The 53553-nt window shown below is 66.2% G+C and carries 58 protein-coding genes and 4 tRNA genes (1 of these 62 only partly in view); 38 read left to right on the top strand and 24 right to left on the bottom strand.

Features of this window, described 5'->3' with window-relative positions; genetic code table 11:
* Positions 1–530, top strand: the 3' portion of a protein-coding gene (locus A3AG_RS0118305; protein ID WP_081610754.1) for a lipase secretion chaperone. Its footprint begins 526 nt before the window's first position; 530 of the gene's 1056 nt are visible here — the last part of the coding sequence; the start codon falls outside the window, past its left edge; it ends in the stop codon at positions 528–530.
* A gap of 182 nt (positions 531–712) precedes the next feature.
* Here A3AG_RS0118305 and A3AG_RS0118300 read toward each other — a convergent pair whose 3' ends face one another.
* Positions 713–2401, bottom strand: coding sequence for an electron transfer flavoprotein-ubiquinone oxidoreductase (locus A3AG_RS0118300; protein ID WP_018006824.1), 1689 nt, complete (start codon positions 2399–2401; stop codon positions 713–715).
* 350 nt (positions 2402–2751) lie between these two features.
* On the opposite strand from A3AG_RS0118300, the gene A3AG_RS0118295 reads away from it, so the two are divergent.
* From A3AG_RS0118295 to A3AG_RS0118275, 5 genes are all read left to right on the top strand, one after another.
* Positions 2752–3537, top strand: a complete 786-nt coding sequence (locus A3AG_RS0118295) for an SDR family oxidoreductase (RefSeq protein ID WP_018006823.1) — start codon at positions 2752–2754, stop codon at positions 3535–3537.
* Positions 3538–3804: 267 nt separating this feature from the next.
* Complete coding sequence (locus tag A3AG_RS0118290; protein WP_018006822.1) at positions 3805–4407, top strand: TRAP transporter small permease; 603 nt, start codon at positions 3805–3807, stop codon at positions 4405–4407.
* Positions 4404–5708, top strand: a complete 1305-nt coding sequence (locus A3AG_RS0118285; protein WP_018006821.1) for a TRAP transporter large permease — start codon at positions 4404–4406, stop codon at positions 5706–5708. Before A3AG_RS0118290 ends, A3AG_RS0118285 begins: the two co-directional genes overlap by 4 nt.
* Positions 5709–5772: 64 nt before the next feature.
* Positions 5773–6801, top strand: coding sequence for a DctP family TRAP transporter solute-binding subunit (locus tag A3AG_RS0118280; protein ID WP_018006820.1), 1029 nt, complete (start codon positions 5773–5775; stop codon positions 6799–6801).
* Between the two features lie 52 nt (positions 6802–6853).
* Entirely contained in the window at positions 6854–7255 is a 402-nt protein-coding gene (locus A3AG_RS0118275; RefSeq protein ID WP_018006819.1) for an acyl-CoA thioesterase, read from the top strand.
* A 253-nt stretch (positions 7256–7508) separates the two neighbouring features.
* Here A3AG_RS0118275 and A3AG_RS0118270 read toward each other — a convergent pair whose 3' ends face one another.
* Positions 7509–8054 carry a PAS and helix-turn-helix domain-containing protein gene (locus tag A3AG_RS0118270; protein ID WP_018006818.1) on the bottom strand — a complete coding sequence of 182 codons (546 nt, stop codon included), beginning with the start codon at positions 8052–8054 and terminating at the stop codon, positions 7509–7511.
* 181 nt (positions 8055–8235) lie between these two features.
* Between A3AG_RS0118270 and A3AG_RS0118265 the strand changes: the two genes are divergently transcribed.
* Both A3AG_RS0118265 and A3AG_RS0118260 read left to right on the top strand, forming a co-directional pair.
* A complete protein-coding gene (locus A3AG_RS0118265) occupies positions 8236–8937 on the top strand; it encodes a CoA transferase subunit A (protein ID WP_018006817.1) in 702 nt (233 codons plus the stop codon).
* An 11-nt stretch (positions 8938–8948) separates the two neighbouring features.
* Positions 8949–9587, top strand: a complete 639-nt coding sequence (locus A3AG_RS0118260; RefSeq protein WP_018006816.1) for a CoA transferase subunit B — start codon at positions 8949–8951, stop codon at positions 9585–9587.
* Positions 9588–9654: 67 nt separating this feature from the next.
* On the opposite strand, the gene A3AG_RS0118255 is transcribed toward A3AG_RS0118260, so the two are convergent.
* Positions 9655–9990 carry a helix-turn-helix domain-containing protein gene (locus A3AG_RS0118255; protein ID WP_018006815.1) on the bottom strand — a complete coding sequence of 112 codons (336 nt, stop codon included), beginning with the start codon at positions 9988–9990 and terminating at the stop codon, positions 9655–9657.
* Entirely contained in the window at positions 9971–10348 is a 378-nt protein-coding gene (locus tag A3AG_RS0118250; RefSeq protein ID WP_018006814.1) for a type II toxin-antitoxin system RelE/ParE family toxin, read from the bottom strand. The genes A3AG_RS0118255 and A3AG_RS0118250 overlap by 20 nt, the downstream gene beginning before the upstream one ends.
* Before the next feature lie 230 nt (positions 10349–10578).
* On the opposite strand from A3AG_RS0118250, the gene A3AG_RS0118245 reads away from it, so the two are divergent.
* Positions 10579–10968: a putative zinc-binding protein gene (locus A3AG_RS0118245; protein ID WP_018006813.1), complete on the top strand. Its 390-nt coding sequence runs from the start codon at positions 10579–10581 to the stop codon at positions 10966–10968.
* A 43-nt stretch (positions 10969–11011) separates the two neighbouring features.
* On the opposite strand, the gene A3AG_RS0118240 is transcribed toward A3AG_RS0118245, so the two are convergent.
* Positions 11012–11503 (bottom strand): DUF411 domain-containing protein, encoded by a 492-nt coding sequence (locus A3AG_RS0118240; RefSeq protein ID WP_018006812.1) that lies wholly within the window; start codon positions 11501–11503, stop codon positions 11012–11014.
* A gap of 39 nt (positions 11504–11542) precedes the next feature.
* Positions 11543–12319, bottom strand: coding sequence for a 3-hydroxybutyrate dehydrogenase (locus A3AG_RS0118235; protein ID WP_018006811.1), 777 nt, complete (start codon positions 12317–12319; stop codon positions 11543–11545).
* 205 nt (positions 12320–12524) lie between these two features.
* On the opposite strand from A3AG_RS0118235, the gene A3AG_RS0118230 reads away from it, so the two are divergent.
* The 14 genes from A3AG_RS0118230 (at position 12525) to A3AG_RS34030 (ending at position 25048) form a co-directional block, all read left to right on the top strand.
* On the top strand, positions 12525–13406 hold the full coding sequence (locus A3AG_RS0118230) for an alpha/beta fold hydrolase (protein ID WP_018006810.1): 882 nt from the start codon (positions 12525–12527) through the stop codon (positions 13404–13406).
* A gap of 72 nt (positions 13407–13478) precedes the next feature.
* Positions 13479–13841: a RidA family protein gene (locus A3AG_RS0118225; protein WP_018006809.1), complete on the top strand. Its 363-nt coding sequence runs from the start codon at positions 13479–13481 to the stop codon at positions 13839–13841.
* A gap of 15 nt (positions 13842–13856) precedes the next feature.
* Complete coding sequence (locus A3AG_RS0118220; RefSeq protein WP_018006808.1) at positions 13857–16085, top strand: RelA/SpoT family protein; 2229 nt, start codon at positions 13857–13859, stop codon at positions 16083–16085.
* Positions 16086–16106: 21 nt separating this feature from the next.
* Positions 16107–16183, top strand: a tRNA-Val gene (locus A3AG_RS0118215).
* Positions 16184–16531: 348 nt separating this feature from the next.
* Positions 16532–18439, top strand: a complete 1908-nt coding sequence (thrS, locus tag A3AG_RS0118210) for a threonine--tRNA ligase (protein WP_018006807.1) — start codon at positions 16532–16534, stop codon at positions 18437–18439.
* A 47-nt stretch (positions 18440–18486) separates the two neighbouring features.
* Positions 18487–19008: a translation initiation factor IF-3 gene (gene infC / locus A3AG_RS0118205; RefSeq protein WP_081479471.1), complete on the top strand. Its 522-nt coding sequence runs from the start codon at positions 18487–18489 to the stop codon at positions 19006–19008.
* A gap of 167 nt (positions 19009–19175) precedes the next feature.
* Positions 19176–19373 (top strand): 50S ribosomal protein L35, encoded by a 198-nt coding sequence (gene rpmI, locus A3AG_RS0118200; protein ID WP_006575466.1) that lies wholly within the window; start codon positions 19176–19178, stop codon positions 19371–19373.
* A 28-nt stretch (positions 19374–19401) separates the two neighbouring features.
* Positions 19402–19758, top strand: a complete 357-nt coding sequence (gene rplT, locus A3AG_RS0118195) for a 50S ribosomal protein L20 (RefSeq protein WP_008650487.1) — start codon at positions 19402–19404, stop codon at positions 19756–19758.
* A 250-nt stretch (positions 19759–20008) separates the two neighbouring features.
* On the top strand, positions 20009–21040 hold the full coding sequence (gene pheS / locus A3AG_RS0118190; protein ID WP_018006805.1) for a phenylalanine--tRNA ligase subunit alpha: 1032 nt from the start codon (positions 20009–20011) through the stop codon (positions 21038–21040).
* Positions 21041–21099: 59 nt separating this feature from the next.
* Positions 21100–23547, top strand: coding sequence for a phenylalanine--tRNA ligase subunit beta (gene pheT, locus A3AG_RS0118185; protein WP_018006804.1), 2448 nt, complete (start codon positions 21100–21102; stop codon positions 23545–23547).
* An 88-nt stretch (positions 23548–23635) separates the two neighbouring features.
* Positions 23636–24046 (top strand): integration host factor subunit alpha, encoded by a 411-nt coding sequence (locus A3AG_RS0118180; RefSeq protein WP_026164287.1) that lies wholly within the window; start codon positions 23636–23638, stop codon positions 24044–24046.
* A 116-nt stretch (positions 24047–24162) separates the two neighbouring features.
* A complete protein-coding gene (locus tag A3AG_RS0118175; RefSeq protein WP_018006802.1) occupies positions 24163–24588 on the top strand; it encodes a MerR family transcriptional regulator in 426 nt (141 codons plus the stop codon).
* Between the two features lie 55 nt (positions 24589–24643).
* Positions 24644–24720, top strand: a tRNA-Pro gene (locus A3AG_RS0118170).
* A gap of 187 nt (positions 24721–24907) precedes the next feature.
* A complete protein-coding gene (locus tag A3AG_RS34030; protein WP_018006801.1) occupies positions 24908–25048 on the top strand; it encodes a hypothetical protein in 141 nt (46 codons plus the stop codon).
* Positions 25049–25063: 15 nt separating this feature from the next.
* On the opposite strand, the gene A3AG_RS0118160 is transcribed toward A3AG_RS34030, so the two are convergent.
* The 3 genes from A3AG_RS0118160 to A3AG_RS0118150 form a co-directional block, all read right to left on the bottom strand.
* Positions 25064–25288, bottom strand: a complete 225-nt coding sequence (locus A3AG_RS0118160) for a DUF2188 domain-containing protein (RefSeq protein WP_018006800.1) — start codon at positions 25286–25288, stop codon at positions 25064–25066.
* Between the two features lie 269 nt (positions 25289–25557).
* On the bottom strand, positions 25558–26064 hold the full coding sequence (locus A3AG_RS0118155) for a cupin domain-containing protein (RefSeq protein ID WP_018006799.1): 507 nt from the start codon (positions 26062–26064) through the stop codon (positions 25558–25560).
* A gap of 44 nt (positions 26065–26108) precedes the next feature.
* Complete coding sequence (locus A3AG_RS0118150) at positions 26109–26369, bottom strand: hypothetical protein (RefSeq protein WP_026164286.1); 261 nt, start codon at positions 26367–26369, stop codon at positions 26109–26111.
* 185 nt (positions 26370–26554) lie between these two features.
* Here A3AG_RS0118150 and A3AG_RS0118145 point away from each other — a divergent pair, with 185 nt between their 5' ends.
* The 3 genes from A3AG_RS0118145 (at position 26555) to A3AG_RS0118135 (ending at position 27797) form a co-directional block, all read left to right on the top strand.
* Positions 26555–26941: a hypothetical protein gene (locus tag A3AG_RS0118145; RefSeq protein WP_018006798.1), complete on the top strand. Its 387-nt coding sequence runs from the start codon at positions 26555–26557 to the stop codon at positions 26939–26941.
* Positions 26942–27061: 120 nt separating this feature from the next.
* Positions 27062–27346 carry a hypothetical protein gene (locus A3AG_RS0118140; RefSeq protein ID WP_018006797.1) on the top strand — a complete coding sequence of 95 codons (285 nt, stop codon included), beginning with the start codon at positions 27062–27064 and terminating at the stop codon, positions 27344–27346.
* A 97-nt stretch (positions 27347–27443) separates the two neighbouring features.
* Positions 27444–27797: a hypothetical protein gene (locus A3AG_RS0118135; RefSeq protein ID WP_018006796.1), complete on the top strand. Its 354-nt coding sequence runs from the start codon at positions 27444–27446 to the stop codon at positions 27795–27797.
* Positions 27798–27821: 24 nt separating this feature from the next.
* On the opposite strand, the gene A3AG_RS0118130 is transcribed toward A3AG_RS0118135, so the two are convergent.
* Both A3AG_RS0118130 and A3AG_RS0118125 read right to left on the bottom strand, forming a co-directional pair.
* On the bottom strand, positions 27822–32675 hold the full coding sequence (locus A3AG_RS0118130; RefSeq protein ID WP_018006795.1) for an NAD-glutamate dehydrogenase: 4854 nt from the start codon (positions 32673–32675) through the stop codon (positions 27822–27824).
* A 179-nt stretch (positions 32676–32854) separates the two neighbouring features.
* Positions 32855–33328, bottom strand: a complete 474-nt coding sequence (locus tag A3AG_RS0118125) for a MarR family transcriptional regulator (RefSeq protein WP_240619883.1) — start codon at positions 33326–33328, stop codon at positions 32855–32857.
* A gap of 466 nt (positions 33329–33794) precedes the next feature.
* Here A3AG_RS0118125 and A3AG_RS0118120 point away from each other — a divergent pair, with 466 nt between their 5' ends.
* On the top strand, positions 33795–35312 hold the full coding sequence (locus A3AG_RS0118120; protein WP_018006793.1) for an acetyl-CoA hydrolase/transferase family protein: 1518 nt from the start codon (positions 33795–33797) through the stop codon (positions 35310–35312).
* A 64-nt stretch (positions 35313–35376) separates the two neighbouring features.
* Here the strand turns inward: A3AG_RS0118120 and A3AG_RS0118115 are convergent, their stop codons facing one another.
* The 3 genes from A3AG_RS0118115 to A3AG_RS0118105 form a co-directional block, all read right to left on the bottom strand.
* Positions 35377–35736, bottom strand: coding sequence for a hypothetical protein (locus tag A3AG_RS0118115; RefSeq protein ID WP_018006792.1), 360 nt, complete (start codon positions 35734–35736; stop codon positions 35377–35379).
* A 318-nt stretch (positions 35737–36054) separates the two neighbouring features.
* A complete protein-coding gene (locus A3AG_RS0118110) occupies positions 36055–37035 on the bottom strand; it encodes a tripartite tricarboxylate transporter substrate binding protein BugE (protein ID WP_018006791.1) in 981 nt (326 codons plus the stop codon).
* 340 nt (positions 37036–37375) lie between these two features.
* A tRNA-Lys gene (locus A3AG_RS0118105) sits at positions 37376–37451 on the bottom strand.
* Between the two features lie 139 nt (positions 37452–37590).
* On the opposite strand from A3AG_RS0118105, the gene A3AG_RS0118100 reads away from it, so the two are divergent.
* Positions 37591–38499 carry a LysR substrate-binding domain-containing protein gene (locus tag A3AG_RS0118100; protein ID WP_018006790.1) on the top strand — a complete coding sequence of 303 codons (909 nt, stop codon included), beginning with the start codon at positions 37591–37593 and terminating at the stop codon, positions 38497–38499.
* 141 nt (positions 38500–38640) lie between these two features.
* Positions 38641–40029: an 8-oxoguanine deaminase gene (locus tag A3AG_RS0118095; protein ID WP_018006789.1), complete on the top strand. Its 1389-nt coding sequence runs from the start codon at positions 38641–38643 to the stop codon at positions 40027–40029.
* Between the two features lie 133 nt (positions 40030–40162).
* Here A3AG_RS0118095 and A3AG_RS0118090 read toward each other — a convergent pair.
* Positions 40163–40238, bottom strand: a tRNA-Lys gene (locus tag A3AG_RS0118090).
* Between the two features lie 227 nt (positions 40239–40465).
* Between A3AG_RS0118090 and A3AG_RS0118085 the strand changes: the two genes are divergently transcribed.
* On the top strand, positions 40466–40729 hold the full coding sequence (locus tag A3AG_RS0118085) for a DUF1488 family protein (protein ID WP_018006788.1): 264 nt from the start codon (positions 40466–40468) through the stop codon (positions 40727–40729).
* 190 nt (positions 40730–40919) lie between these two features.
* Here A3AG_RS0118085 and A3AG_RS0118080 read toward each other — a convergent pair whose 3' ends face one another.
* The 7 genes from A3AG_RS0118080 to A3AG_RS31765 all read right to left on the bottom strand — a co-directional run bounded on the left by A3AG_RS0118080 (position 40920) and on the right by A3AG_RS31765 (position 47503).
* Positions 40920–42713: a SulP family inorganic anion transporter gene (locus A3AG_RS0118080; protein ID WP_018006787.1), complete on the bottom strand. Its 1794-nt coding sequence runs from the start codon at positions 42711–42713 to the stop codon at positions 40920–40922.
* Positions 42714–42731: 18 nt separating this feature from the next.
* Positions 42732–43250 (bottom strand): homoprotocatechuate degradation operon regulator HpaR, encoded by a 519-nt coding sequence (gene hpaR, locus A3AG_RS0118075; protein WP_035849208.1) that lies wholly within the window; start codon positions 43248–43250, stop codon positions 42732–42734.
* Positions 43251–43359: 109 nt separating this feature from the next.
* Positions 43360–44157, bottom strand: a complete 798-nt coding sequence (xth, locus tag A3AG_RS0118070; protein WP_018006785.1) for an exodeoxyribonuclease III — start codon at positions 44155–44157, stop codon at positions 43360–43362.
* A gap of 127 nt (positions 44158–44284) precedes the next feature.
* Positions 44285–45313: a contractile injection system protein, VgrG/Pvc8 family gene (locus A3AG_RS31770; protein WP_018006784.1), complete on the bottom strand. Its 1029-nt coding sequence runs from the start codon at positions 45311–45313 to the stop codon at positions 44285–44287.
* Positions 45314–45321: 8 nt separating this feature from the next.
* Positions 45322–45534, bottom strand: a complete 213-nt coding sequence (locus tag A3AG_RS0118060; protein WP_018006783.1) for a tail protein X — start codon at positions 45532–45534, stop codon at positions 45322–45324.
* Positions 45534–45938 carry a phage tail protein gene (locus A3AG_RS0118055; RefSeq protein WP_018006782.1) on the bottom strand — a complete coding sequence of 135 codons (405 nt, stop codon included), beginning with the start codon at positions 45936–45938 and terminating at the stop codon, positions 45534–45536. The genes A3AG_RS0118060 and A3AG_RS0118055 overlap by 1 nt, the downstream gene beginning before the upstream one ends.
* Positions 45935–47503 carry a phage tail tape measure protein gene (locus A3AG_RS31765; protein ID WP_157625337.1) on the bottom strand — a complete coding sequence of 523 codons (1569 nt, stop codon included), beginning with the start codon at positions 47501–47503 and terminating at the stop codon, positions 45935–45937. Before A3AG_RS31765 ends, A3AG_RS0118055 begins: the two co-directional genes overlap by 4 nt.
* An 85-nt stretch (positions 47504–47588) precedes the next feature.
* Between A3AG_RS31765 and A3AG_RS34025 the strand changes: the two genes are divergently transcribed.
* The 8 genes from A3AG_RS34025 to A3AG_RS33510 all read left to right on the top strand — a co-directional run bounded on the left by A3AG_RS34025 (position 47589) and on the right by A3AG_RS33510 (position 51611).
* Positions 47589–48143, top strand: coding sequence for a hypothetical protein (locus A3AG_RS34025; protein ID WP_018006780.1), 555 nt, complete (start codon positions 47589–47591; stop codon positions 48141–48143).
* 16 nt (positions 48144–48159) lie between these two features.
* A complete protein-coding gene (locus A3AG_RS0118040) occupies positions 48160–48375 on the top strand; it encodes a helix-turn-helix transcriptional regulator (protein WP_018006779.1) in 216 nt (71 codons plus the stop codon).
* A 42-nt stretch (positions 48376–48417) separates the two neighbouring features.
* On the top strand, positions 48418–48990 hold the full coding sequence (locus A3AG_RS32230) for a hypothetical protein (RefSeq protein ID WP_018006778.1): 573 nt from the start codon (positions 48418–48420) through the stop codon (positions 48988–48990).
* Positions 48983–49204 (top strand): hypothetical protein, encoded by a 222-nt coding sequence (locus A3AG_RS0118030; RefSeq protein ID WP_018006777.1) that lies wholly within the window; start codon positions 48983–48985, stop codon positions 49202–49204. The genes A3AG_RS32230 and A3AG_RS0118030 overlap by 8 nt, the downstream gene beginning before the upstream one ends.
* 58 nt (positions 49205–49262) lie before the next feature.
* Positions 49263–49439, top strand: coding sequence for a hypothetical protein (locus A3AG_RS34020; protein WP_018006776.1), 177 nt, complete (start codon positions 49263–49265; stop codon positions 49437–49439).
* Positions 49440–49493: 54 nt separating this feature from the next.
* On the top strand, positions 49494–49997 hold the full coding sequence (gene ssb / locus A3AG_RS0118020; RefSeq protein ID WP_018006775.1) for a single-stranded DNA-binding protein: 504 nt from the start codon (positions 49494–49496) through the stop codon (positions 49995–49997).
* A gap of 470 nt (positions 49998–50467) precedes the next feature.
* Complete coding sequence (locus tag A3AG_RS34015) at positions 50468–50641, top strand: hypothetical protein (RefSeq protein WP_018006774.1); 174 nt, start codon at positions 50468–50470, stop codon at positions 50639–50641.
* Positions 50642–50859: 218 nt separating this feature from the next.
* A protein-coding gene (locus A3AG_RS33510) for an IS5 family transposase (RefSeq protein ID WP_370866949.1) occupies positions 50860–51611 on the top strand; the annotation gives its coding sequence in 2 pieces (ribosomal slippage) (positions 50860–51177 and positions 51180–51611; 750 coding nt in all).
* A gap of 417 nt (positions 51612–52028) precedes the next feature.
* Here A3AG_RS33510 and A3AG_RS0118000 read toward each other — a convergent pair.
* Both A3AG_RS0118000 and A3AG_RS31755 read right to left on the bottom strand, forming a co-directional pair.
* Complete coding sequence (locus A3AG_RS0118000; RefSeq protein ID WP_018006771.1) at positions 52029–53264, bottom strand: tyrosine-type recombinase/integrase; 1236 nt, start codon at positions 53262–53264, stop codon at positions 52029–52031.
* Positions 53265–53273: 9 nt separating this feature from the next.
* A partial coding sequence (locus A3AG_RS31755; protein ID WP_035847586.1) for an ISL3 family transposase occupies positions 53274–53553 on the bottom strand: 280 nt, incomplete at its 5' end.

The following is a 53553-nucleotide window of genomic DNA, read 5'->3' as shown; positions in this document are numbered from 1 at the left end:
AGCGCAACGCGGCGCGCCAGCGCTGGCTGCCCGAGGTGGCGCAGGCCTGGTTCGGCGACGAGCAGGCCTATGACGAGGCCATGCTGGCGCGGCTGGAGATCGCGGCGCAGGCAGGCCTGGACGACGCGCAGCGGCGACAGCGGCTGGCCGAGCTCGATGCCGCGCTGCCTGAACCCTTGCGCGCCGCGCGCGCGGCCAGCGTGCGCCCGCAGGCCATCAGCCAGACCATCGCCGACCTGCAGGCGGCCGGACGCACCACGCAGGATATCAGCGCAGCGCTGGCGCAGGCCTACGGTCCCGAGGTGGGGCAGCGCTACCAGCAGCAGGCGCAGGCCGAGCAGTCATGGCAGCAGCGCTACCACGACTATGCCGCGCGCCGCGCGCAGATCGAGTCGTTTTCGGGGTTGTCGGAGCAGGACCGGCGGCAGCAACTGGACACGCTGCGCGGGCAGGCATTCGACAATCCCAGCGAGGCGCTGCAGGCGGAGGTGGTGGACAGGGCGATGGCTGCAAGAAAAACGGCACCCTAAATCGGTGCCGTCATTCCGTCAGCTGGTTGTGTGCTCCCTCTCCCGCTTGCGGGAGAGGGTTGGGGTGAGGGCGGGAAGGACCACGAAGTACTGCCAGTGGTATGCCAGTGCCTGCCCCTCACCGCCGCCCCTCTCCCGCAAGCGGGAGAGGGGAGAAAACCGGCAGGGAACAGAAGCGCGGCTTACATGCCGACGTAGTTCGGACCGCCGCCGCCTTCCGGCGTCACCCAGACGATGTTCTGGGTCGGGTCCTTGATGTCGCAGGTCTTGCAGTGCACGCAGTTCTGCGCGTTGATCTGCAGGCGTTCCTTGCCCGAGGTCTCGTCCTGCACGAACTCGTACACGCCCGCCGGGCAGTAGCGCGACTCGGGGCCGGCGTACTTGTCCAGGTTGATGTCGACCGGCACGCTGGCGTCCTTCAGCGTCAGGTGCGCCGGCTGGTTTTCTTCATGGTTGGTGTTGCTGATGAACACCGAGCTGAGGCGGTCGAAGGTCAGCTTGCCGTCCGGCTTGGGGTAGTCGATCTTCTGGCATTCGGCGGCCGGCTTCAGGTAGACATGGTCCGGCTTCTCGCGGTGCAGGGTCCAGGGCGGGTTGCGCACGCCCAGCTTGGGCAGCAGCCATTGCTCGATGCCGGTCATCAGCGTGGCGGTGGTGCGGCCCTTCTTGAACCACTGCTTGAAGTTCTTGGCCTGCAGCAATTCCTTGTACAGCCAGCTCTGCTCGAACGCGGCCGGGTAGGCGCTCAGCTCGTCGTGCTGGCGGCCGGCCTGCAGCGCGTCGTAGGCGGCCTCGGCTGCCAGCATGCCGGTCTTGATCGCGGCGTGGCTGCCCTTGATGCGCGAGGCGTTCAGGTAGCCAGCATCGCAGCCGACCAGCGCGCCGCCCGGGAACACGGTCTTGGGCAACGACAGCAGGCCGCCGGCGGTGATGGCGCGCGCGCCGTACGACAGGCGCTTGCCGCCTTCGAAGTACTGGCGGATTTCCGGATGGGTCTTGAAGCGCTGGAATTCCTCGAACGGCGACAGCCACGGGTTGGTGTAGTCCAGGCCGACCACGAAGCCGACCGCGACCTTGTTGTCTTCCATGTGGTACAGGAACGAGCCGCCGTAGGTGGCCGGATCCAGCGGCCAGCCGGCGGTGTGCACCACCAGGCCGGGCTTGTGCCTGGCCGGGTCGATCTCCCACAGCTCCTTCAGGCCGATGCCGTAGCTCTGCGGGTCCTTGCCGGCATCGAGAGCGAATTTGGCGATCAGCTGCTTGCCCAGGTGGCCGCGCGCGCCTTCGGCAAAGATCGTGTACTTGGCATGCAGTTCCATGCCGAGCTGGAAATTGTCGGTGGGCTCGCCTTCCTTGTTGATGCCCATGTTGCCGGTGGCCACGCCCTTGACCGAGCCGTCGTCGTTGTACAGCACCTCGGCGGCGGGGAAGCCCGGGAAAATCTCGACGCCGAGCGCCTCGGCCTGCTGGCCCAGCCAGCGCACGAAGTTCGACAGGCTGACGATGTAGTTGCCTTCGTTGTGGAAGCACTCGGGCAGCAGCGCCGGCGGCGTGCCCCTGGAGCCGGTCTCGTTCAGGAACAGGAACTTGTCCTCGGTCACGGCCTGGTTCAGCGGCGCGCCCAGCTCCTTCCAGTTCGGGATCAGCTCGTTCAGGGCGCGCGGGTCCATGATGGCGCCCGACAGGATGTGCGCGCCGGGCTCGGAGCCCTTTTCCAGCACGCACACGTTGACGTCGGCGCCTTTCTCCTGCGCGAGTTGCTTCAGGCGGATGGCCGTGGCCAGGCCGGCGGGGCCGCCGCCGACGATGACCACGTCGTATTCCATGGCTTCGCGCGGGCCGAACTGCTCCAGGAGCTGTTGCTGATCCATTTGTCTCTAACCCTCTGTTTCTTTGCTGCTAGCTGGCAATTGTGGGAAATGCGGTGATCGTCGTGCTGAGAACCCGGCCCGGGCGCGGCGCGGGGCCGCGGGGAGAGCCGCGCGGGCGCGGCGGTGAATCGGCGCCATTTCGCCATCGAACGGCGATCGAACAGCGCCCGAAGACGTCCGGATCGCGCGTTTTCCCTCTTTCCCTTTGCGGGCCAAGTTCTTAGAATCTCCGGCATTGTCCGGGACTCGCCACCCACAGGCAAGGATTTTTTTGGAACGGTCGTTCTTTTTTTGATATGCTGCCTTCTGCTCCTGGTCAGGCCAGAGGGGCTCCCGCACAAGAGGTAATCATGGGTTTGTCGATCAATCTGGAAGGGAAGGTGGCGCTGGTGACCGGCGCCTCAAGCGGGCTGGGCTCGCGTTTTGCCACGGTGCTTGCCGCCGCCGGCGCCAAGGTGGTGCTGGCTTCGCGCCGCACGGAGCGGCTCAAGGAGCTGCGCGCCGCGATCGAGGCCGAGGGCGGCAGCGCGCACGTGGTGCGCCTGGACGTGACCGACCCCGACAGCATCCGCGCCGCGGTGGCGCACGCCGAGACCGAAGCCGGCGCCATCGATATTCTGGTCAACAACTCCGGCGTGTCGACCACGCAGAAGCTGACCGAGGTGGCCCCGGAAGACTTCGACTTCGTCTTCGACACCAATACCCGCGGCGCCTTTTTCGTCGCGCAGGAAGTCGCCAAGCGCATGATCGCGCGCGCCAAGGGCGCCGAGCGCAACGGTAGTCCGCTGCCGCAGGCGCGCATCGTCAATATCGCGTCGGTGGCCGGGCTGAAGGTGCTGTCGCAGATCGGCGTCTATTGCATGAGCAAGGCGGCGGTGGTGCACATGACCAAAGCCATGGCGCTGGAATGGGCGCGCCATGGCATCAATTCCAACGCCATCTGCCCCGGCTACATCGATACCGATATCAACCACCACCACTGGGATTCCGACGCCGGGCAGAAGCTGATCCAGATGCTGCCGCGCAAGCGCCTGGGCAAGCCGGAAGACCTCGACGGCCTGTTGCTGCTGCTGGCCTCGGACCAGTCGCAGTTCATCAACGGCGCCGTGATCACCGCCGACGACGGCATGGTCTGAGCGCCCGCGCGCTGACGCAGGGGGCGCAAGTCCCCCGCATCCCGTTCACGCGCCAGAAGCGCCACGGGATGCCCCACCGCCAACCCTGGGCTTATCCGGTCCCCTTGGGCGCGCCGTCGTCAGCACGCGTCAATCTTCAGAAATTTCGTGCGTGGCAGGCCAGTCTTGGCATAATCCGCCATGTCTGCAGATTAAGTCTTTACATACAAAGCGAGAACGCCGCGGTGGCCGCATGGCCCGAGCGGCCCTGGACCGGAGGCCGGGGAGATGGAGCAACAACCAGAGGCACGGCGCAACGCCGTGCCGCAACACGTCGTCGATTCCGCGGTGGTCCCGCGGGCCGCCGACGAAGCGCAGGACGCTGAATTCCGGGTATCGCCCCGCATCGAGGACTGGATCGGCGTGATCGTGATGGTGCTGCTGGTCGGCATCACCTTCGCCAACGTGGTGGTCCGCTATTTCACCGACGAGTCGTTCGCCTGGACCGAGGAATTCTCGGTGTTCCTGATGATCGTGCTGGCGCTGGTGGCCGGCAGCGCCGCGGTGGCGCGCGACCGCAATATCCGCATCGAGTTCTTCTTCGAACGCGGCAGCGCGGCGCGCCAGCGCAGGCTGGCGATCCTGTCGGCGCTGGCGGTGGCGGTGATGTTCATCGCGCTGGCGGTGCTGGGCGCGCGCATCACCTGGGATGAATACACCTTTGGCGAGACCTCGCCGGGCATCGGCGTGCCGAGCTGGTGGTACTCGATCTGGCTGCCGGTGCTGTCGGCGGGCATCGCGCTGCGCGCGCTGGCCCTGATGCTGCGCAACGTGCGTGTGCTCAAGGCGCTGCATGAACAGGGCCGGTCGGCGACGGAGCGTGCACCATGACGCTGGTCGCCATCATCCTGTTCGTAGTCTTTATCGGCCTGATGCTGCTGGGCGTGCCGATCGGCGTATCGCTGGGCCTGGGCGGCCTGGTCGCGATCGGCCTGTCCAATCTCGATACGCAGATGTTCGGCCTGCTGGCGGTGCCGCAGAACTTCTACGCGGGCCTGGCCAAGTATCCGCTGCTGGCGATCCCGATGTTCGTGCTGGTGGGCTCGATCTTCGACCGCTCCGGCGTGGCGCAGCGGCTGGTGACCTTTGCCATCGCCGTGGTCGGGCGCGGCCCGGGCATGCTGCCGCTGGTGGCGATCCTGGTGGCGATGTTCCTCGGCGGCATTTCGGGTTCGGGCCCGGCCAACGCGGCCGCGGTCGGCGGCGTAATGATCGCGGCGATGTCGCGCGCGGGCTATCCCGGCTCCTACAGCGCGGCGGTGGTCGGCGCGGCTGCGGCCACCGACATCCTGATCCCGCCTTCGGTGGCGTTCATCATCTACAGCGTGCTGGTGCCGGGCGCATCGGTGCCGGCGCTGTTCGCGGCCGGCATGATCCCGGGCGTGCTGGCGGGCATCGCGCTGATCGTGCCGGCGGTGTGGCTGGCGCGCAAGCACAACATGGGCGCCGCCGAGGCCGCGCTGCCGCGGCCGCCGTTCTGGAAGAGCCTGCGCGAGGCCGCGTGGGGCCTGGTGGCGCCGTTCCTGATCCTGGGCGGCATGCGCGCCGGCTGGTTCACGCCGACCGAGGCCGCCGTGGTGGCGGTGGTCTATGGCCTGTTCGTCGGCATGGTGGTGTACCGCAGCATTGGCATGCGCGACCTGTTCACCATCTTCCAGGAAGCCGCCGAAACCTCGGCGGTGATCCTGCTGGTGGTGGCGCTGGCCGGCATCTTTGCCTATGCGCTGTCGACGCTGGGCGTGATCGATCCGCTGGCACAGGCGATCGCCACCTCCGGGCTGGGCGAATACGGCGTGCTCGCGCTGATCGTGCTGCTGCTGATGACGGTGGGCATGTTCCTCGACGGTATCTCGATCTTCCTGATCTTCGTGCCGTTGCTGCTGCCGATCGCCAACGCCTTCCACTGGAACCCGGTGTGGTTCGGCGTGGTGCTGACGCTGAAGGTGGCACTGGGCCAGTTCACGCCGCCGCTGGCCGTGAACCTGATGGTGTCTTGCCGGATCGCGCGCGTGCGCATGGAAGAAACCGTGCCATGGGTGATCTGGATGCTGCTGGCGATGTTTATCGCCATGCTGATGGTGCTGGCCTATCCGCCGCTGGCGACCTGGCTGCCGGACTACCTCGGCTATTGACCGCTGTCGATGTCGTGTTTGCATTCACCAACAAGAACCTGACGCTTTCCCCTGAGGAGATGAAATGAAACGTCGTGCCCTGATGCTCGCCACGGCCGCTGCCCTGGCCGCTTCCGCCTTCGCCCCCGCCGGCGCGATGGCCCAGACCTACAAGTCCGAGTACAAGATGTCGCTGGTGCTCGGCCCGGCCTTCCCGTGGGGCAAGGGTGGCGAGATCTGGGCCGACCTGGTCAGGCAGCGCACCAGCGGCCGCATCAACATCAAGCTGTACCCGGGCACTTCGCTGGTGGCCGGCGACCAGACCCGCGAGTTCTCGGCGATCCGCCAGGGCGTGATCGACATGGCGGTGGGCTCGACCATCAACTGGTCGCCGCAGGTCAAGGAACTGAACCTGTTCTCGCTGCCGTTCCTGATGCCCGACTACAAGGCGCTCGACGCGCTGACGCAGGGCGAGGTCGGCAAGTCGATCTTCGCTACGCTGGAGAAGGCCGGCGTGGTGCCGCTGGCGTGGGGCGAGAACGGCTTCCGCGAGGTCTCTAATTCCAAGCGCGAGATCCGCAAGCCGGAAGACCTCAAGGGCCTGAAGCTGCGCGTGGTCGGCTCGCCGCTGTACATCGAGACCTTCAACGCGCTGGGCGCCAACCCGACCCAGATGAGCTGGGCCGACGCGCAGCCGGCGATGGCCTCGGGCGCGGTCGACGGCCAGGAGAACCCGCAGTCGGTGTTCGCCGCCGCCAAGCTGTACACGGTCGGCCAGAAGTACGTCACCACCTGGGGCTACGTCGCCGATCCGCTGATCTTCGTGGTCAACAAGCAGATCTGGGAAAGCTGGACCCCGGCCGACCGCGAGATCGTCAGGCAGGCCGCGATCGACGCCGGCAAGCAGGAAATCGCGCTGGCGCGCAAGGGCCTGGCCGAGGCCGGCGCGCCCGCGTGGAAGGACATGGAGGCCCACGGCGTCAAGGTCACGCACCTGACCCCGGCCGAGCACGACGCCTTCCGCAAGGCCACCGCCAAGGTCTACGACAAGTGGAAGAAGCAGATCGGCGCCGACCTTGTCACCAAGGCCGAAGGCGCGATCGCCAAGCGCTGAGTCATGCAACAGGCCCGCCGGCACCGGCGGGCCTGTTGCATTGGAGGCTGAGATGAAGCACGTCTATACCGTGGTGATGCCGATCCGCTGGGGCGACATGGATGCGATGGGCCATGTCAACAACACCGTCTATTTCCAGTACCTGGAACAGGCGCGCATCGAGTGGTTCGCGTCGCTGGGCCGCGGCGGCAAGGATGCGAACGGACAGGGGCCGGTCATCATCAATGCGCATATGACCTTCCTGAAGCAGCTGCGCTATCCGGGCCAGATCGAATGCCGGGTCTATGCCGGGCAGCTGGGCCGCACCAGCTTCGAGACGCGCATGGAAATCCGGCGCACCGACCTGCCTGACGTGGTGTGGGCCGAGGGCGGCGCCAAGGTGGTGTGGTGCGATTATGCGCAGGAGAAATCGGTGCCGGTGCCGGCGGAAATCCGGGCGATCATCGAAGGGTGAGGCGTAGCGCCTCCCGCGGGTTTGCTCCCCTCTCCCGCTTGCGGGAGAGGGGCGGGGGTGAGGGCGGAAGTGTCAAAGGCTGACGTCCGTGGGGTTAACACCGCTGGCCCCGTCTGATGTGGTTCCTTGCTAGCCCACCCCTCACCCCGGCCCTCTCCCCATGAGGGGAGAGGGAGAACACCTTGCTTGGGCCAGCTCGGGCGGCTTGGGTGCACCCAAAACCGATCTCTGTCTTGCTGCTATTGGTGTTTGTCTAGTGCGCCACCAGCCGCTGCACCAGGTCCACCGACGTGCTCGCCCCATACTTCTTCATCAGCCGCGCCCGGTAGATATCGACCGTGCGCGGGCTGATCGCGAGCAGCTTGCCGATCTGCTTGCTGGTCTTGCCTTCCACCAGCTGCGCCGCGATCTCGCGTTCGCGCGCGGTCAGTTCGGCGGTGACCTGGCGCTTTTGCGACAAGTCCTCGAAGGTCCAGATCCCTGCGCCGAGCGGCTGGCTGCGGTCCAGCGCGCGGCCGGTGACGTGGCACCAGAACAGTTCCCCGCCGGCGCGCTTCATGATGCGTTCGTCCGAATACATGCCGCGTTTGCCCATGATCGGCGCGATGCGCGCGCCGGTTCGCTCGAACTCGTCGGCGGTGGGGTAGAGCACCTGGAACGACTGCCCAAGCAGGGCCTCGCGCGTGGTGCCGAAGATGCGGCAGACCTCTTCGTTGCAGTCTTCGATCACGCGCTCGCGTGACAGCACCAGGCCCACGGGGGCGAGCTGGAAGGCGGTCTGGTAATCGATGGCGGGCATCTGCTTATGTATTTTTACGTAATGGCGTAGCCGGCTGTGCTTGCGTATGCTGTCGGTCGGACGCGTTACGGCGACGGCCGACCGCCCGTTGCCGATTGTACCGTTACAATTTCCCTGCGTCGCCCGCTGCACTACCCGCCGGCGGGGAGATCGACAGGGACTACCGAGGAAGGAGCGAAGCATGAACAAGGTCTACGCCAGCGCCGCAGAAGCGCTTGCAGGCGTCGTCCGCGACGGCCAGACGATCGCCGTGGGCGGTTTCGGCCTGTGCGGCATCCCCGAGGCGCTGATCGGCGCGCTGCGCGACAGCGGCGTCAAGCAGCTGACCTGCATCTCCAACAACGCCGGCGTCGACGGCTTCGGCCTGGGCCTGCTGCTGGCCACGCGCCAGATCCGGAAGATGATCTCGTCCTACGTGGGCGAGAACAAGGAGTTCGAGCGCCAGTACCTGGCCGGCGAACTGGAACTGGAATTCACGCCGCAGGGCACGCTGGCCGAAAAGCTGCGCGCCGGCGGCTCGGGCATCCCGGCCTTCTTCACCAAGACCGGCGTCGGCACCATCGTCGCGGAAGGCAAGGAAATCCGCGAATTCGACGGCGAAAAGTACGTGATGGAACGTTCGCTGACCGCCGACGTCGCGCTGGTCAAGGCCTGGAAGGCCGACAAGGCCGGCAACCTGGTGTTCCGCCGCACCGCGCGCAACTTCAACCCGATGTGCGCGATGGCAGGCAAGGTCACCGTGGCCGAGGTCGAGCAGATCGTCGAGACCGGCGAACTGGATCCGGACGAGATCCACCTGGCCGGCATCTTCGTGCAGCGCCTGGTGCTCAACGCCAATCCCGAGAAACGCATCGAGCAGCGCACCGTGCGCGCGGCCAGCTAAGGAGACCCATCATGGCATGGACACGTGACGAAATGGCCGCGCGCGCCGCGGCCGAGCTGCAGGACGGTTTCTACGTCAACCTGGGCATCGGGCTGCCGACGCTGGTGGCCAACTGGGTGCCGGAAGGCATGGAAGTCTGGCTGCAATCCGAGAACGGCCTGCTCGGCATCGGCCCGTTCCCGACCGAGGCCGAGGTCGACGCCGACATGATCAACGCCGGCAAGCAGACCGTGACCACGCTGCCGGGCTCGTCGATCTTCTCGTCGGCCGACTCGTTCGCGATGATCCGCGGCGGCCACATCAACCTGGCCATCCTGGGTGCGATGCAGGTCAGCGAGAAGGGCGACCTGGCCAACTGGATGATCCCGGGCAAGATGGTCAAGGGCATGGGCGGCGCGATGGACCTGGTCGCCGGCGTCGGGCGCGTGGTGGTGCTGATGGAACACACCGCCAAGAAGAAGGACGGCACCGAGGACCTCAAGATCCTGAAGCAGTGCAACCTGCCGCTGACCGGCGTGGGCGTGGTCAACCGCATCATCACCGACCTGGGCGTGATCGACGTGACCGCGGACGGCCTCAAGCTGGTCGAGACTGCTCCGGGCGTCAGCCGCGAGGAAATCCAGGCGAAGACGGGGGCGCCGCTGCTGTAAGCAGGTTGCCCGCACACCGGCATCAGCAACCCCCTGCAAGCTATGTGCTTGCAGGGGGTTCTTGTTTTCACGCGACCTTGAGCGTGAGGTGGCCGATCGGCTCCATCGCGGGGCTGACCTTGATCTCGATGTCATACCCAAGCCGGTTCAGGCAGTCCATCAGCTTGCGCTCCGACAGGTTGGCGAAGTCGCCGCGCAGCAGTCCGGAGACCTTCGGTTGCGGGATGCCCATGCGGTGGGCCGCTTCTTCCTGAGTCAGGCCAAGGCTGCGTATGGCCCGCTTGATCTCGATGGCCAGTCCGGACTTGATCCGGAGCTTGTCGGCGTCCGGAACGCCCAGGTCGGCAAACACGTTGCCGGAACTGGCCTCGACCTCGATGCCATCAATTCTGCGTTTCGCCATGTCGTAACTCCCATGCCAGCGCTTCGGCGACCTTCAGCCTGGCGCGAATGATCTCGATGTCTGCCTTTGGCGTGGCGATGCCGTGTTTGCTCTTCTTCTGGAAGCAGTGAAGGACGAACACCGCTTCAGCGAACTTCACGGTATAGACAGCGCGGTAGGTGCCGGCAGCATCGTCCTCCAGTATTTCGAGCACTCCGACGCTGCCAATACCCTCGAGCGTCTTCGCCGCATCGTGTCGATCACCGCGCTGAGCAAAATGCAGGGCATGGCCGAAAAACCTCCGCACGTCGAGCGGAAGCTCGGTCAGGTCCTTCTTGCTGCTCCCGATCCAGAACAGTGGTTTTTCTTTGGCTGGCATCGGGGCAATATACCTGAACTGGTATAAACCAGTGCCGCCGGAAACGCAAGGCTTGACTTGAGTCAGGCTTGAGCGCGTTCCAGGTGGCTGGATGACGCTTCGACCTATGTCTTGCGGACGACGCTGTTAGCTCTTTCGGCGAATGGCCGGGCTGCTCGCCTTGACACTAAGCTGGCCGCTTTCCGTATGGGCGCCGCCCTGCGACGAACCGACTTGACGGAAGGTGCGCGATGCCCGCTTCCCCCACCCGAACCCTGCCCCTGGTCTACGCCTGCTCCGGCTGCTCCAGCGTGGCGCAGCTGACCAATGCCTGCGCGGTGCGGTTGGACCGCAGCGGCCGCGCGGAGATGTCGTGCATCAGCGGGGTGGGCGGCGGCGTGCCGGCGCTGACGCGGGTGGCGCGGGTGGCGCGGTCGGGCCGGCCGATCCTGGCGCTGGACGGGTGCCCGCTGGTTTGCGTGCAGGCGTGCCTGGCCAACGCGGGCGTGGTGCCGGACCAGCACCTGGTGCTGAACCGGCTGGGCGCGGTCAAGCGCCAGCACGGCGAATGCACCGAGGGCGAGACCAGGGCGGTGTGGCGGGAGGTCGAGTCGGCGCTGCAGCGCCTGGCAGGGGAGTAGGGCATTGCCGGATGCACCGCGGCGCATCCGGCGCGGCGGCACGTCAGGCCGCCGGCTTGTTGTGGCGGCTGAATACCGAGGCGGCGCCGTCGGCCTTGACCAGCAGCACGTCGAACGGATCCTTGCGCGGTCCCTGTTCCATGCCCGGCGAGCCGACCGGCATGCCCGGCACCGCCAGCCCGACCGCCTTGGGTTTGGCGGCCAGCAGCTTGCGGATATCGGCGGCAGGCACGTGGCCCTCGATCGCATAGCCGGCGATATGACCGGTATGGCAGGAGCCGAAGCGCTCGGGCATGCCGAAGCGCTTGCGGTATTCGCCGGTATCGTCGACGTCATGCACCGTCACGGTGAAGCCGTTGGCGCGCAGGTGCTTGACCCATTCCTCGCAGCAGCCGCACAGCGGGCTCTTGTAGACGTCGATGGCGAGCGGCTTCGCCTGTGCGAAGGCATCGGCCGCGGGCCACAGCACACCCACGGCGAGCGTGCCGAGCGCGAGCGCGCCCAGGGTGCCGAGAAAACGTCGTCGTTGCATCATTGCTCCTGATTACTTGCCGGGGTGCCTGGCTTCGGCACCTTATTGCGCCACCCAGCCGCCATCCATGTTCCAGATCGCGCCGCGCACCTGGCGCGCCGCTTCCGACGACAGGAACACGGCCAGCGCGCCGAGCTCGTCGGGCGTGACGAACTGGCCAGAGGGCTGCTTCTCCAGCACCAGCTCGCGCTTGGCCTGCTCGACCGGGATGCCTTCCTTCTGTGCGCGGGCTTCGACCTGCTTCTGCACCAGCGGCGTCAGCACCCAGCCGGGGCAGATCGCGTTGGCGGTCACGCCGGTCTGCGCGGTTTCCAGCGCGGTCACCTTGGTGAAGCCGACGATGCCGTGCTTGGCGGCGACGTAGGCGGATTTCTGCGCCGACGCCACCAGCCCGTGGGTAGAGGCGACGTTGATGATGCGGCCCCAGTTCTTCTGCTTCATGCCCGGCAGCGCCAGGCGCGTGGTGTGGAAGGCCGAGGTCAGGTTGATGGCGATGATCGCGTCCCAGCGCTCGGGCGGGAAGTCCTCGATGGTGGCGACGTGCTGGATGCCGGCGTTGTTGACCAGGATGTCGACGCCGCCGAAGTCCGCCTGCGCGTAGCGCATCATGTCTTCGATCTCGGCCGCCTTGCTCATGTCGGCGCCGTGGTAGCCCACGCGGATCCCCTGGCCGGCCTGCGCGATCTCGTTCTTTGCGGCGTCCGCGTCACCAAAGCCGTTGACGATGATGTGAGCGCCCTGCGCCGCCAGCGCCTTGGCGATGCCGAGCCCGATGCCGCTGGTCGAGCCAGTTACCAGTGCGGTCTTGCCGTTGAGCATGTAAGCCTCCGTCGAGAGAAAGGGGATGCCACGGCAGGACAGCCGCCGGAGGGGCGGCGCGCGCCGTGGCGGTGCGCGCCCCGCGCGCGGGGCGCGGACACTGTGCTGTGGCATTGTACCCGCTGCGGCGTACAATCCAGCTTTGCTCAACTTCCGGCGGCGGCGTCTCGTGGCGCCGTGCGGTCCGGTTTGCCAGGGAGTCCAGATGTCTGCCAGTCCGCGTCTCGGTTTCGTCCAGTGCATCAGTCCGGCGGGCCTGCACCGCATGGCCTACCACGAGTGGGGCGACCCCGCCAATCCGCGCGTGCTGGTGTGCGCGCACGGCCTGACGCGCACCGGGCGCGACTTCGACGCCGTGGCGCGCGCGCTGTGCGGCGACTACCGCGTGGTGTGCCCGGACGTGGTCGGCCGCGGCCGCTCCGAATGGCTGGCCGATGCCAACGGCTACGTGGTACCGCAGTATGTCTGCGACATGGTCACGCTGATCGCGCGGCTCAATGTTGAGAAGGTGGACTGGTTCGGCACCTCGATGGGCGGGCTGATCGGCATGGGCCTGGCCGGGCTGCCCAACTCGCCGGTGCGCAAGCTGCTGCTCAATGACGTCGGCCCCCGGATCGCGCCCTCGGCGGTCGAGCGTATCGGCGCCTATCTTGGCCTGCCGGTGCGCTTCAAGACCTTCGAGGAAGGGCTGGCCTACCTGCAGACCATCAGCGCCTCGTTCGGGCGCCACAGCGCCGAGCAGTGGCGCGAACTCAACGCCGCCATCCTGAAGCCGATGCAGGGCGCCGACGGCCTGGAATGGGGCTTGCATTACGATCCGCAGCTGGCGCTGCCGTTCCGCAAGTCCACGCCCGAGGCCATCGCCGCCGGAGAAGCCGCGCTGTGGCGCAGCTTCGAAGCCATCGAGGCCCCGGTGCTGGTGGTGCGCGGCGCGCAGTCCGACCTGCTGCTGCGCGAGACCGTGGCCGAGATGGTGGCGCGCGGCAAGCACGTGAGCTCGGTGGAGGTGCCCGACGTGGGCCACGCCCCGACCTTTGTCGATCCGGCGCAGATCGCGATCGTGCGCCAGTTCTTTACCGGCGCCTGAGCGCGCCCGCTGCCGGCCCGGGTTGCCGGCCTGTTTTGTGATCCGGCTGTTTTTATTGAGTTACGCATTGCCATGAGTCTTCCTGAACTGAAGCGCGCCCACGTCGGCAAGCGCTTGTCCGAATACGCGGTCTACAACGGTGTGGTCTATCTGGCCGGCCAGGTGCCCGAGGTCGATCCCAAGGCCGATATCCGCGGCCAGACGCGCGAGGTGCTGGGCCATATCGACCGCCTGCTGGCAGAGGCCGGCAGCGACAAGACCCGCATCCTGTCGTGCCAGATCTTCCTGACCGACATCGACCTGATCGGCGCGATGAACGAGGTCTGGGACGCCTGGGTGCCGCAAGGCAATACGCCGCCGCGCGCCACCGTCGAGGCCCGCCTGGCCAATCCCGATTACCTGATCGAAGTGGTGGTGACCGCTGCGCTCAACTGATGCAGGCGTTGTGACATGGTGACGTCGACCGACCTGGCTGGCCGGGTCGCGGGCATTCCGGATGCCGAGCTGGTCGAGCGCGCACTGGCCTACGTGCGCGAGCACGGCGCCGGCGTTGCGCTGCCTACCGGCGAGACCGTGCAGTCGCACGCGGAGGGGATGCTGCGCATCCTCGACGGCCTGCGCGTGGACGATTCCGCGCGCGCGGCCGCGTGCCTGTTCGGCCTGGCGGCATTCGTGCCCGAGACCGAGGCCGAGATCGAGCCGCGCTTCGGCGAGGAAGTGGCGCGGCTGGTCAATGGCGTGCGGCAGTTGCTGCGCATCGGTGCCATCGCCGGCAATCGCCCTGAGGTGGAGTCGGCCGCGCCGTCGAAGAACGAAGCCCAGGCGCGCCACGAGCAGGTCGAGGCGCTGCGCAAGATGCTGCTCGCCTTCGCGCAGGATATCCGCGTGGTGCTGGTGCGGCTGGCGTCGCGGCTGCAGACGCTGCGCTGGCTGGCCGAGACCAAGCAGGCGCCGCTGCCCGGCGTGGCGCGCGAAACGCTCGACATCTACGCGCCGCTGGCCAACCGCCTGGGCATCTGGCAGATGAAGTGGGAGCTGGAGGACCTGGCCTTCCGCTTCGAGCAGCCCGATACCTACAAGCGCATCGCCAGGCTGCTGGATGAAAAGCGCATCGAGCGCGAAGGCTATATCGCCGGCGCGATCGCGCGGCTGCAGTCCGAACTGGCCACCGCGGGCATCCGCGCCGAGGTGAGTGGCCGGCCCAAGCACATCTACAGCATCTGGAAGAAGATGCGCGGCAAGGAGCTGGATTTTGCCGACCTGTACGATGTGCGCGCGTTCCGCGTGATCGTCGACGATATCAAGGACTGCTATACGGTGCTCGGCATCGTCCACCATATCTGGCAGCCGATCCCGCGCGAGTTCGACGACTACATCTCGCGGCCCAAGGCCAACGGCTACAAGTCGCTGCACACGGTGGTGATCGGCGACGACGGGCGCGCCTTCGAGGTGCAGATCCGCACGCACGAGATGCACCACTTCGCCGAATACGGCGTGGCCGCGCACTGGCGCTACAAGGAGGCGGGCAGCCGCGGCTATGCCGGGCAGTTCTCGGCCAGCGAGCGCTACGACGAGAAGATCGCCTGGCTGCGCCAGCTGCTGGCGTGGAAGGACGATGCCGACCACAGCGTGGCGCACGACGAATCGTGGGAGCAGATCAAGCACGCCGCGATCGACGACCACATCTACGTGCTGACGCCGCAGGCGCGCGTGGTGGCGCTGCCGCAGGGCGCGACCGCGGTGGATTTTGCCTACTACCTGCACAGCGACCTCGGCCACCGCTGCCGTGGCGCGCGCGTGGACGGCACCATGGTGCCGCTGAACACGCCGCTCAAGAACGGCCAGACCGTCGAGATCATCGCGGTCAAGCAGGGCGGGCCGTCGCGCGACTGGCTCAATGCCGACCTCGGCTACCTCGCCAGCAGCCGCGCCCGTGCCAAGGTGCGCGCGTGGTTCAACGCGATGGACTCGCAGGAGACCATCGCGCAGGGCCGCGCGCTGATCGACAAGACCCTGCAGCGCGAAGGCAAGACCGCGGTCAAGCTGGAAGACCTGGCGACGCGGCTGGGCTTCAAGACCCCCGACGAACTGTTCGCCGCGGTGGCCAAGGACGAGTTCAGCCTGCGCCATGTGGAGCACGCGCTGCGCCACCCCGAGGGCGAAGTCCAGGCGCCGCTGAGCGAGGAAGATGCCGTCACCAAGAAAAGCCGCGCCACCAGCGTGGCGCGCGGCGCCAAGAGCGGCGTGCTGGTGGTCGGCGTCGATTCGCTGATGACGCAGATGTCGCGCTGCTGCAAGCCGGCGCCGCCGGACGAAATCGTCGGCTTCGTCACGCGCGGGCGCGGGGTGTCGATCCATCGCCGCAGCTGCCACACCTTCCAGCAGCTGTCTGCGCGCGCGCCCGAGCGTGTGATCCAGACCGAGTGGGGCAAGAAAAGCCACGCCGCGGTGTATCCGGTCGACATCCACGTCGAGGCGATCGACCGGCAAGGCTTGCTGCGCGACATCTCCGAAGTGCTGTCGCGCGAGAAGATCAACGTCACCGGCGTCAAGACGCTGTCCAGCAAGGGCGTGGCGCGCATGCAGTTCACTGCCGAGGTGTCCGAGGCCACGCAGCTGCAGCGGGCACTGCTGATGATCGAAGAGGTCCAGGGGGTGTTGCAGGCGAAAAGAAAGTGATGCTATACTTGCGGCTTCGCTAGGCTCGTAGCTCAGCTGGTTAGAGCACCACCTTGACATGGTGGGGGTCGTTGGTTCGAGTCCAATCGAGCCTACCAACGAATTGCAGTAGAAAGAAGTAAAGCAAGTCCGATTCAACCCATACGGAACGGAAGCGCATCATGGTTATGACACCGCGAACTACTACCGCTGGCAAGCGACAGTAGTCGAGGTGCGCCTTCGACCCGGTTGGATCGGGTTTGACAAAGAGAAACGCGGCCTTGGCCGCGTTTTTTTTTCGTCCATCGCTTGCCAGCAGTCCTGATAAGCTGCCGCCTTCCCGTGCGGCAGGCGGGGCAGCCAAGAACAGATCGCCAGCGCGCAGGCATGCGGGCCGGCGCCACAAGATGCAGTTTGATCCGCTCAGGCCAGCGCAAGGCGCCGCCGGCGGAACCTGGAGAGTCGAAATGATCGCAATCACGCTGCCGGATGGGTCCCGCCGCGAGTTTCCCGGCCCGGTGACGGTTGCCGAAGTGGCGCAGAGCATCGGCGCCGGCCTGGCCAAGGCCGCGCTGGCGGGCAAGGTGGACGGCCAGCTGGTCGACACCAGCTACAGGATCGAGCGCGATGCGGAACTGGCCATCGTCACGGACAAGGATGCCGACGGCGTCGACGTGATCCGCCACTCCACGGCGCACTTGCTGGCCTATGCCGTCAAGGAGCTGTATCCGGACGCACAGGTGACGATCGGGCCGGTGATCGAGAACGGCTTCTACTACGACTTCGCCTACAAGCGCCCCTTCACGCCGGAAGACCTCGCCGCCATCGAGAAGAAGATGACGGAGCTGGCACGCAAGGACGAGAAGGTCACGCGCGAAGTGTGGAACCGCGACGAAGCGGTGGCGCTGTTCGAGTCGATGGGCGAGAAATACAAGGCCGAGATCATCGGCTCGATCCCGGCCGACCAGGAAATCGGCCTGTACCGCGAAGGCAACTTCGTCGACCTGTGCCGCGGTCCGCACGTGCCGTCGACGGGCAAGCTCAAGGTCTTCAAGCTGATGAAGGTGGCCGGCGCCTACTGGCGCGGCGACGCCAACAACGAGATGCTCCAGCGCATCTACGGCACGGCATGGGCCAAGAAGGAAGACCAGGAAGCCTACCTGCACATGCTGGAAGAGGCCGAGAAGCGCGACCACCGCAAGCTGGGCAAGACGCTCGACCTGTTCCACCTGCAGGAAGAGGCGCCTGGCATGGTGTTCTGGCACCCGAAGGGCTGGCAGGTGTGGCAGGCCGTCGAGCAGTACATGCGCGGCCGCCTGACGGACGCCGGTTATGACGAGGTGCGCACGCCGCAGGTGATGGACCGTTCGTTGTGGGAAAAGTCGGGGCACTGGCAGAACTACAAGGAGAACATGTTCGTCACGGAGTCGGAAAAGCGCGACTACGCGATCAAGCCGATGAACTGCCCGGGCCATGTGCAGATCTTCAACCACGGCCTGCGCTCGTACCGCGACCTGCCGCTGCGCCTGGCCGAGTTTGGCGCCTGCCATCGCAACGAGCCGTCCGGCGCGCTGCACGGGCTGATGCGCGTGCGTGGCTTTGTGCAGGACGATGCGCATATCTTCTGCACGGAAGAGCAGATCGTCGCCGAGGCCAAGGCCTTCAATGAACTGGCGTTCTTGGTCTACGACGACTTCGGCTTCAGGGACGTCAAGGTCAAGTTGTCGCTGCGCCCGGACCAGCGCGCCGGCTCGGACGAGATCTGGGACCACGCCGAGGAAGGCCTGCGCCTGGCGCTGCGCGCCTGCGGGGTCGAATGGGAAGAGCTGCCCGGCGAGGGCGCCTTCTATGGCCCCAAGGTCGAGTACCACATCAAGGACGCGATCGGCCGCTCGTGGCAGTGCGGCACGCTGCAGCTGGACCTGGTGCTGCCGGAGCGCCTGGGTGCCGAATACGTCTCCGAGGACAATTCGCGCAAGCGCCCGGTGATGCTCCATCGCGCCATCCTGGGCTCGTTCGAGCGTTTCCTTGGCATCCTGCTGGAAAACCATGCCGGCGCGCTGCCGGCCTGGCTGGCGCCGGACCAGGTGGTGGTGATGAATATTGCGGATTCGCAGGCAGAATACGCCGAAAGCGTCGTGCAATTGCTGCAAAAACAAGGGTTTAGGGCCAAGGCCGATTTGCGCAACGAGAAAATTACGTATAAAATCCGCGAGCATTCGCTTCAAAAGGTCCCCTACCTGCTGGTAGTGGGTGACAAGGAGCGGGATGCCAATCAAGTGGCCGTGCGTGCCCGTGGCAACGTGGATCTGGGTGTGATGCCCGTCTCCGCGTTTGTTGAGCGTCTGCAACACGACGTCGCCAGCAAAGCCTGAGGGTGGTGAGCACGGCTTGTTTTTTTGTCTTCTTGAGGTAACGCAACATCGCTACGGACAAAGGTCATCGCATCAACCGGGAAATCAGCGCGCCTGAACTGCGCCTGGTAGGGGTTGATAACGAGCAGCTCGGCATCGTCAAGTTCATGGACGCTCTGCGGCTGGCTGAGGACAAGGACTTGGACCTGGTGGAGATCGCCCCCAACGCGACTCCGCCCGTCGCCCGGATCATGGATTACGGGAAGTTCAAGTACGAGGAAGCCAAGCGCGCCCACGAGGCCAAGCTGAAGCAGAAGATCATCCAGGTCAAGGAAGTCAAGTTCCGGCCGGGTACGGATGATGGCGACTACAACGTCAAGCTGCGCAACCTGAAGCGCTTCCTGGAAGATGGCGACAAGACCAAGATCACGCTGCGGTTCCGTGGTCGCGAGATGGCCCACCAGGAAATCGGCGCGCGCATGCTCGAACGCCTGAAGGCGGACCTGGAAGAAATCGGCCAGGTCGAGCAGATGCCGAAGATGGAAGGGCGCCAGATGGTGATGGTGCTCGCCCCCAAGAAGAAGAAGTAATTCCTGCGCGGTGCCGCGGCCGGGATGCCAGTCATCCCGGCGTTGCTTCGTGCGGAAGTCGCGCGCGCCCCGCAAGGGGTGTCGTGCAACAACAAGTGGATGCGGGTCTTGCAAGCGTCGGCGTGAGCCGTCCACCTGCATGCATGTCATATGAGCTGGAGTTTTTCATGCCGAAGATGAAGACGAAGAAAAGCGCTTCCAAGCGCTTTACTGCCCGTCCGAACGGTTCGTTCAAGCGTGGCCAGGCCTTCAAGCGTCACATCCTGACCAAGAAGACCACCAAGAACAAGCGTCAACTGCGCGGTACTCAGGACGTCCATGAGACGAACCTGAAGTCGGTGCGCGCGATGATGCCTTACGCATAACCCCTGACGACAACGAAAGGAGAATTACATGCCTCGAGTAAAGCGTGGGGTCACTGCACGGGCCCGTCACAAGAAGGTTATCGACGCTGCCAAGGGTTACCGCGGCCGTCGCAATAATGTCTATCGCATCGCCAAGCAGGCGGTCATGCGTGCTGGCCAGTACGCGTACCGCGATCGCCGCAACAAGAAGCGCGTGTTCCGCGCGCTGTGGATTGCGCGTATCAATGCCGCGACGCGTGAGCATGGCATGACCTACAGCGTGTTCATGAACGGTCTGAAGAAGGCCTCGATTGAACTGGACCGCAAGGTGCTGTCGGACATGGCTATTCACGACAAGCCTGCCTTTGCCGCCATCGTCAACCAGGTGAAAGCCACCGTTGCCTGATGCCGGCTCCGGTAGCGCGCAAGCGCTGCCGGGCAAGCACCGACCGCAAGGTCGACCGCTGACCGCAAGGTCCGCTGAAACGGGGCTCCTCACCGAGCCCCGTTTTTCTTTGCGGTTCCGGATGCCGTTTTGCGCTGGTCGACGAGACCGCATCCGGAAACGCATACCGCACGAAGTGCCAACCCACGTCGGGCCGGCCTTGTCGCATGACAGGGTTTCGCCGACGCCAGAACACTCCACGACCGCCGCCATGTCTCAGGATCTGGACCAAATCGTCGCCGACGCCCAGGCCGCTTTCGCCGCCGCCAATGACAACGCCACGCTGGAAAACGAGAAGGCCCGCTTCCTCGGCAAGACCGGCGCGCTGACCGAACTGCTCAAGGGCCTCGGCAAGCTCGACCCGGAGACCCGCAAGAGCGAGGGCGCGCGCATCAACCAGGTCAAGCAGCAGGTGGAAGCCGCGCTGCAGGCGCGCCGCCAGGCGCTGGCCGATGCGCTGATGAACGCGCGCCTGGCCGCCGAGGCCATCGACGTCACGCTGCCCGGCCGCGCGGTGGCGCGCGGCAGCCTGCATCCGGTGATGCGCACCTGGGAGCGTGTCGAGCAGATCTTCGGCTCGATCGGCTTCGACGTGGCCGACGGCCCCGAGATCGAAACCGACTGGATGAACTTCACCGCGCTGAACAACCCGGACAACCACCCGGCGCGTTCGATGCAGGACACCTTCTACGTGGACGGCCGCGACAGCGAAGACAAGCTGCTGCTGTTGCGCACGCATACCAGCCCGATGCAGGTGCGCTACGCGAAGATGCACGTGGAGAAGTACGCGGGCAAGGCGATGCCGCCGATCAAGGTGATCTGCCCGGGCCGTACCTATCGCGTCGACAGCGACGCCACCCACTCGCCGATGTTCAACCAGGTCGAAGGCCTGTGGATCGGCGAAGACGTCAGCTTCGCCGACCTGAAGGGTGTGTACACCGATTTCCTGCGCAAGTTCTTCGAGCGCGACGACATCCAGGTGCGCTTCCGTCCGTCGTACTTCCCCTTCACCGAGCCGTCGGCGGAGATCGACATGGCATTCGGCAGTGGAAGGTGGCTGGAAATCTCCGGTTCGGGCCAGGTGCATCCGAACGTGCTGCGCAACATGGGCCTCGATCCCGAGCGCTATATCGGGTTCGCGTTCGGCTCCGGCCTCGAGCGCCTGACCATGCTGCGCTATGGCATCAACGACCTGCGCCTGTTCTTCGAGGGCGACGTGCGCTTCCTGCGCCAGTTCGCCTGAACGGCGCAACGTCAAACTCGTCACCGACTACACAGAATACTTACCGGATCAGAAGCGCCATGCAATTCTCGGAATCCTGGCTTCGCACCTTCGCCAACCCTGAAAAGATCTCCACCGACGCGCTCTCGCACAGCCTGACCATGGCCGGCCTGGAAGTGGAAGAGGTGGGGCCGGTCGCGCCGCCGTTCGACAAGGTGGTGGTCGCGCACGTGCTGTCGACCGAGCGCCATCCCAACGCCGACCGCCTCAACGTGTGCCAGGTCGATGCCGGCACCGGCGAGACCCTGCAGATCGTCTGCGGCGCGCCCAACGTCCGGCCCGGCATCAAGGTGCCGTGCGCGCTGGTCGGCGCGGCGCTGCCGCCGGCCGAGGACGGCGGCAAGCCGTTCGAGATCAAGGTCGGCAAGCTGCGTGGCGTCGACAGCTACGGCATGCTGTGCTCGGCGCGCGAACTGAAGCTGTCGGAAGACCATGGCGGCCTGATGGTGCTGCCGGAAGACGCGCCCGTCGGCCAGGACATCCGCCAGTACCTGGACCTCGACGACCAGGTCTTCGTCATCAAGCTGACGCCGAACAAGGCCGACTGCCTGTCGATCCACGGCGTGGCGCGCGAAGTGTCGGCGCTGACCGGTGCGGCGCTGAACCTGCCCGACATGCAGCCGGTGCCGGTGACGATCCAGGACAAGCTGCCGGTCAAGGTGTCGGCCCCCGATCTTTGCGGCCGCTTCTCTGGTCGCATCATCCGCGGCGTCAACGCGCGTGCCGCCACGCCGCTGTGGATGGTGCAGCGGCTGGAGCGCTCGGGCCAGCGCAGCGTGTCCGCGCTGGTCGATATCTCCAACTACGTGATGCTGGAGCTGGGCCGTCCGTCGCACGTGTTCGACCTGCACAAGATCCATGGTGGCCTGGATGTGCGCTGGGGCCGCAAGGGCGAGCAGATCAAGCTGCTCAACGGCAACACCATCGAGGTCGACGAGCAGGTCGGCGTGATCGCCGACGACAAGGAAATCGAAAGCCTGGCTGGCATCATGGGCGGCGACAGCACCGCGGTGACGCTGGACACCACCGATATCTATCTCGAAGCCGCGTTCTGGTGGCCGGCCGCGATCCAGGGCCGCAGCCGCCGCTATAACTTCTCGACCGACGCCGGACACCGTTTCGAGCGCGGCGTGGACTACGCCACCACGGTCGAGCATATCGAGCGCATCACCGCGCTGATCCTCGACATCTGCGGCGGCCAGGCCGGCCCGGTCGACGACCACGTGGTCAACCTGCCGGTGCGCAAGCCGGTCAGCCTGCGCGTGGCGCGCGCCGAGCGCGTGCTCGGCATCGAACTCTCGCCGGCGGCCATCGCCGACGTTTTCCAGCGCCTGCAGTTGCCGTTTAAGCGTGCGCAGGGTGCTGAAGGTGAGGTGTTCGAAGTCACGCCGCCGAGCTACCGCTTCGATATCGAGATCGAGGAAGACCTGATCGAGGAAGTCGCGCGCATCTACGGTTTCGAGCGCATCCCGGCGCGCCCGCCGGTTGCCGAAAGCGAAATGCGCCCGACCAACGAAGCCCGCCGCTCCACCCACGTGGTGCGCCACGCCGTGGCCGCGCGCGACTACCAGGAAGTGATCAACTTCGCCTTCGTCGAAGAGAAGTGGGAGCGCGACTTCGCCGCCAACGACAAGCCGATCCGCCTGCTCAACCCGATCGCCAGCCAGCTGGCGGTGATGCGCTCGACGCTGGTCGGCGGGCTGGTCGACAAGGTGCGCTACAACCTCAACCGCAAGGCCGCGCGCGTGCGCCTGTTCGAGGTCGGCCGCGTGTTCCATCGCGATGCCGAGGTCAACGATGGCGGCCTCACCGTGGCCGGCTATGACCAGCCGATGATGGCCGCGGGCATCGCCTACGGCCCGGCGTTCGAAGAGCAGTGGGGCGTCGCCACGCGCAATGTCGACTTCTTCGACATCAAGGGCGATGTCGAGGCGCTGTTCCATCCGCGCGTGCCGCGTTTCGAGCCAGTCTCGCACCCGGCGCTGCATCCGGGCCGCGCCGCGCGCGTGCTGCTCGATGGCAAGCCCGTGGGCGTGGTGGGCGAACTGCATCCGCGCTGGCTGCAGGAGTATGAACTGGCGCACGCGCCGGTGCTGTTCGAACTGCAGCTCGACGCGCTGCGCGGCACCGGCCTGCCGGCGTACACCGAGATCTCCAAGTTCCCCGCCGCCGTGCGTGACCTGGCCGTGGTCGTGAAGCAATCGGTACGCGTGCAGGACCTGCTCGACACCATGCGCGCGGCCCTGGAAAAACAGGGTTACGGCCGCTTCTGCCAGGGCCTGGTGCTGTTCGACGAGTTCCGTCCCAAGGGGGCTTCCACGGCCATCGGCGCGGACGAGAAAAGCCTTGCGTTCCGGGTGACCTTGCAAGATACTGGGTCGACCCTCCAGGACGAAACCGTCGACAGCGCGGTGCGCTGCATGGTCGACGCGCTCGCCGAAGCCTTCCAGGCGCGGCTGCGCGGTTGATTCGTCGTCAGGACAGACGGAGCACCATAAAAAAGGGCGCCCGGGCTCGCCCCGGGCGGATCGCCAGACAGACACTCGAGCGATCGACATGAATGATCGAGACGCGAATTCCATGACCGCTGCAGCACTGGGTGAGATGAGCGACCGGCAGGCATCCTCCCTTGACGATGCAATGCCGGAAGCCCGCGCGACCGAAGTTCCCACGCTGACCAAGGCCGAGCTTGCCGAGATGCTGTTCGACCAGGTGGGCCTGAACAAGCGTGAGTCGAAGGACATGGTCGAGGCCTTCTTCGATGTCATCCGCGAAGCGCTGGAGCAGGGCGACAGCGTCAAGCTTTCCGGCTTCGGCAACTTCCAGTTGCGCGACAAGCCGCAACGCCCCGGCCGCAATCCCAAGACCGGCGAAGTCATCCCGATCACCGCGCGCCGCGTGGTGACGTTCCACGCCAGCCAGAAGCTCAAGGGCCTGGTCGAAGAACGCGCCGGCATCGTCGGCTGACGCGTCACCCGAACGGCGGATTGCTTCCCGAGGCCGGCATCGGTATTCTTCTGGGCGCGCGCGCGACGCGCGCCAACCTCCTGGCCGGCATGGCCTGACGCTCGTCTACACACTGCATGTCGGACAAACCCAGCGACCGCATCGCGTTGCCGCCGATCCCGGCCAAGCGCTACTTCACCATCGGTGAGGTGAGCGAGCTTTGCGCCGTCAAGCCGCACGTGCTGCGCTACTGGGAGCAGGAGTTCACGCAGCTCAAGCCGGTCAAGCGTCGCGGCAATCGCCGCTACTACCAGCACCATGAAGTCCTGCTGATCCGCCGCATCCGCGAACTGCTCTACGAGCAGGGCTTCACCATCAACGGCGCGCGCAACCGCCTCGACGAAGGCCGTCATCACAGCGCGGCCACGGCAACGCAGGAATCGATGGAAGCCGGCGTGGAAAAAGCGCCGGCATTGTCGGTCGACATCGCCGGCCTGCGCAATGCGCTGGTCGACGTGCAGCACCTGCTGGCGCAGCTGCGCGAGATCGCGAAGCACGGATAATTTCCACGTCGGGACCTAGTCATACGAGAAATGCTTCTGTTATAATCTTTTGCTTCGGGGCGTAGCGCAGCCTGGTAGCGTACCTGCATGGGGTGCAGGTGGTCGGAGGTTCAAATCCTCTCGCCCCGACCAGACAAGAAACCCGCTTGGTAAATCGCCAAGCGGGTTTTTTTATTTCCATGCCCCGGTGGCGAGCGCGTGATACTTCGTGCCTGGAACGAGCGTAGTCACCGCGTGAGCGCAGCCATGGACGTTTTTCGATTCCGCCCGTTGCACCTATAGTGGTGGCACAGTGGACTTCATTGCGACGGAGGCTGTAATGAGCGACAAGGGCAACGGGATCGCCGGCACCACATGCATCGCACTGGCAGTAGCCGGCCTGGCGCTGACCGCATCGCTGGTGCTTGCTTATTACGCGACGCGTGCGCGGGTGGAGGGGCTGCGCGCCAGCGGTGGCTGACGCGCAGCGGACGGTTCAGCCTTTGATATCGCGAGGATCGTTGCCGAAGCTGTTGCGCATCCGGATGCGCCCGTCGCGGCCGTGGACGAGCAGTTCTGCCTGGAGTTGCCGGGCTTTCTCGGTCCCCGCGGCGATCGCGTCTTCTTGCGTCGCGTAAAGTTGGCGCCCGCCCGCGCCATCTTCGGATTCAATGGCCCAGCCGTTGTCGAGCGGCACGACGTGGATATTCTTGGTCGGCATGGCGCACCTCCGTGGTGGAAGATGCCCCAGTCTCCACGCTGCTTTCTGCGGCCGGTATCGGTGGGCGTCTGACAGCGCCGGTGCCTTTTGCGGCGCAGCCTGCGTGCAGCGGCGCTGGCCATGTGATCCCTCGGGCCGGAAATCAGAAAAGGCGCCGGGATACCTGGGTGCTCCGGGCATGGCAACAACGGCGATGCGCCTAGACTGCGCTCGCTGTACTCACCGGCCCGCCCGCACTCCGCCGCGGCGGGCTGTTTTTTTGTGCGGCGCTATCGGAGCAGCCGTTGCCACCGCATGTCATGCCCGCGCACGAGCGCGGCAAGCGTCGCCGCGCTGGCCAGTTCGAACTCGCTGAACTGGAAGGCGGGGGCCACGGTGCAGCCGACCAACGCAAAGTCCTCGGGGCTGCCGGCGTCGACGCGTTCGGCGGCAAACCACTGACCGCCCGGCACCAGCGCCTGGAAGGCCGCGCCGGCATGCCGCAGCGGGTCGCCCAGGCGCTGGGTGACGATGGAACCGTCGACGATGCGGTGCACGTCCAGCGGGGATCCGGCGTGGTAGTGCCACAGTTCGTCGGAGCGGATGCGGTGCCAGGCGGAATAGTCGCTGCCGCAAAGCATGTAGTGGATCGCGGTGCAGGCCTCGCGCGTGCGTCCGTCCTGGCATGCGACGCGTTCCTCGCTGCGATAGGTTTCGCGGTAGTAGCCGCCTTCCGGATGCGGCCGCAGGTCGAGTGCGTGGATCAGCTGGCGGGCGGTCGGGCTCGGGTCGGGCATGGGGGCATGGCGCGCGGCGCATCGGTGGAATCGGAAGGCCTAGCTTAAAGCAGGGCGAAACGCGCAAGGGCCGGGCCGACGAGCGCCGGGCGGCTCACCGGATAGCGGTAGCGCATGCCTTGCGCCTCGAACGACAGGAAGTCCGGCGTCCAGCGCAGCGACTGCAACTGGCGCGGCTCGATGCCGTCGACCAGGATGGCGCCGGCGTTCACACAGACGCTGCCGCAGCGCAGCCGCACGGATTCGGTGTCGTCGCCGAAGTAATGGGCCTCAAGCAGGATGGAATCGGACTGGTACAAGGGCATGACAGTGTCCCGATACTGTATGGATGTACAGTATAGCCGCGGCATGCGGTTCGGTCATCCTCCCGATTCTCAATTTCGGGGGGGCGGCGCGGCGGTATGTGGTCGCTGCCTGGTATAACCTGAAACCGGTGACAGCCCTCACGACGCTGTCTTGCCGCGACCGCCGGGTCGCTACAGGAGATGCCATGGCTGGGAGCGGAAGCAAAGCGTGCTGGTTCGGCCTGGGCGTGCTGCTTGGCGCGGCCGCCGGCGGCGCGCTGGCGTGGTCGGCACGCGCGGCCCCCGGCCGGCGTGAACCGCGCCAGGCCGATGCGCCACTGCTGCCCGCCGATGTCACGGCGGACCAGGTGCTCACCGATGCCGCCACCGACGTGGTCGAGTACCGCGGCTTCGTCATCCACGTGTTCTGCCATGCGCTCGGCATGGGGCGCTTCAAGGCGCTTTGCGATATCTGGGAATCAGGCGCGGTAGTGCTGGAAGGCGGGGCACCGCCTACCACCCATGCCACACCGGACGAGGCCCGCTCCGCGGCGATTGCGTGGGCGCAGCAATGGGTGCAGCGCAATGGCTGAAGCGCGGGGCCATGCCGGCCGAGCGGCGCATTCGGCGGCAAATCGACCCGCTCGCGCGCGGCAGGCCTGATAATCGCGTCCGTGCCGGCGCTCGGTCGGCACGATCCTCCAGGAGAATTCATGTTTGTTTGTGGGAACCAGGCTTGCGGCGCCAGCTGGGAGCCGGACGAGGTGCAGATCCGCGATGAGGGGCAGGGACTGGTGTTCCGCTGCCCGCAGTGTGGCGCGCGCAACCATGTCGTGGCGCGCACGGCGAAGGATGGCAGCACGACCTTTCGCCAGGTACCCGCCAGCGCCGCGCAACAGGCACCGGCGAAGCGGCCCGCCGGAACGCAGCCAAAGGCGCCGGCCAAGGTACCGCGCAAGGCAACGGCCCAGGGCCGCGCCAAGCCCGCATCGCGCTGACCGGCAGCGGCGGCTGGCCATGTTACCCCACCTGTGTGGGGTCAAATTCACATCGTTGGCGGCTTAAGCTAGTTTAGGCAGGACCGTTAAACACAACATGGACTTTGCCGACCTCCCCAACGACCCCGCTTCCAATGCCGAGCGCATGGGCTGGGCCAACGCTTCGCCCGAAGTTATCGCGAAGGTGTTGAACTCGGCGCTGGCGGCGCAGGACCTGTCCGGGTTTGCCGCGCTGCTGTCGGACATCGCGCGCGACCGTGGCCTGAAGGGCGAGCGCGCGGCGCACCAGTCGATCTACGACATGCCGTACGCCAGCCTGTTGCCGCGGCAGAAGCACCTGCTGTCCGATGCCTTCGAGCTGCTGATCCTGCTCGGGCTCGAGCTGCGTGCGCGCAGCGCCGACGCCGACGCGGAACTCGGCGCTGACACCGACGCTGACACCGACGAGTAAGCCGCCAGGCATTCCGGCGCGCGGCTAGCTTCGCTCCAGCATGCCGATCTCGCGCACCGCGACTGACAGCATCGACAGTCCCGCCGCGCCCGAGGCGCGCTGGTCCGCCAGCATGCGCGTGAAGCGTTCGAGCGCGCCGTGGCGGCTGGCGCGCCAGGCGTCGATCATCGCGTCCGGCGAGGCCTGGTCGCCCGCCTGCGACAGCACGCTGACCGTCAGCGCGCGCTTGAGCCGTCCCAGGTCTTCCAGCGTGGTGGTGCGCGCCAGCAGGTCCCAATGCGTGTCCGATGGCAGCGCCAGCGCGCGTTCGCGCAGCCAGCTGAAGCTCAGGTGGCTGTCCAGCGCGAAATAGACTCCGGCGACCAGGTCCAGGCTGCGCTCGCATGCCGCGGCCACTTCGGCGATGTCGAGCGCGGCGGCGGAAATCTCGCTGCCGGCCACGCGCGCGGCGAGCGTCTCTCCCACGCCAGCCTCGGTCAGCGCGCGCGTATGCTCCACCAATGCCGCGGCATCTGCCTGCGGCAATAGTTGCGGCAAGCGGGGCGCCAGCCACTGTGCCGCCTGTGCAAAACGCGCCAGGTCTTCGGCGGCACTGCTGCCGCTGCGCAGATAGCGGATGAACCACAGGCACGCGCGCTCGAGCAGCAGCGCCACCGAGCCGAACATGCGCGCCTGTTCGGCGTCGGCCACGCGATTGTCGAGCGCGTCGATCTCTTGCCACAGCGCGGTCAGCCCGAACACGTCGCGCGCGATCAGGCAGGCGCGCACGATATCGGCGGGGCGCGCATCGGTTTCTTCCATGATCCGGTGCACGAAGGTGGCGCCGATGCGGTTGACCAGCATATTGGTCAGGTGCGTCGACAGGATCTCGCGGCGCAGCGGATGGCGCTGCATGGCCTCGCCATAGCGCTGGCGCAGCGGCACCGGAAAGTAATCGGCCAGCAGGCCGGCAACCAGTGCGTCTTCCGGCAAGTCTGAGCCCAGCAGTTCGTCGTACAGCCACATCTTGCTGTAGGCGAGCAGCACCGCGCGCTCGGGCGAGGTCAGCCCTTCGCCGGCCAGCTTGCGCTCGGCAATGTCCTCGTCCGACGGCAGGAATTCCAGCGCGCGGTTCAGCCGCCCGGCGCGTTCCAGCCAGCGCACCAGGCGCGCCTCGCCGTCGAGCAGCGCGCCGCTGCTGCGGCCCGCCACCGACAGTGCCTGGGTCTGGTAGTAGTTGTCCTGCAGCACCAGCAGGCCGACTTCGTCGGTCATCTCGGCCAGCAGCTTGTTGCGTTGTTTCTCGGTCATCTCGCCGTCGGCGACCACCAGTCCCAGCAGGATCTTGATGTTGACCTCATGGTCGGAGCAATCGACGCCGGCCGAGTTGTCGATGGCATCGGTGTTGATGCGGCCGCCCTTGCGCGCAAACTCGATGCGGCCCAGTTGCGTGAAGCCGAGGTTGCCGCCTTCGCCGACCACCTTGCAGCGCAGGTCGTTGCCATTGACGCGTACCGCGTCGTTGGTGCGGTCGCCGGCCTGCAAATGCGTTTCCTGGCTCGACTTGACGTAGGTGCCGATGCCGCCGTTGTAGAGCAGGTCCACCGGCGCCATCAGGATGGCATGGATCAGCTCGGCAGGCGACAGTGCGCTCGCGGTGATGCCGAGCACCGCCTGCACCTGCGGCGACAACGGGATGGTCTTGGCGGTGCGCGGATAGATACCGCCACCCGCGGAAATCAGCGTGGCGTCGTAGTCGGCCCAGCTCGAGCGCGGCAGCCCGAACAGCCGTGCGCGTTCCTGCAGGCTGCGCGCCGGATCCGGGTCGGGATCGAGGAAGACATGGCGGTGGTCGAACGCGGCCACCAGCCGGATATGCGGCGACAGCAGCATGCCGTTGCCGAACACGTCGCCCGACATGTCGCCGATGCCGGTCACGGTGAAGTCGGTGGACTGGATGTCGACGCCCATCTCGCGGAAATGCCGCTTGACCGATTCCCAGGCGCCGCGCGCGGTAATGCCCATCTTTTTGTGGTCATAGCCGACCGAGCCGCCGGAGGCAAAGGCATCGCCCAGCCAGAAGCCGTACTCGCCCGAGATCGCATTGGCGAAGTCCGAGAACGTGGCCGTGCCCTTGTCCGCGGCCACCACCAGGTAGGGGTCGTTGTCGTCGTGGCGCACCACGTCGGGCGGCGGCACCAGCTCGCCGCCGACGAGGTTGTCGGTCAGGTCCAGCAGCCCGCGCAGGAAGGTCTGGTAGCAGGCGATGCCTTCGCGCAGGAAGGCGTCGCGGTCGGCGGGCGGCGGCGGGCGCTTGACCACGAAGCCGCCCTTGGAGCCGACCGGCACGATCACCGTGTTCTTGACCATCTGCGCCTTCATCAGGCCCAGCACTTCGGTGCGGAAGTCCTCGCGCCGATCCGACCAGCGCAGGCCGCCGCGCGCCACGCGTCCGCCGCGCAGGTGCACCCCTTCCACGCGCGGCGAGTAGACCCAGATCTCGAACATCGGGCGCGGCTCGGGCAAGCCCGGTACCAGGGCCGGATTGAACTTGAACGACAGGTAAGGACGCGGCTGGCCGTCCTCGCCACGGTGGAAATAGTTGGTGCGCACGGTGGCGTTGATCACGCCAAGAAAGAGCCGCAGGATGCGGTCTTCGTCGAGGTTGGGCACCTTGTCCAGCGCCGTGCCGATGTCGGCCAGCAGCTTGTCGCAGCGCGCCTGGCGCGCGGTGTCGGCGGCGACCTGGCTGAAGGTGTCGAAGCGCGCCACGAACAGCGCCACCAGCATCGCGGCAATGCCGGCGTTGCCGGTCAGTGCGCGTTCGATATAGGCGTCGCTGAAGGTGGAGCCCACCTGGCGCAGGTAGCGCGCGTAGGCGCGCAGGATGGTGACGTCGCGCGCGGCCAGCTCGGCGCGCAGCACCAGGCGGTTGAGGTCGTCGTTCTCGATCTCGCCGTGCCATGCGCGCGCGAAGGCATCCTCGAACAGCGCCTTGACGCGCGCGATGTCGAACTCCGCGGCGTTGCTGCCGTCGGCGATTTCGAGCCCGAAGTCGTGCACCCATAGCGGTGCGCCGCTGTCGGGTTCGATCAGATAGGGGCGCTCTTCATCGACGCGCACGCCCAGGTGCTCGAGCATCGGCAGGCTCAGCGACAGCGCGATCGGTTCGCCGGCGCGGTACACCTTGAAGCGGAACGCTCCCGGCGCGGCTTCGATCGGCCGGTACAGGTTCATCGCCATGCCGTTGCCGCGCCGCGCATGCTCCATCAGCTCGATATCGCGCACCGCGGTGCGCGCCGGATAGTCTTCGCGATAGCCGGCGGGGAACGAGCCGCCATAGCGCTGCAGCAGCCGGTTGCCGTGCTCTTCGCCGTGGCTTTCGTGCAGCGCTTCGGCGAGGTCGTCCTGCCAGCGGCGGCTGGCATGCACGATACGCGCTTCCAGCTCCTGCGTGTCGACCTTGGGCATGGTGCCGGGCTCGCCGCGCACGGTCAGCTGGATGCGCGCCAGCGGCGATTCCGACAGCAGCGGCGTGAACTCGCAGCTGGTGCCGTGGAAGGCCGCGGTCAGCAGCTTCTGGATCTTCTGGCGCAGGTCGGTGTTGTACTTGTCGCGCGGCACGAACACCAGGCACGAGACAAAGCGGTCGAAGCGGTCGCGCCGCACGAACAGCCGCGTGCGCTGGTGTTCCTGCAGCCGCAGGATGCCGGTGGTGATGTCGAACAGCTCGTCCTCGGTCGCCTGGAACAGTTCGTCGCGCGGATATTGCTCCAGGATCGTGACCAGCGACTTGTACAGGTGACCCTTGGCCAGGAACCCTGCGCGCGCCAGGATGTTGGCGCACTTGCGCCGCACCAGCGGAATGTCGGCGATCGGCGCCATGTACGCGGTCGAGGTGTAGAGACCGACGAAGCGCCGCTCGCCGAACAGCTGGCCGTTTTCGTCGAGCAGCTTGACGCCGACGTAGTCGAGATAGCCGGGCCGGTGCACGGTGGCGCGCGAATTGGCCTTGGTCAGGAAGATCGGCGAGCTGCCTTCGATGATCGCGGTGGCCGCCGCGGGCAGCGGGGTCAGGTCTTCGGCGTCGGGCTCGCGCAGGCTTTCGCGCAGGATGCCGGCGCCGGAGCCGGCCACGCCGCGCAGGAAGTAGCGCCCGTCACGCGCCACCAGCTGGTAGTCGCGCTGTCCCAGAAATGAAAAATGGTCGTCCATCATCCATTCCAGGAAGGCGCGCGCCTCGACGCTTTCCGGCGCGGCCGCGTCCGGCGCCTGTGCCATCGCGCCGATGGTGGCGCGCGTGATGTCGCACATCTTGGCCCAGTCTTCCACCGCGGCGCGCACGTCGACCAGCACTTGCGAGATGCCGCTGCGCAGGGTGTCCAGGCGCGACGACTCGCCGCTGCGGTCGATCTCGAAATGGATGAACGACTCCAGGCGCGAGCTGTCGCCAGCCTCGCCAGCGCCGGCAGGGGCGATCCGCTCGATGCCGGTGCCGGCGCGCCAGACCCGGAACACCGGATGGATGGCCGAATGCAGCGCCAGGCCCTGGCGGTTGATCTCCATGGTCACGGAGTCGACCAGGAACGGCATGTCGTCGTTGACGATCTCGACCACGGTGTGGTCGGAGTGCCAGCCGTGCTCCTCCAGGTTGGGGTTGTAGACGCGGATGCGGGCGCTGCCCGGGGTGAACTTCTGCGCCGTCTGCCAGTGCGCCATCACGGCGCCGTACAGGTCGGCCACTTCGCGCTGCAGCAGGTCCTCGGCGTCGGCCTGGTCGTAGTAATGCAGCAGGAAGGGTTCGACCACGCTGAACATTGCCGCGGGCAACCGTCCGCGCGCGAAGTTGGCCAGCTCGTCCAGCAGGTGCGCGACCTTGTCTTCGTTCTCCTGCGGCATGTTCCCCTCCTCGCGGTGTCGATGGGCCGCCGGGGCATGTGCCGGGGCATGCTCATACTTTAGGAAAAATCCGGATGCCCGGCGCAACAAAGTGGCGGGTACCGAGCGCTGCAAAGGAAGGGAGGCCAGCCGGGTCCCGGCGGCATTGCGCGGGACCGGCCTGGCGGGGGATCAGCAGATCAGAAGCGCGCGGCGAGGCCGGGGCTGGCGGCGGGGCGATGTGCGACCGGCGGCAGGCCGGGGCAAGGCAGCGGCTGCGGGTGCCGTTCCTGGCGAGGGGTGTCCGCAACCGCCCTGGCCTGGCGCGAGGTGTGGCCGTCCAGCGTGGCTTTCATCCGCTCCAGCAGGCTGCCCAGCGCGGCACGTTCCTGCGAATTGAACGCCGCCACCGAGACGCTGTGCATTGCGCTTAAAGCCTGCGCGGTACGTTGCACTCGCGCGGTGGCGCCTTCGGCGATGCGGGGCGCCAGCGTCGCGGTGTATTCGATCCAGCCGTCGCGGCGCAGTTCATCGAGCAGGGTCTCCGATTGCGCCGGGTCGAGCGGCATCGGACCTGCCAGCGGCAAGCCGCGCCTGAAGGCACCCTGGCGGATGGCCCGCAGCAACAGCCACTGCGGATAGTTAAGGCCCGAGGCGCGCAGGGTCTGGTCCAACGCACCTTGCCAGGCGGTGACTGCGTCAATCAGGGCAAGAACAACCGGCTCGCTGGGTTCGAGGGGTCTTGGCTGCATGAATGGCGTCTCCTGTTGTGGTTTGCCGCCACCGCAATGCACAGGCACCCGCAAGGGGCGCAAGGGGCCGGAGCATGGCCGGCCCGGGCGGCACGGCCGCCGCAGCCTCTGGGGCGGGCTGGGTCGACCGAACGGCGAGACTAACAGAATCTTTTGCCGGATTTATGACACTGCGGGAATGTCCTGAGCCGGTACCGCGGCCTAGTGCCGGCTGCGGCGCGCGGCCCTCGCTCAATTATGAAAAAAGCGACTTGGATGAATTACTTTAAATCATCGCTGGAATAGACGTGGCTGGCTACACTGCCTGCCGGAGACCCCGCAATGAGCCACTAGGCCAGCACGGGGCGAACGGCGCAGGCACGGGCCGGCCGTCGGACCGGAGATCAAGATGTACAAGGAACGCATTCGCCTGGCCAGGCTGCAGGACAAGGTAGTCTCGGCCGACCAAGCCGCCGCGCTGATCCGCGACGGCATGACGGTAGGCATGAGCGGATTCACGCGCGCGGGCGATTGCAAGGAAGTGCCGTTCGCACTGGCGCGGCGCGCGGCCACCGAGCCGCTGCGCATCACCCTGATGACCGGCGCCTCGCTCGGCAACGACATCGACCGGGTGCTGGCGGAGGCCGACGTGATCGCGCGCCGGCTGCCGTTCCAGTCCGATGCCACGCTGCGCCGCAAGATCAATGCGGGCGAAGTTATGTTCATCGACCAGCATCTGTCCGAGACCGTCGAGCAGTTGCGCTCGGGCCAGATCGCCCCGGTGGACGTGGCGGTGGTGGAAGCGGTGGCGATTACCGAGCAGGGCGGCATCGTCCCCAGCACCTCGGTGGGCAACTCGGCCAGCTTTGCCATGCTGGCGCGCAAGGTGATCGTCGAGATCAACCTGAACATGCCGCTGGAGCTGGAAGGGCTGCATGACATCTATTTCCCGGTGCAGCGTCCGTACCGCCAGCCGATCCCGTTGATCGCGCCGGCGCAGCGCATCGGCCTGCCGTATATCCCGATCGATCCCGAGAGGATCGCGGCCATTGTCATCACCGCCAAGGATGACAGCCCCTCCAACGCGCTGCCGCCGGACGCCGACACCAGCCAGATCGCCGGCCATCTCAATGAATTCCTGCTGCGCGAAGTCCGCGCCGGGCGGCTGTCGCCGTCGCTGCAGCCGCTGCAGGCCGGCATCGGCACCATTGCCAACGCGGTGTTGCACGGGATGGTCGATTCGCCGTTCCGCGACCTGCAGATGTATTCCGAAGTGCTGCAGGACAGCACCATCGAGCTGCTCGATGCGGGGCGCCTGGCCTTCGCCTCGGCCTCGTCGGTGACGCTGACGCGCGAGGTCTACCAGCGCTTCCTGTCCAACCTGGAGCGCTACCGTTCGCGTCTGCTGCTGCGGCCGCAGGAAATCAGCAACCATCCGGAGATCCTGCGCCGGCTGGGTCTGATCACCATCAACACGGCGCTCGAGTGCGATATCTACGGCAATGTCAACTCGACCCATGTGGGCGGCACGCACATGATGAACGGCATCGGCGGCTCGGGTGACTTTGCCCGCAATGCGCACCTGTCGGTGTTCGTGACCAAGTCGGTGGCCAAGGGTGGCGACATCTCCAGCATCGTGCCGATGGTGGCGCACGTCGACCATACCGAGCACGACGTCGACGTCATCGTCACCGAGCACGGCCTGGCCGACCTGCGCGGCCTGGCCCCACGCGAGCGCGCGCTTACCGTCATCGCCAACTGCGCCGATCCGCAATACCGCGACTTGCTGGGCGATTATTTCCGCCGCGCCTGCGCGCACGGCGGCCAGACGCCGCACCTGGTGGAAGAGGCGCTGTCCTGGCATGTTGCCTTCCGCGACCGCGGCACCATGCAGCCGGCGCGGCCGGCAACCGCGCTGGCCGCCTGAGGCCCGGCCATCCCGAAAACAAGACAGCCCGCGCAGGCGGGCTGTGTGACCGGGTGAGGGCGCGTTACTGCGCCTTGGTGCCCTGGCTGGCGGGCGCCTTGGCGCCGTCGGTATAAGGATCGGCCTTGCCGGCCTTGGCGCCGTCGGTGTACGGATCGAACTTGCCTGCCTTGGCGCCATCGGTGTTCGGATCGAACTTCTTGCCCGAGCTGGTCAGCTCCGACTTGGTCGATTGTTTGGCACCGTCGGTGTACGGGTCGAACTTGCCGGACTTGGCCGCGCTCTGGTTCGGGCCGGCTTTCTTGGCATGGCTGCCGCTGTAGAGATCGCCGCCTTCGGTGTAGTTCTTCTGCGCATAGGCCTGGGTCGCGCCGAGTGCGGCCAGTGCAGCAACGATCAGGGTCGGAACGGACTTCTTCAGCATTTTGTTAACCTCGCGAATGACGGTCGCGCAGCGCCTGCGCGAAACCGGTTTGGGGCCTAACGTTGGCCGGTCGACTGCCGGCGCGTGTGGCGGAGCACCCGGTTAATGTACCGAGGCGGCGCGTGTCCGCAAAGTGAAAGTTTCTTCTACACGTATTGAACGTTACCGGCACGGCAAGCGGGCTGCGCAAGATCAAACGCGCCGGCAATAGGAAGAATCTGAGTTGCGCGCCGGGCATTTTCGGAGGCCGCGCAAAAAAAAACCGGCTGCCATGGCAGCCGGTTTTCGGGTCGGGCAACGGTTGGCCGCCTGCCCCGATTATTCCAGCGTGATGTTCTGGTCGCGCGCGATCTTCTTGCGCAGCTCCAGCTCGCGCTTGATCTGGGCGGCGTATTGCTGGGGCGTGTTGCCGTCGGTGTAAGCCCCGCTGTCGGCCAGGCGGCGCTTGACGTTGGGATCCTGCAGCGCCTTGACCGCGGCGTCATGCACGCGCGTGATGATCGCCGCCGGCGTGCCGGCCGGCGCCACCAGCCCGTACCAGGCCATGTTGTTCATGTCCTTCATGCCGGCTTCGGCAAAGGTCGGCACGTCGGGCAGGCCCTCGACGCGCTTGGGCGCCGCCACCGCCAGCGCGCGCAGCTTGCCGGCCTGGATATGCGGCATCGACGACGGCAGGTTGTCGAACTGCGCGTTGACCTGGCCGGCCAGCGTGTCGTTCAGCGCCGGGCCCGATCCGCGGTAGGGGATGTGGACCATGTCGGTCTGGGTGATGTCCTTGAACAGTTCGCCGTCCAGGTGGGAGATACTGCCCTTGCCGGCCGAGGCGTAGCTGTACTTGCCCGGGTTGGCCTTGAGCATCGCCACGAATTCCTTCAGGGTCTTGGCCGGAACCTTCGGATTCACCGTCAGCACATTGGGCACGTTGACCAGGTTGGTGATCGGCGCGAAGTCCTTGAGCGGATCGTACGGGTTCTTGGGGTTGGTGGCCGGGTTGGTCGCCATCGTGCTGACCGTGGCGATGCCCAGCGTGTAGCCGTCCGGCGCGGACTTGGCCAGCGCGTCGGCACCGATGGCGCCGCCGCCGCCGCCGCGGTTTTCCACCACCACCGGCTGGCCCAGTTCACGGCCCAGGCCGTCGGACACCGCGCGCGCCACGATATCGGTGGTGCCGCCGGCCGCGAACGGCACGATCAGGCGGATCGGCTTGGCAGGGTAGGACTGGGCGTGCGCCAGGCCGGCGTGGGTCAGGCCGAGGGCCGCGATACATGCGGCTGCGCCGGCGTTAAGGACTGCTTTCAAGGAGGGCCTCCATTCTTCTTTCACTGATTCGCCAGCCAGGCTGCAGGCGTGTTCCCGGATCGTCTACGGATCCGGCGCCGCGCTGTCAGGGTTTTCCGGGCTGGCATGACCGGGCCGGGCCGGCATGCGGCACGGCCGGCGCCTTGCGATGGTTCCGCGATACGGAACTATGTTCCACAATGACGCGGGAGCGATTCAACCGGGAAAGCGCCTGCAGGGGAATTGGTGAGAACCCGCGTATCAAGAATCGGCTTGCGCGGCCGATCGCGCGCGTGGCCGGGTGGCGGCAAGCACCAAAGCAAAAAGCCGGAAGCAAGGCTTCCGGCTTTTCTGGATTCGCTGGTGGGGCGTGAGTGACTCGAACACTCGACCTACGGATTAAGAGTCCGCTGCTCTACCAACTGAGCTAACGCCCCAACGAAGAAAAAGATTGTAGCAAGGTATCGAATGCGGCGCAAGAGCCTTTGCGGCATTTTTTGTGATGCCGGGCCGCTACAATGCAGGCCGCCATCATGCGCCTGCGCCCGGCACCGCATCCACCTGTTTGCCAGATCCATGCACGCCAGAGTCCTACGCTATCTCGACGAGGTCGTCCGCCGCGGTTCCATCCGCAAGGCGGCCGAGCACCTGCACGTGGCGCCGACCGCGGTCAACCGGCAGATCCTGGACCTGGAGGCGGAACTGGGCGCGCCGCTGTTCGAGCGCATCAACAAGCGCCTGCGGCTGACGCCGCTGGGCGAGATGGTGCTGGCCCATGTCCGCCAGACCCTGCGCGAGCACGACGCGCTGCGCGAGCGTATCGAGGACTTCAAGGGCGCGCGCCGGGGCGACGTCACGGTGGCGGTGACGGCGGGCCTGGCCGGCTCGCTGATGCCGTCGCTGGTGCATGACTTCCGCCAGCGCTATCCGGGCATCGTGGTGCGCGTCAATGACCTGCCGGTGGCCGATATCGTCGCGGCGGTGGAGCAGGGCGATGCCGACCTCGGGCTGGGCTATGACTTGCCGGAACTACCGGCCTTCCGTGCACTGGCCAGCAGCGACTGGCAGATCGGCGCGGTGGTGCCTCCGGGCCACGCGCTGGCGGCGCGGCCATCGGTGTTGCTGAGCGAGTGCGTCGGCTATCCGCTGATCCTGCCGGCACCCTCCTTGTCGATCCGCGGCCTCCTCGATGCGGCCTTCGCGCGCAATGCGATCGAAGTCTCGCCGGTGGCGGAGTCGACCTCGACCGTGCTGATCCGGCAACTGGTGCTGCTGGGTACCGGCATCGCGCTGCTGAACCCGCTCGACGTGATGGAGGAGCGCGCGCGCCAGGCGCTGGTGTACGTGCCCTTGCGCGACCGCCACCTGCAGGGCCAGACGCTGACGTTGGTGGCGCGCGCCGGCGGTCAGCTGAGCGCCGCGGCGGGGCTGATGGCCGAGCGCATCGGCGACGCGCTGGCGACGCTGTTCGCGCAAGCCCGCTGAGCCGGGCTTCTGGCAGATGTCCACTTTTTGTGGACAGGCTGCTCGGAATTCTATGCTTGGGAAGCGGCAGCGCGCCGCCGTAGACTGGCGGCAGATCGTATCTGCCCCCAATCCCATTCGCATCGAAAAAGGAATTCCGCCATGACCCTGATTGCCCTCAATGCCGACGTGCTGGTGACCATGGACGCGCAGCGCCGCGAGATCCGCGACGGCGCGCTGGTGGCCGAGGGCCCCGCCGTGCAGTGGGTCGGTCCCACCGCGGAGCTGCCGTCGCAATACCGGCGCATGGTCGACGACGGCAGCGCGCAGGTGCTCGACATGCGCGGCCGCGTGGTCACGCCCGGGCTGGTCAACACGCACCACCACATGTACCAGAGCCTGACGCGCGCGGTGCCGGCGGCGCAGGATGCCGAGCTGTTCTCGTGGCTCACCAACCTGTACATGCTGTGGTCGCATCTGACGCCGGAAATGATCGCGGTGTCGACCAAGACCGCGATGGCCGAGCTGATGCTGTCGGGCTGCACCACCACCAGCGACCACCTCTACCTGTTTCCCAACGGTTCGCGCCTGGATGATTCGATCGCCGCGGCGCAGGAGATGGGCATGCGCTTCCATGCCGCGCGCGGCTCGATGAGCGTGGGCCGCGGCAAGGGCGGGCTGCCGCCGGACGTGGTGGTGGAAGAGGAAGCCGCGATCCTGCGCGACAGCCAGCGGCTGGTGGAGCAGTACCATGACAGCGCACGCCACGCGATGCTGCGCGTGGTGCTGGCGCCGTGCTCGCCGTTCTCGGTATCGCGCGACCTGATGCGCGAATCGGCGGCGATGGCGCGGCACTACGGCGTGTCGCTGCATACGCATCTGGCCGAGAACGACAACGACATCGCCTATTCGCGCGAGAAGTTCGGCCTGACGCCGGCGCAGTATGCCGAAGACCTCGGCTGGGTCGGTCACGATGTGTGGCACGCGCACTGCGTCAAGCTCGACCACGAGGGCATCGCACTGTTCGCCCGCACCGGCACCGGCGTGGCGCATTGCCCGTGCTCGAACATGCGGCTGGCATCGGGCATTGCGCCGGTGCGCGCCATGCGCGATGCGGGGGTGCCGGTGGGCCTGGGCGTGGACGGCAGTGCGTCGAACGACGGCGCGCATATGCTCGGCGAGGCGCGCCAGGCGATGCTGCTGCAGCGGGTCGGCTACGGTCCGGCCGCGATGAGCGCGCGCGAGGCGCTGGAAATTGCCACGCTGGGCGGCGCGCGCGTGCTCAACCGCGACGATATCGGCGCGCTCGCGCCGGGCATGTCGGCCGATTTCGTCGCTTTCGACGTGTCGTCGGTCGGGTTTGCCGGCGCCGGCCACGACCCGGTGGCGGCGCTGGTGTTCTGCACGCCGGCCAGTGTCGCGGCCAGCGTGATCAATGGCAGGGAAGTGGTGCGCGACGGCGAGCTGCTGACAGCCGACCTGCCCGCGGTGCTGCTGCGCCATCGCGCGCTGGCGCGCACGCTGTTCGAACGGGCCAGCGTCGGCGCGTGACGAAGTGCTGCGGCGGCAGGGGTGATGGCCCGTGCCGCCGCAGATGCATGCGGTCCGAGCCGTCAAAAGCCGGTCCAAAGCAAAAGGCCGGAAGCATTGCTGCTTCCGGCCTTTCTTGCTTTCTTGTATTCGCTGGTGGGGCGTGAGTGACTCGAACACTCGACCTACGGATTAAGAGTCCGCTGCTCTACCAACTGAGCTAACGCCCCAACGAAGAACGAGATTTTAGCATGATTTCCGGCGCTGTCAATTGCCTGACGCAATTGCCATGGCAACCCGCGCAAACGCGCCCCGCGTGCGGAGGGGTTGGCCGACGGAACCGAATGGCAGTCGCGGTGGTCTTCCGAATGAACCCGTTCGCATAGGGTTCTACCCATACGATTTTGCCGGAGCCATGTTAGGATGTTTCTCCACTTGCATATGGAGGGCTGCACCGATGGATATCAAATTCCAAGAGCAAGAGCGCTACGACATCAATAACGAAGGCTTGTTGTTCCAGGCACTTGTCAATGGCGAGAAGGTGACTTGCGTGGTGACACGCGAAGCACTGTGGGAAGGTTTCAGCGCCGACCAGGTGCTGTCACTGGAAGAAGCATTCCGCGCCGGCCGCGAAACCATCGAACGCGCCGCCGTGGTGCTGATCGAGCAGGGCGCACCGCAGCCTATCGTCGTCAAGCGCGCCCACGTGGCGCCGATCTGATGCGGATGGATGCCCCGGCCCGCCCCAGGCAAGCCGCGGGCGCCCATCTGGCATCAGGGTTCAGAGCATAGGCCGTCCGGCCTTGCTTGCCAGCCGGCGCCGCCGGGGCAGGCAATCCCCAGTTTCTTCCGTTTTTCTTCTTTTTTTGCCGCCGTGACCGTGGCCAAGCGCGCCCGTGCGGGCGCTCCGTTCATGGCTGCGCGGACGCTGCCGGCGCCGCCGTGGCGCCCGGCCGCGACGCGCACTCCTCGAAGATGCGTACCGTGCAGCGGGCGCAGATTTCCGGCGACAGCTGGCCGATGATGGTGTGCAGCGCCTGCCGCTTGGTGGGGAACACATGGTCGGCGCCGAGCTTGTCGGCAAAGCCGGTCTGCGCCCAGGTCTGCAGCACCTGCGTGCGCGGACGGTGGAAGTACAGGTCGCCGCCAAGCGCGCGGCGCTCGCTCAGCTCGTGTTCCCACATTTCCGCGCCGGCGAGGTCGATGAAATTCATGCTCTTGGTCATCGCCAGCAGGTGGGTCTGGCTGGCATTGACGGTGCGCAGCCAGTGCAGGCGGTCGGTCACGTATTGCACCGCGCCGAAGTAGATCGCACCCTCCATGCGCAGCAGCTTGAGCTGCGGGCATTCCGGCTGCGGCCGGCGCAGCTCGTCCAGCGGCGTGAAACGCCGGCCGGGGTCGTCGGCATCCGGCACCAGGCTGCGCACGGCCGGCCGCGAGGTGCGGTAGAGGTAGGCCACCAGCGACAGCACGGTGCCGAGCAGCACCGCCATTTCCAGCCGGATCACCAGGGTGGCGGCGAAGGTGCCGATGGCGATCGCGAACTCGGTGCGGCTGAGCGTGAAGATGCGGCGCAGCCGCGCGATGTCGAGCAGGCCCCATGCCACCAGCAGCAGCATCGCGGCGATCGCCGCCATCGGGATCTGCGCCAGCAGCGGCGCGCTGACCGCCACCAGCGCCACCAGCCACAACGCCGAGAACACGCTCGCCAGCGGCGTGCGCGCGCCGGCCTCGAAGTTGGGCACCGAGCGGTTGAGCGAGCCGCAGGAGATATAGCCGGAGAAGAAGCCTCCCGCGATATTCGACAGGCCCTGGCCGATGAACTCGCGGTTGGCATCGATATGCTGGCCCGAGCGCAACGCCACCGCCTTGGCAATCGAGATCGACTGCCCCAGCGCGACGATGGTCAGCGCCGCGGCGATGCCCAGCAAGTCGGGCAGCTTGCGCCAGTCGACGTCCGGTACCTGGAAGTGCGGCAGCGCCGACGGAATCGGCCCGACCACGTTGACGTGGTGGCCGCCGGCCTGGTTCAGCAGCAGCGCCACGCCATAGCCGGCCAGCAGGCCCAGCAACATGAACGGCAGGCGCCGCCACAGCCGCTTGCACAGCAGCGTCACCGCCAGCGTGACCGCGCCGACCATGGGCGCGTCCCAGTTGATGGCATCGGCATGCTCGAACAGGTGGCGCAGCACGCCGAAGGCGCTGGTGCCGGTCGGCACCGACAGGCCGAACAGGTCCTTCAGCGCGTACAGGCCGATCAGCGTCGCCGCGCCGCAGGTAAAGCCGAGCAGCACCGACGGCGAAATAAAGTTGGCCAGAGACCCCAGCCGCAGCGTGCCCACCGCCAGCTGCATCACGCCGACCACGATGGTCACCGCCAGCGCCAGGCCGATATAGGCCGGGCTGCCCGCGAACGCGAGCGGGCTCAGCATCGCGAACAGCGCCAGCGAGTTGGCGTTGGTCGGCCCCGACATGACGTGCCAGCTGGAACCGAACAGCGCCGCGACGATGCACGGCACCACCGCACTGTAGATGCCGTACTGCGGCGGCAGGCCGGCGAGCGTGGCGAACGCCACCCCCTGTGGCAACACCAGCACGGCGCCGAGCAGCCCTGCCACCAGGTCGGCGCGCAGCGTGGTCGGGTCGACGCGCTGGCTCCATGGGAACAGGCGCGGCAGCAGGGATGTGGTGGTGGGCGAGGGCATCGGCAATAAGGCGGCGCGCTAGCCGGCTTCGCCGCCGCGTCCGGACGGCGGCAGGGCGGCGGGGGCAGGCTCAGTGGGTTGAGGTGCGGCCGGCCGCGGGCCCAGGCTGGCCAGCATGGCGTCGAGCGCGCGATAGACCTCGGCCAGGCGCTCCGCCCCCAGCTGCTGCGCGAGCTGCTGGTAGCGGGCCTCGATCAGCGGTTCCATCTGCGCGATGACGTCGTGTGCGGCATGGGTCAGGCTGACCAGCTGGCGGCGCTGGTCAGTGGCCGAGCGCGTGCGTTCCACCAGCCCGGCGTCTTCCATGCCTGCCAGCATGCGGGTCAGGCTCGGGCTCAGGATCAGGCAGGCCTCGGCGAGCTGGTTGGGCTCCATCGGGCCGCGCTCGTTGAGCGTGCGCAGCACGCGCCATTGCTGCTCGGTCACGCCGAACTGTCGCAGGATCGGCCGGAAGCCGGCCAGCAACGCTTCGCGCGCTTGCAACAGCAGGTGGGGGAGATTGCGATGGCGAAACATGGCCTGGGCGGGAGCGCTCATGCCCGCAGTGTAGCGGGCACCGCCGCGCACGCAGAGCGGGGCTTGCCCGGGCTTGCCTGAACCGGCGCCTTGCGCCAGCGCGGCCGCCGCGCGCGCACGGCGGCGCGGCTCAGCCGCAATGCAGCGTCGCCACCACCGGCGTGTGATCGGACGGCTGCTCCCATGTGCGCGGCACCCGGTCGATCACGCAGGCGGTGCACTGCGCGGTCAGCGCCGGCGACAGCAGGATATGGTCGATGCGCAGACCGGCATTGCGCCGGAATGCCAGCATGCGGTAGTCCCACCACGAGAACGCCTTCTCCGGCTGCTCGAACTTGCGGAACGCATCGGCCAGGCCCAGTTCGAGCAGCGCGGCAAAGGCGGCGCGCTCAGGCGGCGAGACCAGGTTCTGGCCTTCCCACTTGGCCGGGTCGTGCACGTCGCGGTCTTCCGGCGCGATATTGAAGTCGCCCAGCAGCGCCAGGCGCGGGTGGCGCGCCATTTCCTCGCGCAGCCACGCGGTCATCGCTTCGAGCCATTGCAGCTTGTAGGCGAACTTGTCCGAGTCGGGCGCCTGTCCGTTGGGGAAGTAGGCGCAGACCAGGCGCAGGTCGCCATAGGTCGCCGCGATCACGCGCTGCTGCGCGTCCTCGAAGCCCGGGATGTTGCGCACCACGTCGACCGGGCCGGGCATGCTCGCGTCGCGCGCCAGGATGGCGACGCCGTTGTACGTCTTCTGGCCGGTGTAGATGCTGTGGAAGCCGGCGTTCTCCAGTTCGGCAAGCGGGTACTTGTCGTCGGGCAGCTTCAGTTCCTGCAGGCACAGCGCGTCGACCGGCGCGCCGGCCTGGTCCTGCTCGGCCAGCCACTGCAGCACCTGCGGCAGGCGTACTTTCAGCGAATTGACGTTCCAGCTGGCGATCCTCATATTTCCTTGCATGCCTTATCCTGTAAGGGTTTCGCGCTTGGCGCTGTTTCCGATACCCCTAAACATACCACCAAGCGAGATTGATACCCCGTAGGCGTAACGTGCTGTCACGCCATATCATCGGGCGTCACTCTGCCACATCCTCAACGGCAGGGGTAGCCCCGCTGTCCGGCTGCTCGGCCTCAAGGGTGCACCGATACCCCCCGGCGTCCAGGCTGTGCTCCACCCGGCTGATAATCCAGTCCGTGGGGATGCCAGGTCGCCAGCCGGACAGGATCAGCTTGGCTTCGGCCGCCAGGTCGGTGCGGCCTGGTAAGGTCACGGACAGGGTGACCTTGCCGCGCTCGCGCCGGGACAGTTCGGCGCGGGCCGCCGCCAAGGCCATTTCCTGCGTGGGGTAATACTGGCGCAGTCGGCGCACCGGCTCGCCTTTCCCCACCTTCACTTCGTGCCGCTTGGCCTGCTTGACGGCGTGCCAGTAGGCCACCACCATGCCTGCCGTTTCCCGCTTGGACTGGACCATGCGCCAGCTGGTGCGGTCGGTCGGCAGCAGGGTGATGGTGGGCAGGTCGGCGCCGCCCACGGTCTTGGCTTCGCCGCGCTTGGCCAGCACCAGCTTTCCGCCCGCCGGCTTCACCACCGCGTCATATTTCTTGGCAATGCGCACCAGAAGGTTCAGGTCCGATTCGTCCGCTTGGTCGATGTGGGGCAGGGGGATGGCCTGCAGGGACGCGGCCACGGCGGGTTCCAGGCCGTGTTCCTTGGCGATCTTGGCCACCATGGCGGACAGCTTGGTGCCCTTCGGCCAGCTGCGGGTTTTCTGACTCTGCAGGTTCACCTTGCCGCCCTTGCTGGCGTCATACGGCGCCGCTCGCGCGCGGATGACCATTTCCCCAGGGTCGCCGGCCAGTTCCAGTTCATCGAACACGAACAGTCCCATGCGCTGGGTGGCGCCGTCATACCCCAGGAACAATTCCAGTTCCGCGCCGGCGGACGGCACCTGGATGGGCGCCAGCGGGTCATGATCGGCCAGCACGATTTCCAGCATGTCGCTGGCCATGCCGGCTTCGTCGGTGAACCGCAGGGACACGAGGCGGTCCAGGATGGTGGCGGTAATGTCGGTGCTGTTGGCCACCAGGCGGAAGTCAGGGCGCACGGGGTCTATCAGTCCCACAGCCGCACCCCCTGTTCGGTGGCAGGCGTCGGCAGGTCCGGCAGCGTGATGGTCACACCGGCCGGCAGCAGCGGGCCGCGATCAGCCAGGCCGGGGTTGGCGTCCAGCAGGCGTTCCACCACCAGGCCGTCGCGGGTGCCGTAGTAGTTCCATGCGATCTGGTCCGGCGTATCGCCGTCGCGTGTCAGGTATTCGGTGGCCATCAGTCGAAGCGCCGCAGGTTCATGGTGAATTCCTGGCGGCGCGGAACGCCACCAGCCGCAAAAATGGTTTGCCCTTCCTCTATCCGCTCGACCACCCAGCGCCCCATGATGGCGCCTTGTCCGCTCACCAGCATCTGCGGCTGGCCGGCGGCTGCCGCTGCGCGCATGCGCTCCACCTGCCCCCTACCGCCTCGCCACTCCGGGTAAATCACGCCCCTCAGCGTCATGGTGTCGGCGCCGGGTCCGGTGAACTGCAGCGCCTCGCGCTGGCCATAGCGTTCCTGGCTCGGCCACCGGTATTCCGTGCTGCGGCTCAGTTCCTGGTATGCGGCCGTGGTGATGCCGAACTGGAACGAACCCAGCTGCATCATCATCACCTGGCCGATGGCATAGCCCAGCATCATTGGTTTGCCCCATCGTACATGGCCCCACGCCGCTGGATGCCCTGTTCGCTCTTGATGCGGCGCATGACTTCATCCGCAATCGCCTTGTTGTCCTGGCCTGGCTGCGTCTTGATATCGAAGGTGTACTGGCGCTGGTCCGTAACCTGGGCGCCTGCGCCGCGCGCCGTGGCCATGGGCGGCACGGCTGGCAGGGCAGGTGCAGGGCCGGCCGCAGCCGGCGCCGGCGAATCACCGAACCCGAAAAACGATTTCGTTTTCTGCCAGCCCTGGCCGATGGCTTCGATTTTGCCGGTGATCCATTCCAGTGCCTGGCGCGCGGACGCGGTGATATCGGCCCACAGGTTCTGAAACCAGGCGCGGATGGGTTCCCAGTTGGCGATGACCAGGCCCAGCGGATGGAACTTGAAAAACACACCCTGCAGCCAGTCCCACGTGCCCTGCGCCGCCTTCGTGATGCTGCCCCACAGGTCCACGAAAAACGCCTTGATGGGTTCCCAGTTCTTCCACACCAGCATGGCGCCGGCTGCCAGCAAGGTAATCAGGATGCCGATGGGGTTTGCTCGCACGGCAACGTTCAGCGCGGTTACCGCCCACGTCACGCCGGTGATGGCCAGCTTGACGGCGCCGAACCCAGCGAACGCTCCCACCACCACGCCGATGTTTTCCACCAGTGTGCGGTTCTCGCGCACGAAGTCCGCCACAGAACTGGACGCGCTGGCGAACGCGCCCATTACGCGGTTCACCGCCGGCAGCAGCACGGAACCGATGTTCACGGACACTTCCGTGACGCGGTTCTGCAGCAGCTGCCACTGGGCCAGGGTGCTGGCGCGCTGCGCTTCGAACTCGCGCGACATGCTGCCCTTGGCTTCGGCGCTGGTGGCCAGTTCGATCTGGCGGCGGTACTCGCCAACGTTGTTGGCCAGCTTCGCCAGCGTGTCGCTGTGTTCCAGGCCCACCAGTTCCACCATCACGCCCAGCTGCTTGTCCTTCGGCAGCTTGTTGACGGCTTCCAGCACCTTCAGGATGGTGCCCTGGGCATCCACCTGCATGCCCTTCTGCACGGCCGCCGTGGACAGGCCGATTTCCTTCATGGCGGCCTTGAATTTCTTGGTGCCCTTGTCCGCCGCCGCCAGCTTCTGGAACAGCGCATTGGTGGCCGTGCTGGCGGTTTCCGTGCGCTCGCCCAGCGTCAGCAGCGTGGAACCCAGCGCCGCCATCTGCTGGCCGGTGACCTTCACAGCCGCCGCCACGCCGCCGGTGCGCGTCAGGAATTCGATGATATCGCCGCCCTTGGAAATGGCGTTGTCATCCAGGTAGTTGATGGCGTCCGCCAGTTCACCGATGGCCGGGATGGGGATTTTGAACAGGCCGGCAACCTTGCCCATGTTGTCCGCCAGTTCGGCGGCTGGCAGGTCGAACGCGGACGCCATCATGGCGGCGGTGCGGGTGAACCCGATAAGCTCATCCCTGGCCACGCCCATGCGAGCGCCGGCGGCCACCATTTCCGCCAGGTCGTTGGTGGTCAGCGGGATTTCTCGGCCCAGCAGCTGCACCTGCTTGGCCATGTCGAAATAAACGCCGGTTGTCGCGCACGCCGGCAACCCGAAGAACCCGCGTTGGAACGATGCCAAGCGCGAGCACAAGTCCTTCATGAACGCCATGCTGCAGTCGCCGCTGCACATCGTGGCGTGCATGCGGGCGCGCGAGAAGGTCAAGCTGGTCAAGGTGAACGGCAAGACCGAGTACGAACCGCAGGGCGTCCTGCCGATCCAGGAAAAAAATTTCACCTTCGAATTGACCGCCAGCATGATGCTGTGGAACGGCGGCAAGCAGCGCGAAATCATCAAGTGCCCTGCGGAACTGCAGCCGATGTTCGGCACGGCAGGCGAGTGGGCGGAAGGCTATCTGACCGCAGAACAGGGCAAGGCGCTGCGTGACTGGGTGGACGGTGCGAAGCAGCTGGACGATGGCGTGCAACGCGCCCGCGACAGCCTGCAGATGGCCTGCGAGAAGGGCATGGAGGCCCTGGTGGCAGCGTGGAAGGCGCTGCCCGCGAAGGTGCAGCGCGCAATCGGCCCGAAGGGCTGCCCCGACGACCTGAAGAAATCCGCCATGGCATTCGACCAGGAGCGCGCTGAAGCCGCGGCAGGCGGCGCCGAACTGGCCGACCTGAACGCGTCGGTACTCGGCGGCCAGGCTGCGTAAGGGAAGGGGATCAGCGATGGGACAGCCCGCAGAAAAGAAATTCCTTTCCGCCGACGAACTGGTGGCGCGCTGGGGTGACGCTATTCACCCCGGCACGCTGGCCAACTGGCGCGTGCAGGGCAAGGGACCGGCATTCATCAAGCTGGGCGCGAAGGTGCGCTATCCCATCGCCCAGCTGGAACAGTGGGAAGCCGCGCACATGGTCGCGGCGAATGACAACAACATCAATTAGGGAAATGCCGCCGGTCGGCGGCACCGCAGGGGTACAAGAAAAATGCTGGCCAAACTGAACGAAGTACACGAAGCATATCTGAGCAAGGAACGGGTTCATCAGGACATGGTTGCGCTGCGCGCTGTCGGCTATGAAAGCCTGGCCGCAGTGCTGAAGGAAGCGCTGTTCCAGGCGGCGCACGGCAAGGGTGCGGAACGCCATGCGCAGGGCGCGCCATTCGATGAACAGCCGATGCAGCAGCTGGTTGACCTGTATGGCATGGGCTTTGCGCTGGGGCAGGCCGCCAAGAAGATGCAGGAGAGCCAGCGCCTGCCGCACGACCGAGCAAGGGCCGAACTGCTGGGTGCCATCAACTACATCGCTGGCGCCGTCATCGCCATGGACCGCCAGAAGGTCGAAAAGCCGCCGTCTGTTGCAGCGAACGACAGCGAAATCGGATGGTTCAGCTGGGGCGGCGGCGAATGCCCGGTGCAACACAACGATGTGGTGGAAGTCCGCCTGCGTGATGGCGACGGCAGCCATACCGGCAAAGCTTCGTTCTTTGACTGGAAGCACGACCACGACCTGGCTGATGTTGTGGCGTACCGCGTAACGAGGAAAGCAACGCATGGCTGACGATATCGACCGCGCCCAGGAGCGCGATGCAGCCAACTTGGCTGATGCGCTGGCCGCGCAGCGTACCCGCGCCAAGACGGCCGCGCACCTGGTGGCCACCGGCGAATGCCTGAACCCACACTGCTGCGAACCGTTCGCGGCGAATGACGAAGGACGGCTGTTCTGCGGCCCCGGCTGCGAACAGGACTACCAGCGCCTGAAGCGCGCTGCTTGATTTTCAAATCATGCCGCCGGCATTGGGCAGGCGGCAATTTCATAGGCGTAACGTCACCATGAGCACTACCCACAACATCGATAGCCGCGTCGAAATCATCCCGCACGAAGTCGAAGGCATCGTGGATGGCATTTTTACTGACCGTCGCGGCACCCAGTACCTGGTCGAATACAAGGACAAGGCCGGCGCAATCCAAAGCCGCTACTACGCGCCGGAACAGCTGCGCACCATCTAACCACACACGGCCGGTGCGACGCCGGCCGCCACCATCACGCAAACACCAGACACCATGGCCTCATCCCTGAACAAAATGCAAATCATCGGCAACCTGGGGAACGATCCCGAAACCAGGTACATGCCCAGCGGCGATGCCGTAACGAACCTTAGCGTGGCCACCACCGACAGGTGGAAGGACAAGCAGTCCGGCGAGACGAAGGAGGCCACCGAATGGCACCGCGTGTCGTTCTTCGGCAAGCTCGCGGAAATCGCAGGCCAGTATCTGCGCAAGGGTAGCAAGGTCTATATCGAAGGCAGCCTGCGCACCCGCAAGTGGCAGGACCAGTCCGGTCAGGACCGGTACACCACGGAAATCCGCGCGGACAACCTGGTGATGCTGGATGGCAAGCCGGCAGGCGAGGGCAACGGCAACGGCAACGGTGGCGGTGGCGGTGGCGGTGGCGGCGGTAGCTCGCGCCCGCCGGCACAGGGCGGCGGTGGCCAGCAGCAGCGCCCGCAACAGGGGCGTGCACCGTCAAACGGCTTCGAAGATATGGACGATGACGTGCCCTTCTGAGGCCACCCGTAGCAATCACGCAACCCGGCGGCCCGTACTGGCGCCGGGTTTCTTTGTTTACGCTATGCTATGTGACGTTGCCGAAACAAAGGCAGCACGGGATTGGCGTCCCGAACTTCCAGGCGTACGTACGCCGCTCGCGCGGCTTGCGTGCGCTCGCCCGACCTCGCCTATGGTGGCGCCGGGCGGGAGCCCCTTCGGGGGCGCAGGTCCTGGAGTCCTGTACGCCAATCCCGTTCGGTCGCCACCCCCACAATTGGCGTTGTTGGGTGATGACTTTAGCCCCACTCCAGGAGTTTATTTTGTCGGAAGTCCCCAACGTCGCGGAACCGCGCACGCCACCAGTCGCACTGGTATCCCCGCCACCCGCACCGCCCCCAGCCGTCGCAGAGAACAGCCGTTATGGCGCCAGCGCGCTCTACCGGGAAGGCGCCACCACGGTATCGTCCACGCATGAGCGGCGCACGCCCATGCAGCTTGCCGCGGCGCGAGCTGGCCAGCTTCATGCGCTGCTGCAGCTGGCGAACTCCGGCAGCGGATTGCCCGCCCACATGACCCTGGACGAACAGGCGCGAGACAATATCCTCGCACTCGCCGAACGCCTGGCCAACGAAGTGGCCATGCTGACAGATATGGGTATCTGAACCCAGAAACGCAAAACCCGCCAGATGGCGGGTTTTTTGTGCCGGCTTACGCGGTATGCGCTGCGGCGCCCCTCGCTGGTATGCAGGTCGGCGGGGCCATCTCACAAGAGTTGGGGTGTGGCTGCTCAAGGGCTTAGGGCCTGTTGACAATCAGCAACGAGGGGGCTGTTAACTTGTGAAGGATTCTGTTTACATCCTGTCTTTTGCGGGAAGACAGGATGCCAAGGTTGATGCTCAGCGATGACCAATACGAACGGATCGCACCATTGCTGCCCGGCAAGGCCACGGACCCGGGTCGAACGGCGGCGGACAATCGACTGTTTGTCGAGGCCGTGCTGTGGATGGCGCGTACCGGCAGCCCATGGCGCGATCTACCGCCCGATTTCGGACCTTGGAACAGTGTGTACAAACGCTTTGCCAGATGGTCTCGGGCGCAGGTGTGGCACACGGTATTTGCTGGGCTTGCGGGCGACGCCGACTTCGAGGAAGTCTTCATCGACAGCACCATTGTGCGTGCCCACCAGCATGCCGCCGGCGCGCCCCAAAAAAAGGCGATCAGGCGATCGGCCGCTCGCGGGGCGGATTGACCACCAAGATTCATGCGCTGGTCGATGGATTGGGTATGCTCGCGCGCTTTCGCCTGACCGGCGGCCAAGCGGGGGACAGCCCCGAAGCGCTGCCTTTGCTTGACGAACTGAAACCCGCCAGTCTGGCGGCCGACAAAGCCTACGATTCGAACGCGATCCTGCAACACCTGGAGTCCGCGGGCATTCAAGCCGTCATACCCAGTCGTGCCAATCGTCTTGAACAACGCCCCCTCGACGAGCATCTGTACGCCTCACGAAATTTGGTCGAACGCTTCTTCTGCCGCATCAAGCAATTCCGCCGCGTTGCCACGCGCTATGACAAGCTCTCCGAACGCTTCTCATCATTCGTTGCGCTCGCCGCCGCATTCATCTGGATCTGCTGATTGTCAACAGGCCCTAACACGTAGTCACCGGGTCCGATTGCGCGTCGGATAGCGGGCATACGCTAGTGGTTTTTCACCTTCAGCTTGGCCACGCGCCTGGCGACTGACTCAGACGGGCATACGGTGATGGCTAACCGCTTTGCCTTGCATAGCATCAATCGCCAGGCGTGTGGCGCCTGGTTTCCCAAGCTTCACGCGGGCCGGTTACGCCGGCCAATCGGGTTCTGGTTTCGAGAGAACCACTGCGCCCTTGGTAGACATTTAAGGTGTCCGTCTTGAAGGGTTACCATCCAGACACCGAAAACACACTTTCTGAAATGCGCTTTCGGTGTCTGGCACCGGGCCGTCTATTCCGACCTGTCAGTTTTCCAGCAGTCCGCTATGCGGCAGTCCCCACCACCGCACAGCGAGATTCGATTATATGCCAGAAATGTCCATTGTGTGTTGTTTTTGGTATTTATCGACAATTTCGTCAATCCAGTTAGCCCAGTCTTGCAGCATGGTGCGGCGCTCTGGCTTGTACTCATGGCGGTTGTAGGCGGCGCGCACCTTGTCCGCTGGGGCGTGCGCCAGGCATCGTTCGATCACGTCCGCGTTGGCACCCAGTTCGTTGAAATGCGTGCTGAACACAGCCCGCCAGCCGTGCATGGTTTCGCCGCGGTAGCCAATGCGCTCCAGAAGGGCGTTGGTGCTGCGCTCGGCCATCGGGCGCGTGGAGTCCAGGCGGTTGGGGAAAATCAGGTCATTGCCGTTCGAAATCTCGCGGAGCCGGCGAAGGATGGCGACGGCTTGGGTGGATAGCGGCACCCAGTGCTGGCGACGCGCCTTCATGCGCTCCGCGGGGATCACCCATTCGGCGGCATCAAGGTCAATCTCCGACCAGCGGCCGCTGGTGATTTCCGCCTTCCGGCATGCCGTCAGGACAACCAGGCGCACTGCTGCGATGGTCTCGGGGTTGGCCGTGCAGCGGCCAAGGGCATCCAGGAACCCGCCAATCTTGCCTTCCGCCATGGCGACGTGGGGTGTCTGAGCGCGGCGGGTCAGGACGCGCGACGGCGGCACCGGGTTGCCTTCGACCAAGCCAACGTCAATGGCGTATTCGAAGATGCCGCTCAGATAGGTGCGCAGATTCTTGGCAACCTCTGGCGTCTTGGCGTCTATGCGCTTCAGGAACGCGGCGATTTCCTGCCGGCGGATGGCGTCGATTGTCTTCTGGCGGAACTCCGGCACCAGGTACTTGGTGATCTCGTTTTTCCGCTGCTTGATGGTCACCGGGGCCAGCTTGGCTTCGGTGGCGCTCCGCCATCCTTGCAGGACGGTTTCGAAGGCGCCCGCCGACTCGCGCAGCCTGTCCTGGACGGCCTTGGCGCGTTCCGCTTGGCGCGTGTGTACCGGATTGTCACCGGCCGCCACCATGGCGCGGGCGGTTCGATGCTCGTTCCGCGCCGCTGACAGCGATACGTCTGGATACGCGCCGATGGAGTGCAGCCCCTCGCGCCCATGCAGGCGGAACTTGTAGCGCCACAGCTTTGCGCCGTTCGATTGCACCAGAAGGTACAGGCCGCCGCCGTCTGTCATCTTGTACGGCTTGTCGGCTGGCTTGGCGTTCCTGACCAGCGCATCGGTCAGGCTGCGGGCTATGTTGTCGGCCATAAAAAAGGTTCATCGAGGAATTCCGGGGAAGGCTGCGCGGATTTTGAGGAAGAAGTATTCCTCGTCGCGATAGCCGTACGCGCGGCGCTTGATGACCTTGATGGTGTTGTTGATGCCTTCGACCACGCTGGTGTTCAATGGGTGGCGGCAGCGGGCCAAGATGCCATGCCAGTAGCCTTGCAGGCGCTTCGCAAACAACTCCAGGGCAGGTATTCGGCTCTGCCGAGCCTGCTCGCACCATTGCTCCCAAGCTTTTTGCGCCCACGCCGGGCGGCGGTAGAACCATAGC

The sequence above is a fragment of the Cupriavidus neocaledonicus genome (assembly GCF_000372525.1).
GTDB classification, from domain to species: Bacteria; Pseudomonadota; Gammaproteobacteria; order Burkholderiales; family Burkholderiaceae; genus Cupriavidus; species Cupriavidus neocaledonicus.
The sequence above is the reverse complement of the archived record's forward strand: the minus strand, read 5'-3'. Positions and strand labels throughout refer to the sequence as shown.

What these genes read in the sequence shown, in the direction of transcription:
- A3AG_RS0118250 (WP_018006814.1), bottom strand. Translation starts at nt 10,348, where the DNA reads ATGCCAGCCAAAGAAAAACCACTGTTCTGGATCGGGAGCAGCAAGAAG.
- A3AG_RS0118260 (WP_018006816.1), top strand. Translation starts at nt 8,949, where the DNA reads ATGGCATGGACACGTGACGAAATGGCCGCGCGCGCCGCGGCCGAGCTG.
- A3AG_RS32230 (WP_018006778.1), top strand. Translation starts at nt 48,418, where the DNA reads ATGCTGGCCAAACTGAACGAAGTACACGAAGCATATCTGAGCAAGGAA.
- A3AG_RS0118255 (WP_018006815.1), bottom strand. Translation starts at nt 9,990, where the DNA reads ATGGCGAAACGCAGAATTGATGGCATCGAGGTCGAGGCCAGTTCCGGC.
- A3AG_RS0118095 (WP_018006789.1), top strand. Translation starts at nt 38,641, where the DNA reads ATGACCCTGATTGCCCTCAATGCCGACGTGCTGGTGACCATGGACGCG.
- A3AG_RS0118040 (WP_018006779.1), top strand. Translation starts at nt 48,160, where the DNA reads ATGGGACAGCCCGCAGAAAAGAAATTCCTTTCCGCCGACGAACTGGTG.
- A3AG_RS0118220 (WP_018006808.1), top strand. Translation starts at nt 13,857, where the DNA reads ATGGTGACGTCGACCGACCTGGCTGGCCGGGTCGCGGGCATTCCGGAT.
- A3AG_RS0118060 (WP_018006783.1), bottom strand. Translation starts at nt 45,534, where the DNA reads ATGGCCACCGAATACCTGACACGCGACGGCGATACGCCGGACCAGATC.
- A3AG_RS0118270 (WP_018006818.1), bottom strand. Translation starts at nt 8,054, where the DNA reads ATGCCCGCCATCGATTACCAGACCGCCTTCCAGCTCGCCCCCGTGGGC.
- A3AG_RS0118150 (WP_026164286.1), bottom strand. Translation starts at nt 26,369, where the DNA reads ATGCCCTTGTACCAGTCCGATTCCATCCTGCTTGAGGCCCATTACTTC.
- hpaR (WP_035849208.1), bottom strand. Translation starts at nt 43,250, where the DNA reads ATGAGCGCTCCCGCCCAGGCCATGTTTCGCCATCGCAATCTCCCCCAC.
- A3AG_RS0118245 (WP_018006813.1), top strand. Translation starts at nt 10,579, where the DNA reads ATGCCCGCTTCCCCCACCCGAACCCTGCCCCTGGTCTACGCCTGCTCC.
- A3AG_RS0118290 (WP_018006822.1), top strand. Translation starts at nt 3,805, where the DNA reads ATGGAGCAACAACCAGAGGCACGGCGCAACGCCGTGCCGCAACACGTC.
- A3AG_RS0118000 (WP_018006771.1), bottom strand. Translation starts at nt 53,264, where the DNA reads ATGGCCGACAACATAGCCCGCAGCCTGACCGATGCGCTGGTCAGGAAC.
- A3AG_RS0118275 (WP_018006819.1), top strand. Translation starts at nt 6,854, where the DNA reads ATGAAGCACGTCTATACCGTGGTGATGCCGATCCGCTGGGGCGACATG.
- A3AG_RS0118155 (WP_018006799.1), bottom strand. Translation starts at nt 26,064, where the DNA reads ATGCCCGACCCGAGCCCGACCGCCCGCCAGCTGATCCACGCACTCGAC.
- A3AG_RS0118230 (WP_018006810.1), top strand. Translation starts at nt 12,525, where the DNA reads ATGTCTGCCAGTCCGCGTCTCGGTTTCGTCCAGTGCATCAGTCCGGCG.
- A3AG_RS0118280 (WP_018006820.1), top strand. Translation starts at nt 5,773, where the DNA reads ATGAAACGTCGTGCCCTGATGCTCGCCACGGCCGCTGCCCTGGCCGCT.
- A3AG_RS0118300 (WP_018006824.1), bottom strand. Translation starts at nt 2,401, where the DNA reads ATGGATCAGCAACAGCTCCTGGAGCAGTTCGGCCCGCGCGAAGCCATG.
- xth (WP_018006785.1), bottom strand. Translation starts at nt 44,157, where the DNA reads ATGAGGATCGCCAGCTGGAACGTCAATTCGCTGAAAGTACGCCTGCCG.
- A3AG_RS0118175 (WP_018006802.1), top strand. Translation starts at nt 24,163, where the DNA reads ATGTCGGACAAACCCAGCGACCGCATCGCGTTGCCGCCGATCCCGGCC.
- A3AG_RS0118285 (WP_018006821.1), top strand. Translation starts at nt 4,404, where the DNA reads ATGACGCTGGTCGCCATCATCCTGTTCGTAGTCTTTATCGGCCTGATG.
- A3AG_RS0118085 (WP_018006788.1), top strand. Translation starts at nt 40,466, where the DNA reads ATGGATATCAAATTCCAAGAGCAAGAGCGCTACGACATCAATAACGAA.
- A3AG_RS0118080 (WP_018006787.1), bottom strand. Translation starts at nt 42,713, where the DNA reads ATGCCCTCGCCCACCACCACATCCCTGCTGCCGCGCCTGTTCCCATGG.
- A3AG_RS34020 (WP_018006776.1), top strand. Translation starts at nt 49,263, where the DNA reads ATGAGCACTACCCACAACATCGATAGCCGCGTCGAAATCATCCCGCAC.
- A3AG_RS0118240 (WP_018006812.1), bottom strand. Translation starts at nt 11,503, where the DNA reads ATGATGCAACGACGACGTTTTCTCGGCACCCTGGGCGCGCTCGCGCTC.
- A3AG_RS0118030 (WP_018006777.1), top strand. Translation starts at nt 48,983, where the DNA reads ATGGCTGACGATATCGACCGCGCCCAGGAGCGCGATGCAGCCAACTTG.
- A3AG_RS0118160 (WP_018006800.1), bottom strand. Translation starts at nt 25,288, where the DNA reads ATGCCGACCAAGAATATCCACGTCGTGCCGCTCGACAACGGCTGGGCC.
- rplT (WP_008650487.1), top strand. Translation starts at nt 19,402, where the DNA reads ATGCCTCGAGTAAAGCGTGGGGTCACTGCACGGGCCCGTCACAAGAAG.
- A3AG_RS0118115 (WP_018006792.1), bottom strand. Translation starts at nt 35,736, where the DNA reads ATGCTGAAGAAGTCCGTTCCGACCCTGATCGTTGCTGCACTGGCCGCA.
- A3AG_RS0118120 (WP_018006793.1), top strand. Translation starts at nt 33,795, where the DNA reads ATGTACAAGGAACGCATTCGCCTGGCCAGGCTGCAGGACAAGGTAGTC.
- A3AG_RS34015 (WP_018006774.1), top strand. Translation starts at nt 50,468, where the DNA reads ATGCAGCTTGCCGCGGCGCGAGCTGGCCAGCTTCATGCGCTGCTGCAG.
- A3AG_RS0118100 (WP_018006790.1), top strand. Translation starts at nt 37,591, where the DNA reads ATGCACGCCAGAGTCCTACGCTATCTCGACGAGGTCGTCCGCCGCGGT.
- A3AG_RS34025 (WP_018006780.1), top strand. Translation starts at nt 47,589, where the DNA reads ATGAACGCCATGCTGCAGTCGCCGCTGCACATCGTGGCGTGCATGCGG.
- A3AG_RS0118135 (WP_018006796.1), top strand. Translation starts at nt 27,444, where the DNA reads ATGGACTTTGCCGACCTCCCCAACGACCCCGCTTCCAATGCCGAGCGC.
- thrS (WP_018006807.1), top strand. Translation starts at nt 16,532, where the DNA reads ATGATCGCAATCACGCTGCCGGATGGGTCCCGCCGCGAGTTTCCCGGC.
- A3AG_RS0118055 (WP_018006782.1), bottom strand. Translation starts at nt 45,938, where the DNA reads ATGATGCTGGGCTATGCCATCGGCCAGGTGATGATGATGCAGCTGGGT.
- A3AG_RS34030 (WP_018006801.1), top strand. Translation starts at nt 24,908, where the DNA reads ATGAGCGACAAGGGCAACGGGATCGCCGGCACCACATGCATCGCACTG.
- A3AG_RS31765 (WP_157625337.1), bottom strand. Translation starts at nt 47,503, where the DNA reads ATGGCCAAGCAGGTGCAGCTGCTGGGCCGAGAAATCCCGCTGACCACC.
- A3AG_RS0118235 (WP_018006811.1), bottom strand. Translation starts at nt 12,319, where the DNA reads ATGCTCAACGGCAAGACCGCACTGGTAACTGGCTCGACCAGCGGCATC.
- A3AG_RS0118140 (WP_018006797.1), top strand. Translation starts at nt 27,062, where the DNA reads ATGTTTGTTTGTGGGAACCAGGCTTGCGGCGCCAGCTGGGAGCCGGAC.
- A3AG_RS0118130 (WP_018006795.1), bottom strand. Translation starts at nt 32,675, where the DNA reads ATGCCGCAGGAGAACGAAGACAAGGTCGCGCACCTGCTGGACGAGCTG.
- A3AG_RS0118145 (WP_018006798.1), top strand. Translation starts at nt 26,555, where the DNA reads ATGGCTGGGAGCGGAAGCAAAGCGTGCTGGTTCGGCCTGGGCGTGCTG.
- A3AG_RS0118225 (WP_018006809.1), top strand. Translation starts at nt 13,479, where the DNA reads ATGAGTCTTCCTGAACTGAAGCGCGCCCACGTCGGCAAGCGCTTGTCC.
- rpmI (WP_006575466.1), top strand. Translation starts at nt 19,176, where the DNA reads ATGCCGAAGATGAAGACGAAGAAAAGCGCTTCCAAGCGCTTTACTGCC.
- pheT (WP_018006804.1), top strand. Translation starts at nt 21,100, where the DNA reads ATGCAATTCTCGGAATCCTGGCTTCGCACCTTCGCCAACCCTGAAAAG.
- pheS (WP_018006805.1), top strand. Translation starts at nt 20,009, where the DNA reads ATGTCTCAGGATCTGGACCAAATCGTCGCCGACGCCCAGGCCGCTTTC.
- A3AG_RS0118295 (WP_018006823.1), top strand. Translation starts at nt 2,752, where the DNA reads ATGGGTTTGTCGATCAATCTGGAAGGGAAGGTGGCGCTGGTGACCGGC.
- ssb (WP_018006775.1), top strand. Translation starts at nt 49,494, where the DNA reads ATGGCCTCATCCCTGAACAAAATGCAAATCATCGGCAACCTGGGGAAC.
- A3AG_RS0118180 (WP_026164287.1), top strand. Translation starts at nt 23,636, where the DNA reads ATGAATGATCGAGACGCGAATTCCATGACCGCTGCAGCACTGGGTGAG.
- A3AG_RS0118265 (WP_018006817.1), top strand. Translation starts at nt 8,236, where the DNA reads ATGAACAAGGTCTACGCCAGCGCCGCAGAAGCGCTTGCAGGCGTCGTC.